The organism is Pseudarthrobacter sp. rb, from assembly GCF_056389225.1.
In genome coordinates this window covers 228,504-284,440 of sequence record NZ_JBWJAR010000003.1, presented here as the reverse complement: position 1 = coordinate 284,440, position 55,937 = coordinate 228,504, and the positions used below count along the sequence as shown (strand labels likewise).

52 protein-coding genes and 1 pseudogene (2 of these 53 cut by a window edge) are annotated in these 55,937 nt (G+C 67.9%); 16 read left to right on the top strand and 37 right to left on the bottom strand.

Translation table 11 applies throughout. The features are described from left to right. The 3 genes from ACWRN3_RS06335 to ACWRN3_RS06325 form a co-directional block, all read left to right on the top strand. On the top strand, nt 1–2,152 hold the 3' portion of the coding sequence (locus tag ACWRN3_RS06335; RefSeq protein WP_476740151.1) for an efflux RND transporter permease subunit. It extends 1,079 nt beyond the left edge of the window; the window shows 2,152 of its 3,231 coding nt (coding positions 1,080–3,231); its start codon lies beyond the left edge, outside the window; the stop codon is at nt 2,150–2,152. A gap of 190 nt (nt 2,153–2,342) precedes the next feature. Then, nucleotides 2,343–3,452, top strand: coding sequence for an LLM class flavin-dependent oxidoreductase (locus tag ACWRN3_RS06330; RefSeq protein ID WP_324642257.1), 1,110 nt, complete (start codon nt 2,343–2,345; stop codon nt 3,450–3,452). Continuing rightward, entirely contained in the window at nt 3,452–3,913 is a 462-nt protein-coding gene (locus ACWRN3_RS06325; protein WP_224026440.1) for a MarR family winged helix-turn-helix transcriptional regulator, read from the top strand. The genes ACWRN3_RS06330 and ACWRN3_RS06325 overlap by 1 nt, the downstream gene beginning before the upstream one ends. Here ACWRN3_RS06325 and ACWRN3_RS06320 read toward each other — a convergent pair. Together ACWRN3_RS06320 and ACWRN3_RS06315 are read right to left on the bottom strand one after the other, a co-directional pair. Beyond that, nucleotides 3,910–4,716, bottom strand: coding sequence for a transglutaminase-like domain-containing protein (locus ACWRN3_RS06320; RefSeq protein ID WP_476740150.1), 807 nt, complete (start codon nt 4,714–4,716; stop codon nt 3,910–3,912). The genes ACWRN3_RS06325 and ACWRN3_RS06320 overlap by 4 nt on opposite strands. A gap of 70 nt (nt 4,717–4,786) precedes the next feature. After that, on the bottom strand, nt 4,787–5,614 hold the full coding sequence (locus ACWRN3_RS06315; RefSeq protein WP_476740149.1) for a hypothetical protein: 828 nt from the start codon (nt 5,612–5,614) through the stop codon (nt 4,787–4,789). A 180-nt stretch (nt 5,615–5,794) separates the two neighbouring features. On the opposite strand from ACWRN3_RS06315, the gene ACWRN3_RS06310 reads away from it, so the two are divergent. Both ACWRN3_RS06310 and ACWRN3_RS06305 read left to right on the top strand, forming a co-directional pair. After that, nucleotides 5,795–6,457, top strand: a complete 663-nt coding sequence (locus ACWRN3_RS06310; protein WP_476740148.1) for a DUF1684 domain-containing protein — start codon at nt 5,795–5,797, stop codon at nt 6,455–6,457. A 25-nt stretch (nt 6,458–6,482) separates the two neighbouring features. Next, nucleotides 6,483–6,983: a GtrA family protein gene (locus ACWRN3_RS06305; protein ID WP_324642261.1), complete on the top strand. Its 501-nt coding sequence runs from the start codon at nt 6,483–6,485 to the stop codon at nt 6,981–6,983. Nucleotides 6,984–6,996: 13 nt separating this feature from the next. Here the strand turns inward: ACWRN3_RS06305 and ACWRN3_RS06300 are convergent, their stop codons facing one another. Genes ACWRN3_RS06300 through ACWRN3_RS06280 form a run of 5 tightly spaced genes read right to left on the bottom strand, consistent with a single transcriptional unit; the run spans nt 6,997 to nt 12,735 of the window. Then, on the bottom strand, nt 6,997–8,163 hold the full coding sequence (locus ACWRN3_RS06300) for a cysteine desulfurase family protein (RefSeq protein ID WP_476740147.1): 1,167 nt from the start codon (nt 8,161–8,163) through the stop codon (nt 6,997–6,999). A gap of 7 nt (nt 8,164–8,170) precedes the next feature. Further along, nucleotides 8,171–9,088, bottom strand: coding sequence for a carboxylating nicotinate-nucleotide diphosphorylase (gene nadC / locus ACWRN3_RS06295; protein ID WP_324642264.1), 918 nt, complete (start codon nt 9,086–9,088; stop codon nt 8,171–8,173). Further along, nucleotides 9,081–10,724 carry an L-aspartate oxidase gene (nadB, locus tag ACWRN3_RS06290; protein WP_476740191.1) on the bottom strand — a complete coding sequence of 548 codons (1,644 nt, stop codon included), beginning with the start codon at nt 10,722–10,724 and terminating at the stop codon, nt 9,081–9,083. The genes nadC and nadB overlap by 8 nt, the downstream gene beginning before the upstream one ends. Then, nucleotides 10,724–12,028, bottom strand: coding sequence for a quinolinate synthase NadA (gene nadA, locus ACWRN3_RS06285; RefSeq protein ID WP_476740146.1), 1,305 nt, complete (start codon nt 12,026–12,028; stop codon nt 10,724–10,726). Before nadA ends, nadB begins: the two co-directional genes overlap by 1 nt. Beyond that, a complete protein-coding gene (locus ACWRN3_RS06280; protein ID WP_476740145.1) occupies nt 12,025–12,735 on the bottom strand; it encodes an NUDIX hydrolase in 711 nt (236 codons plus the stop codon). The genes nadA and ACWRN3_RS06280 overlap by 4 nt, the downstream gene beginning before the upstream one ends. A 270-nt stretch (nt 12,736–13,005) precedes the next feature. Here ACWRN3_RS06280 and ACWRN3_RS06275 point away from each other — a divergent pair, with 270 nt between their 5' ends. Together ACWRN3_RS06275 and ACWRN3_RS06270 are read left to right on the top strand one after the other, a co-directional pair. Next, nucleotides 13,006–14,403: an amino acid permease gene (locus tag ACWRN3_RS06275; RefSeq protein ID WP_476740144.1), complete on the top strand. Its 1,398-nt coding sequence runs from the start codon at nt 13,006–13,008 to the stop codon at nt 14,401–14,403. Nucleotides 14,404–14,484: 81 nt separating this feature from the next. After that, nucleotides 14,485–15,312 carry an alpha/beta fold hydrolase gene (locus ACWRN3_RS06270; protein WP_255172558.1) on the top strand — a complete coding sequence of 276 codons (828 nt, stop codon included), beginning with the start codon at nt 14,485–14,487 and terminating at the stop codon, nt 15,310–15,312. 48 nt (nt 15,313–15,360) lie between these two features. On the opposite strand, the gene ACWRN3_RS06265 is transcribed toward ACWRN3_RS06270, so the two are convergent. Further along, complete coding sequence (locus ACWRN3_RS06265) at nt 15,361–15,849, bottom strand: hypothetical protein (RefSeq protein ID WP_476740143.1); 489 nt, start codon at nt 15,847–15,849, stop codon at nt 15,361–15,363. A gap of 360 nt (nt 15,850–16,209) precedes the next feature. Beyond that, nucleotides 16,210–17,544: an MFS transporter gene (locus tag ACWRN3_RS06260; RefSeq protein WP_476740142.1), complete on the bottom strand. Its 1,335-nt coding sequence runs from the start codon at nt 17,542–17,544 to the stop codon at nt 16,210–16,212. Between the two features lie 252 nt (nt 17,545–17,796). On the opposite strand from ACWRN3_RS06260, the gene ACWRN3_RS06255 reads away from it, so the two are divergent. Continuing rightward, the gene (locus tag ACWRN3_RS06255) at nt 17,797–18,531 is read left to right on the top strand and encodes an IclR family transcriptional regulator (protein WP_324642270.1); all 735 of its coding nucleotides are present in this window, start codon (nt 17,797–17,799) and stop codon (nt 18,529–18,531) included. A gap of 57 nt (nt 18,532–18,588) precedes the next feature. Here the strand turns inward: ACWRN3_RS06255 and ACWRN3_RS06250 are convergent, their stop codons facing one another. The 4 genes from ACWRN3_RS06250 to ACWRN3_RS06235 form a co-directional block, all read right to left on the bottom strand. Then, entirely contained in the window at nt 18,589–19,929 is a 1,341-nt protein-coding gene (locus ACWRN3_RS06250) for an MFS transporter (protein WP_476740141.1), read from the bottom strand. Nucleotides 19,930–20,033: 104 nt separating this feature from the next. Next, complete coding sequence (locus tag ACWRN3_RS06245; protein WP_476740140.1) at nt 20,034–23,120, bottom strand: AAA family ATPase; 3,087 nt, start codon at nt 23,118–23,120, stop codon at nt 20,034–20,036. Then, on the bottom strand, nt 23,117–24,295 hold the full coding sequence (locus ACWRN3_RS06240; RefSeq protein ID WP_476740139.1) for an exonuclease SbcCD subunit D: 1,179 nt from the start codon (nt 24,293–24,295) through the stop codon (nt 23,117–23,119). The genes ACWRN3_RS06245 and ACWRN3_RS06240 overlap by 4 nt, the downstream gene beginning before the upstream one ends. 57 nt (nt 24,296–24,352) lie before the next feature. Next, nucleotides 24,353–25,282 carry an MIP/aquaporin family protein gene (locus ACWRN3_RS06235; RefSeq protein WP_476740138.1) on the bottom strand — a complete coding sequence of 310 codons (930 nt, stop codon included), beginning with the start codon at nt 25,280–25,282 and terminating at the stop codon, nt 24,353–24,355. A 219-nt stretch (nt 25,283–25,501) separates the two neighbouring features. Here ACWRN3_RS06235 and ACWRN3_RS06230 point away from each other — a divergent pair, with 219 nt between their 5' ends. Next, on the top strand, nt 25,502–26,587 hold the full coding sequence (locus ACWRN3_RS06230) for an ADP-ribosylglycohydrolase family protein (RefSeq protein ID WP_476740137.1): 1,086 nt from the start codon (nt 25,502–25,504) through the stop codon (nt 26,585–26,587). Here the strand turns inward: ACWRN3_RS06230 and ACWRN3_RS06225 are convergent. Together ACWRN3_RS06225 and ACWRN3_RS06220 are read right to left on the bottom strand one after the other, a co-directional pair. After that, entirely contained in the window at nt 26,568–27,047 is a 480-nt protein-coding gene (locus tag ACWRN3_RS06225) for a DUF4395 domain-containing protein (RefSeq protein WP_255172566.1), read from the bottom strand. The genes ACWRN3_RS06230 and ACWRN3_RS06225 overlap by 20 nt on opposite strands. A gap of 77 nt (nt 27,048–27,124) precedes the next feature. Then, nucleotides 27,125–28,186, bottom strand: a complete 1,062-nt coding sequence (locus ACWRN3_RS06220) for a 3'-5' exonuclease (protein ID WP_476740136.1) — start codon at nt 28,184–28,186, stop codon at nt 27,125–27,127. A gap of 82 nt (nt 28,187–28,268) precedes the next feature. On the opposite strand from ACWRN3_RS06220, the pseudogene ACWRN3_RS06215 reads away from it, so the two are divergent. Continuing rightward, nucleotides 28,269–29,033, top strand: a pseudogene (locus ACWRN3_RS06215) (VTT domain-containing protein); the annotation flags it as partial. 136 nt (nt 29,034–29,169) lie between these two features. Here ACWRN3_RS06215 and rdgB read toward each other — a convergent pair. From rdgB to clpS, 6 genes are all read right to left on the bottom strand, one after another. Next, a complete protein-coding gene (gene rdgB / locus ACWRN3_RS06210; RefSeq protein ID WP_255172568.1) occupies nt 29,170–29,817 on the bottom strand; it encodes an RdgB/HAM1 family non-canonical purine NTP pyrophosphatase in 648 nt (215 codons plus the stop codon). Beyond that, on the bottom strand, nt 29,814–30,572 hold the full coding sequence (gene rph, locus ACWRN3_RS06205) for a ribonuclease PH (protein WP_251046341.1): 759 nt from the start codon (nt 30,570–30,572) through the stop codon (nt 29,814–29,816). The genes rdgB and rph overlap by 4 nt, the downstream gene beginning before the upstream one ends. A gap of 69 nt (nt 30,573–30,641) precedes the next feature. After that, nucleotides 30,642–31,439 carry an MBL fold metallo-hydrolase gene (locus ACWRN3_RS06200; RefSeq protein WP_159631670.1) on the bottom strand — a complete coding sequence of 266 codons (798 nt, stop codon included), beginning with the start codon at nt 31,437–31,439 and terminating at the stop codon, nt 30,642–30,644. Continuing rightward, nucleotides 31,436–32,467 (bottom strand): glutamate racemase, encoded by a 1,032-nt coding sequence (gene murI, locus ACWRN3_RS06195; protein WP_476740135.1) that lies wholly within the window; start codon nt 32,465–32,467, stop codon nt 31,436–31,438. Before murI ends, ACWRN3_RS06200 begins: the two co-directional genes overlap by 4 nt. 105 nt (nt 32,468–32,572) lie before the next feature. After that, nucleotides 32,573–33,139 (bottom strand): DUF2017 domain-containing protein, encoded by a 567-nt coding sequence (locus tag ACWRN3_RS06190; protein WP_255172569.1) that lies wholly within the window; start codon nt 33,137–33,139, stop codon nt 32,573–32,575. Further along, nucleotides 33,132–33,515, bottom strand: a complete 384-nt coding sequence (gene clpS / locus ACWRN3_RS06185; RefSeq protein ID WP_255172570.1) for an ATP-dependent Clp protease adapter ClpS — start codon at nt 33,513–33,515, stop codon at nt 33,132–33,134. Before clpS ends, ACWRN3_RS06190 begins: the two co-directional genes overlap by 8 nt. A 38-nt stretch (nt 33,516–33,553) precedes the next feature. Between clpS and ACWRN3_RS06180 the strand changes: the two genes are divergently transcribed. Further along, nucleotides 33,554–34,882, top strand: coding sequence for a nicotinate phosphoribosyltransferase (locus ACWRN3_RS06180; protein WP_476740134.1), 1,329 nt, complete (start codon nt 33,554–33,556; stop codon nt 34,880–34,882). Continuing rightward, nucleotides 34,882–35,514 (top strand): isochorismatase family protein, encoded by a 633-nt coding sequence (locus ACWRN3_RS06175; protein WP_255172572.1) that lies wholly within the window; start codon nt 34,882–34,884, stop codon nt 35,512–35,514. Before ACWRN3_RS06180 ends, ACWRN3_RS06175 begins: the two co-directional genes overlap by 1 nt. A gap of 4 nt (nt 35,515–35,518) precedes the next feature. Here the strand turns inward: ACWRN3_RS06175 and ACWRN3_RS06170 are convergent, their stop codons facing one another. From ACWRN3_RS06170 to ACWRN3_RS06150, 5 genes are all read right to left on the bottom strand, one after another. Beyond that, the gene (locus tag ACWRN3_RS06170; RefSeq protein ID WP_324642283.1) at nt 35,519–37,300 is read right to left on the bottom strand and encodes a DEAD/DEAH box helicase; all 1,782 of its coding nucleotides are present in this window, start codon (nt 37,298–37,300) and stop codon (nt 35,519–35,521) included. Next, the gene (locus ACWRN3_RS06165) at nt 37,300–37,638 is read right to left on the bottom strand and encodes a DUF3039 domain-containing protein (protein WP_159631664.1); all 339 of its coding nucleotides are present in this window, start codon (nt 37,636–37,638) and stop codon (nt 37,300–37,302) included. The genes ACWRN3_RS06170 and ACWRN3_RS06165 overlap by 1 nt, the downstream gene beginning before the upstream one ends. A 109-nt stretch (nt 37,639–37,747) precedes the next feature. Further along, a complete protein-coding gene (gene nagB / locus ACWRN3_RS06160) occupies nt 37,748–38,527 on the bottom strand; it encodes a glucosamine-6-phosphate deaminase (RefSeq protein WP_476740133.1) in 780 nt (259 codons plus the stop codon). A 21-nt stretch (nt 38,528–38,548) separates the two neighbouring features. Next, nucleotides 38,549–40,120 (bottom strand): transporter, encoded by a 1,572-nt coding sequence (locus tag ACWRN3_RS06155; RefSeq protein ID WP_476740132.1) that lies wholly within the window; start codon nt 40,118–40,120, stop codon nt 38,549–38,551. Continuing rightward, nucleotides 40,102–40,896 carry an ABC transporter ATP-binding protein gene (locus ACWRN3_RS06150; protein ID WP_255172577.1) on the bottom strand — a complete coding sequence of 265 codons (795 nt, stop codon included), beginning with the start codon at nt 40,894–40,896 and terminating at the stop codon, nt 40,102–40,104. Before ACWRN3_RS06150 ends, ACWRN3_RS06155 begins: the two co-directional genes overlap by 19 nt. A 51-nt stretch (nt 40,897–40,947) precedes the next feature. Here ACWRN3_RS06150 and ACWRN3_RS06145 point away from each other — a divergent pair, with 51 nt between their 5' ends. Beyond that, nucleotides 40,948–42,825 carry a Na+/H+ antiporter gene (locus tag ACWRN3_RS06145; protein WP_476740131.1) on the top strand — a complete coding sequence of 626 codons (1,878 nt, stop codon included), beginning with the start codon at nt 40,948–40,950 and terminating at the stop codon, nt 42,823–42,825. Nucleotides 42,826–42,835: 10 nt separating this feature from the next. Here the strand turns inward: ACWRN3_RS06145 and ACWRN3_RS06140 are convergent, their stop codons facing one another. The 4 genes from ACWRN3_RS06140 to ACWRN3_RS06125 are packed head-to-tail and all read right to left on the bottom strand — an operon-like array spanning nt 42,836 to nt 46,972. Next, a complete protein-coding gene (locus ACWRN3_RS06140) occupies nt 42,836–43,114 on the bottom strand; it encodes a DUF3253 domain-containing protein (protein WP_476740130.1) in 279 nt (92 codons plus the stop codon). 28 nt (nt 43,115–43,142) lie between these two features. Continuing rightward, on the bottom strand, nt 43,143–44,240 hold the full coding sequence (locus ACWRN3_RS06135) for an NADH:flavin oxidoreductase/NADH oxidase (RefSeq protein WP_476740129.1): 1,098 nt from the start codon (nt 44,238–44,240) through the stop codon (nt 43,143–43,145). Beyond that, the gene (locus ACWRN3_RS06130) at nt 44,240–45,244 is read right to left on the bottom strand and encodes a co-chaperone YbbN (RefSeq protein WP_476740128.1); all 1,005 of its coding nucleotides are present in this window, start codon (nt 45,242–45,244) and stop codon (nt 44,240–44,242) included. Before ACWRN3_RS06130 ends, ACWRN3_RS06135 begins: the two co-directional genes overlap by 1 nt. 51 nt (nt 45,245–45,295) lie before the next feature. After that, complete coding sequence (locus ACWRN3_RS06125) at nt 45,296–46,972, bottom strand: DUF8094 domain-containing protein (protein ID WP_476740190.1); 1,677 nt, start codon at nt 46,970–46,972, stop codon at nt 45,296–45,298. A gap of 233 nt (nt 46,973–47,205) precedes the next feature. Here ACWRN3_RS06125 and ACWRN3_RS06120 point away from each other — a divergent pair, with 233 nt between their 5' ends. Beyond that, nucleotides 47,206–48,519 carry an AI-2E family transporter gene (locus ACWRN3_RS06120; protein ID WP_476740127.1) on the top strand — a complete coding sequence of 438 codons (1,314 nt, stop codon included), beginning with the start codon at nt 47,206–47,208 and terminating at the stop codon, nt 48,517–48,519. A gap of 13 nt (nt 48,520–48,532) precedes the next feature. Here the strand turns inward: ACWRN3_RS06120 and ACWRN3_RS06115 are convergent, their stop codons facing one another. Next, the gene (locus tag ACWRN3_RS06115; RefSeq protein WP_476740126.1) at nt 48,533–49,330 is read right to left on the bottom strand and encodes an alpha/beta hydrolase; all 798 of its coding nucleotides are present in this window, start codon (nt 49,328–49,330) and stop codon (nt 48,533–48,535) included. Between the two features lie 44 nt (nt 49,331–49,374). Further along, nucleotides 49,375–49,728: an ATP/GTP-binding protein gene (locus ACWRN3_RS06110; RefSeq protein WP_476740125.1), complete on the bottom strand. Its 354-nt coding sequence runs from the start codon at nt 49,726–49,728 to the stop codon at nt 49,375–49,377. Nucleotides 49,729–49,867: 139 nt separating this feature from the next. On the opposite strand from ACWRN3_RS06110, the gene nucS reads away from it, so the two are divergent. Next, on the top strand, nt 49,868–50,563 hold the full coding sequence (gene nucS / locus ACWRN3_RS06105; RefSeq protein WP_159631653.1) for an endonuclease NucS: 696 nt from the start codon (nt 49,868–49,870) through the stop codon (nt 50,561–50,563). 304 nt (nt 50,564–50,867) lie between these two features. Further along, the gene (locus ACWRN3_RS06100) at nt 50,868–51,071 is read left to right on the top strand and encodes a cold-shock protein (RefSeq protein ID WP_011692441.1); all 204 of its coding nucleotides are present in this window, start codon (nt 50,868–50,870) and stop codon (nt 51,069–51,071) included. A gap of 132 nt (nt 51,072–51,203) precedes the next feature. Here the strand turns inward: ACWRN3_RS06100 and ACWRN3_RS06095 are convergent, their stop codons facing one another. The 5 genes in view from ACWRN3_RS06095 to atpD are tightly spaced (at most 10 nt apart) and all read right to left on the bottom strand, a layout consistent with a single transcriptional unit that may run on beyond the window. After that, nucleotides 51,204–53,801: a bifunctional lysylphosphatidylglycerol flippase/synthetase MprF gene (locus tag ACWRN3_RS06095; RefSeq protein ID WP_476740124.1), complete on the bottom strand. Its 2,598-nt coding sequence runs from the start codon at nt 53,799–53,801 to the stop codon at nt 51,204–51,206. After that, nucleotides 53,783–55,111, bottom strand: coding sequence for an alpha/beta hydrolase (locus ACWRN3_RS06090; RefSeq protein ID WP_255172583.1), 1,329 nt, complete (start codon nt 55,109–55,111; stop codon nt 53,783–53,785). The genes ACWRN3_RS06095 and ACWRN3_RS06090 overlap by 19 nt, the downstream gene beginning before the upstream one ends. 5 nt (nt 55,112–55,116) lie before the next feature. Beyond that, a complete protein-coding gene (locus ACWRN3_RS06085; RefSeq protein ID WP_159631651.1) occupies nt 55,117–55,548 on the bottom strand; it encodes a DUF2550 domain-containing protein in 432 nt (143 codons plus the stop codon). A 10-nt stretch (nt 55,549–55,558) separates the two neighbouring features. Then, nucleotides 55,559–55,843, bottom strand: coding sequence for a F0F1 ATP synthase subunit epsilon (locus tag ACWRN3_RS06080; RefSeq protein WP_018760117.1), 285 nt, complete (start codon nt 55,841–55,843; stop codon nt 55,559–55,561). Between the two features lies 1 nt (nt 55,844). Next, nucleotides 55,845–55,937, bottom strand: partial view of a F0F1 ATP synthase subunit beta gene (gene atpD / locus ACWRN3_RS06075; RefSeq protein WP_255172584.1) — the end only. The gene runs 1,362 nt beyond the window's last position; 93 of the gene's 1,455 nt are visible here — the last part of the coding sequence; its start codon lies beyond the right edge, outside the window — the gene reads right to left on this strand; its stop codon occupies nt 55,845–55,847.

Below are 55,937 nucleotides of genomic sequence, written 5' to 3'. Positions count from 1 at the left end.
CGTCTCCATTCCGCTGTCCCTGCTGATCACGTTCATTGGCCTGTCAGCCACCGGCTACTCGCTGAACATCCTGACGCTGGGCGCCCTCACCATCGCGATCGGGCGGGTGGTGGACGACTCGATCGTGGTGATCGAGAACATCAAGCGGCACCTGAGCTACGGCGAGGAAAAGTCGACGGCGATCCTCACCGCCATCAGGGAGGTGGCCGGCGCCATCACCGCCTCAACCCTGACCACGGTGGCGGTGTTCCTGCCCATCGCGTTTGTCGGTGAACTGGCCGGTGAACTGTTCCGGCCGTTCGCCCTGACAGTCACCATGGCCCTGCTGGCGTCGCTGCTGGTATCCCTGACCATCGTTCCGGTGCTGGCCTACTGGTTCCTGAAGAACCCCAAGGGCGGCCCCGCCGGCGCGGCCGCAGGATCCCCCGAGGCGCGGCGCATTGCCGGCGAGGCCAAGGCAAGGGCCCACGACGCCGAGCAGCGCAGCCGGCTGCAGCGCGGCTACCTTCCCATCCTCCGGTCCACGCAGAAGCACCCCGTCATCACCCTGGTGGCGGCTGTCCTGGTGCTCGGAGCCACCGGTGCCATGACACCGCTGCTGGCCACCAATCTCCTCGGAAATTCCGGGCAAAACAGCCTGACCGTGCGCCAGGTACTGCCGGCCGGAACCAGCCTGGCCGACACCAGTGCCGCCGCCGTCCGCCTCGAAGGGGTCCTGCGCGGCATCGACGGCATCAAGGATGTCCAGGTCACGTCCGGCAACGCCCAGGCAGGCTTCGCCGCACTCACCTCCACCGGCTCCTCCAACTCAACGTTCACGGTGGTGACCGACGAAAAGGCCAACCAGGAACGGCTCCAGGACACCGTGCGCTCGGAGCTTGCGAAGGTCCCCGACGCCGGAAAGATCTCCGTAGGCACCCAGCAGGGCGGCTTCGGTACCTCATCCACCGTCGACATCACGCTGAAGGCTGCCACCAGCGCCGACCTGCAGTCGGCCAGCGACACCATGGTGGCCGCCATGACGGGCGTCCCCGGCACCAGCGAAGTGGCCAGCAACCTTGCTGCCAGCAACCCCGTGGTGCAGGTCAAGGTGGACCGGGCCAAAGCCGCGGCCGCCGGCCTGAACGAGGAACAGGTGGCCGGCGTCCTGGCCTCCACCATCAGCCCCATCCCGGCCGGCACGGTCCGGATCGACACCAACGACTTCCCCGTCCGGATCGGCCAGGGCACCAAGTTCACCAGCATCGATGCAGTCCGGAACATCCCGCTTCCGGCGGGCGGCCGGCCGGTGACGCTGGGAAGCATCGCCGCCGTGGAGCAGGTGGACGTCCCGGTCTCCATCACTGCCAGCAATGGTGAGCGCACCGCCAAGGTGTCCATCACGCCGTCGGGCTCCAACCTGGGCGCAGTGAACACCGAAGTCCAAAAGCGCCTGGCCGATGTCCAGCTGCCGCCGGGAGTCACCGCCACCATCGGTGGCGCCACCACCCAGCAGGCAGAGTCCTTCCGGCAGCTGGGCCTGGCCCTGCTGGCAGCCATCGCCATCGTGTACGTCATCATGGTGGCCACCTTCAAGTCGCTCATCCAGCCGCTGATCCTGCTGGTCTCGGTTCCGTTCGCGGCCACCGGTGCGGTGGCCCTGCTGCTGCTCACGGGCGTGCCGCTGGGCCTGCCGTCGCTCATCGGCATGCTGATGCTCGTGGGCATCGTGGTCACCAACGCGATCGTGCTGATCGACCTGATCAACCAGTACCGGCAGCCACGCGATGGCCGGCCGGGCATGAACGTGGCGGACGCCATCACGAACGGCGCCCGGCAGCGGCTCCGGCCCATCCTCATGACGGCACTTGCCACGGTCTTTGCCCTGACCCCCATGGCCCTGGGCCTTACGGGCGGCGGCGGGTTCATTTCCCAGCCGCTGGCAGTGGTGGTGATCGGCGGCCTGGTGTCCTCCACGGCGCTGACCCTGATCCTGGTTCCGGTGCTCTACCGGCTGGTGGAAGGCCGGCGCGAGAAGAAGGCGCTGCTGCGTGACCTGCAGGCCCGCCCGGAACCCGGGCCCGGTTCGGACATCGACGCCGAATTCAGGGACTGGACCACTGGCCAGGTCCCCAAAGTCAGCGGCCGCCGGGCGGCGCCCGGCGCCGGATAAAGCCCAACGTAGCCGCGATGCCCGTACCAGATCCTGGTGCGGGCATCGCTGCGTTCCAGGGCATGGCCCCTAAGCAAGGGCGGGGAATAATCCACGGGACGTGGTGTTACAGAAGGCACTATATGCAAATGCATCTACATTGGTCTACACTGGAACCAAGCCAGCAAGTCCAGGAACGGAAAGGCACGTCATGCAGATCGGTGTATTCAGCGTCAGCGACATCACCACGGACCCCACCACGGGCCACACCCCCACCGAACACGAGCGCATCAAAGCCTCGGTGGCGATCGCCAAAAAGGTCGAGGAAATCGGCATGGATGTCTACGCCCTCGGCGAGCACCACAACCGGCCTTTCTTCTCCTCCTCCCCCACCACCACCCTGGCCTACATCGCAGCCCAGACCGAACGCATCATCCTCTCCACGGCCACCACGCTGATCACCACCAATGACCCGGTGAAGATCGCCGAGGATTTCGCCATGCTCCAGCACTTGTCCGACGGCCGCGTCGATCTGGTCCTGGGCCGCGGCAACACCGCGCCGGTCTACCCGTGGTTCGGCAAGAACATCCAGGACGGCGTGGAACTGGCCATCGAAAACTACAGCCTCCTGCGCAAGCTCTGGGACGAGGACACCGTGAACTGGTCCGGCAAGTTCCGCACCCCGCTGCAGAACTTCACCTCCACTCCCCGCCCGCTCGACGGCGTGGCCCCCTTCGTGTGGCACGGTTCCATCCGCACGCCGCAGATCGCCGAGGTGGCCGCCTACTTCGGTGACGGCTTCTTCGCCAACAACATCTTCTGGCCCAAGGAGCACTACCAGCAGCTGATCGGCCTCTACCGCGAGCGGTATGAGCACTACGGCCACGGCAAGGCGGACCAGGCGATCGTGGGACTCGGCGGCCAGTTCTTCATGCGGAAGAACTCCCAGGATGCGGTGAAGGAATTCCGCCCGTACTTCGACAACGCCCCCGTCTACGGCCACGGTCCATCCCTGGAGGACTTCACTTCGCAGACACCGCTGACCGTGGGCAGCCCGCAGGAAGTCATCGAAAAGACCCTGACCTTCCGCGAGCACTTCGGTGACTACCAGCGCCAGCTGTTCCTGATCGACCACGCCGGTCTGCCCCTGAAGACCGTCCTGGAGCAGCTGGACCTGTTCGGCGAGGAAGTGCTGCCGGTCCTGCGCAGGGAGTACGCAGCTCTTAAGCCCGCCCACGTTCCGGAGCCGCCCACCCACGCAGGACGCGTGGCCGCCCTGCTGGCGTCACAGGACGCCGGCAAAGCCACCCCGGTGGCGTAATGGCTGCCGGAGGATCGGAATCGCCGGTGCGGCTTGCGGCGGAAACCTGGGAATCGCTGTTCCGCGCGCAGGTGGCTGTGATGCGGAAGCTGCAGTCCGGACCGGCGTTCCGGAAGCTTGCGGTGAACGAATACGACGTCCTGTTCACGCTCTCCCGCTGCCCGTCCGGCTGGCTGCGGCTCAACGAGCTCAACGACAACGTCCTGTTGAGCCAGTCCAGCCTCAGCCGGCTGGTGGAGCGGCTCGAAAAGCGGGGACTCGTGGCCCGGATGCCGGCACCGGAGGACGGCCGCGGCGTGCTGCTCAAGCTGACGGACGAGGGCCGGGAACTGCAGAAAGAGATCGGCCGCGAGCATGTGCGGGACATCTCGGCCCTGGTGGGGCCCGCCCTGACGGCCGCTGAGCAGAAGGAACTCATGCGGCTGACCGACAAGCTGCGGAACTCGCTGGGGAAGCGCTAACCCAGCTGCACCAGCCGGGACGGATCCTCGGCCGGAAGGTCCCCGTTCACCACGGCGGTCACGCGCAGCTGGTTCAACACCAGGCTGCCGCCCACCGTGGAAAGGAAGGCCGTGTCCGACGAATCCCGGCCCGCAGTGATGCGCAGCATCGACTCCCGCGGGGCAAGCCCCGTGGGGTCGATGACGTGCCAGGCACCCTCCACATAGGCTTCCGCCACGGCGTGGAAATCCATGGGATTCAAGCCGGGGGCGTAAACAGCCGCGAGGCGGGCAGGGATGTCCTTGGACCGCAGCAGGGCAATGGCCAGGTGCGCGAAGTCCCGGCAGACCCCCCGCCTGCTCAGGAGCGTCTCCACCGCGCCATCCGTGCCACGGGAGGAGCCGCTGATGTACCGCAGTTCGCCATTGACCCACTCGCGGACCGCATGCACCAGGTCGGCCCCGTGGACCCCGACAAATTCCGCGTAGGCCGTCGGCAGCAGCCGGTCCGACTCGGCATACCGGCTGGGACGCACGTAGCGGATGCGGTCGGCCAGGCACGCCTCCTCGGGCACGGCGCGGCCCGTCACTGTGGCCGTGTATTCCACCTCGACTTCGGCGGGCTCGGCGAACTCCATGTAGTGGAACCGGCCCCCGTGGTGGTCCGAAATTTCCGTGAGGGGAACCTCCGCGCCCCCGGCCGTCACGGACAGGGATTCGTCAAAGGATGAGTAGCCGCTGTTCCTCGCCACGGCGATGGCCATGGCCACCTTGGTGTTGGCGATGGTCTTGAAGGCCAGGCGTGCGGAAACAGAGCGTTCCATGAATCTCCGGGGGTGTTGGGGGTGGAAGGCAAGTCGGCGCACCGGCGCCTGGTGGGCGCGGGCAGCGGGACTAGTTTTTGACCTTCAGCGACATTAGCATCCGCTGCACGTTGGCGAAGTCAGGGCTCCCGTTGACGTACTGGGCCGCCTGGCCCAAGGTGTCGAACGCCTTCGCCGGGGCCACCTTCTCGTCCGGCGCGAAGGCCTTGAGGGCCACCAGGTCCCCAAACGAGTAGTCCCCCTGCCCGGCAGGGCCGCGGACCACGTTGCGCAACTCGCACGCCTTCCCGTCGGTTCCTCCCACCAGGTTGGTGATGCCGTAGGAACCGAAGTAGCGGTAGCCCTGGATCACCCGGTAAACCATGCGTGGCGGGATGGTGCCTTCCCCACCCTGCGCGGCAAGGTCGAACGGTACGCTGCTGATCACCGTGTACGGGCGCTGTGCGCTTTCCGGGCAGTCGGCGGACGACGGCGGCAGTCCCGTCCGGAGCGCGGCCATGAAGGTTCCGTCGGGCTTCTTCACGTCAACCCTGAGTCCGCCGGGAAGGACGCCTTCCTCCGGCGCCACGGACTGGGCGATCCAGTCCGCCGGCAAATCGAAGCTGACCGTCTTTGCGGGATCGGAGAACGTCTTCCAGGACGTTGCGGTAGGTACAGCCTGGGGCTCGCCGGAGGCCGGTGCTGATGCTGTTGCGCTGCCGGCCGGCGCCGCTGCCGTGGCCCCGGCGCCCGCTCCGTCGGCCGGTGAGGCCGTTCCGGACGCCGCCGGTGCCGAGGGGTCCGGCTGCGCAGTCCATCCGGGGCCGGCCGCCTGCGGTCCGGAACACGATGCCAGCAGAACCGCGGCAGCCACGAGTGAGATACCGGAAAGAACAGTCTTTACTGGCGCGCCCGTCATGAGGCCCAGCCTAACGGGGCCCGCCCCCTCCTCCCCACCCCCCGCGGTGTTTCCTGCATCGCGGACACCAGTCCCCGGACTCCTCCCAACCCGCCCGCCACCCGGCCGCAGGCCGGGCACCCGGCCCGGCGTGTCGCCGTCGGACGTCTACCACCCCGGCCTGGGACTAGGCTGGAGGCTATGTCGGAAGAGCAGCACGGCGCAGCCGAAGAGAATCCCGCGGACATTTCCGCCCTGGACATTGCCGACTGGCGGCTGCGGACGTTTGCGCTCTACGACAATGTCCGGCGGATCTCCGCCGACAGCCCGTCCGAGGCGCACTCATACTGGCGCCACCAGCGGGACCTGATGTTCGCAACGCACCCGGCTTCCGCCCTGACAGCGGCGGACAAGGCGCGCTTTTCCGGTCTCAAGACTGCCGACTATGATCCCATCTACCGCTTTCACGTCCCGCTCACCAAGGAAGGCGCAGGCCGGGAGATGAGCGTGGACACGGGAACCGACGGCGTGGTCAACTTCGTCCGGCTGGGCACGTTCGACCTGCCGGAAATGGGCCAGCTGGGGGTGTGGAAGATCCATGGTTACGGCGGCGGCATCTTCGTTCCGTTCCGCGACGCCACGGCCGGCCAGCCGGGTGGAACCTACGGGGCCGGGCGCTACCTGCTGGACACCATCAAGGGCGCGTTCCACGGGGTCAGCGGCACGGGTCCCGGCGCCACCTTTGTGCTGGACTTCAACTTTGCCTACAACCCCTCCTGCGCTTACAACGAGGCGTGGGCCTGCCCGCTGCCCGGGCCATCAAACCGGCTGGCAGTGGAAATTCCCGTGGGCGAGCTGTACTGATGCCGGCCGTCCCCGGTAACGCCGCGTGAGGGAGGGGCTGTCCGCACCCGCCGCCACGGAGACTGACACGGAGACCGCCACCCGGCGCTTTCCCGCCACCCGGCACCACCGCGGTGTACTGCGCTTTCCGGTCATCCGGCAGCTGCTGCGTTTCTCCGGCGTCGGGGTCATCTGCACCGCGGCGTCCCTGGGGCTTTACGCGCTGCTGCGGCCGTGGCTGGGCGCCCAGCTGGCCAACGCCGTGGCGCTGGTCCTCACGTCGCTGCTGAACACGGCCCTGAACCGGCGGCTGACCTTCAAGATTGCCGGCCAGCAACGCCGGACCCGCGACCACCTCAACGGCCTGGTGGTGATTGCCGTGGCGTTGGTGATCACCGGCAGCAGCCTGGGCGTGCTGCACTGGTTCAACCCGGACGCCACCGTGGGTGACGAACTGGTGGCCACCACGCTTTCCGGTTTCCTGGCCACCGCCGTGCGCTTCAGCATGCTGCGGCACTGGATCTTCCGCCGCGCGCGCCACCGCTAGGGTTTACAGGGGGCTACCTGCCCCGGCCCGCTCCCAGGGTCCTGACGCCGGCGACGGCTGCCTGGACGGCAGCCGCGGCAGCGTCGAGGTCCTCCCGCGTCACCGCCGCGTCGAAACTGAAGCGGACCGCCGTCTGGGCCACCTCGGCCGGAACGCCCATGGCCGTGAGGACGGGCGACGGCGCGTCCGAGCCTGCGGCGCATGCGGAGCCGCTGGAGCAGACCACGCCGCGGCGTTCCAGCTCGAGGAGCACCGACTCTCCGCTGGTACCGGGGAAGCAAAACGACGCCACTGACGGCAGGCGTTCGGACGGATGCCCGGTGAGGTCGGCGTCCGGCACGCCTGCCATTACGGCTGCAATGAACCGGTCCCGCAGCGCGGCAACCCTTGGCTGCTCCCCCGCCTGGCGGTCCCGGGCAAGCGTGAGGGCCGTGGCGAGCCCCACCGCGCCGGCAACGTTTTCCGTTCCGGACCGGCGGCCCCGCTCCTGGCCGCCGCCGTGGATGACCGGCTCCAGCCGCGTACGGCTCCGCACGAACAGCAGGCCGCAGCCTTTGGGTGCACCCAGCTTGTGCCCCGAGATGCTCATCGCATCCACGCCCAGAGGGCGGGTGTCGAGCGGCAGCCAGCCGGCGGCCTGGACGGCGTCGGTGTGGAACGGGATGCCCTGGGCGCGGGCGAGTTCCGCCAGCCCGGCGATGGGCTGGATGGTTCCCACCTCGTTGTTGGCGTACATGATGCTCACCAGCGCGGTTTCCGGGCGCAGCACCCCGGCAAGTGCTTCGGGCGTGACGCGGCCGGTTGGATCCACCGGGACCACGTCGACGGCGAAGCCGTGGAAGCGCTCCAGGTACCGGGCGGATTCCTCCACGGCGGGGTGTTCGACGGCGCTGATCACCACCCGGTCCAGCAGCGGGTTTGCCGCCTGCCGGGCCAGGGCGATGCCCTTCACCGCCAGGTTGTCCGCTTCGGTTCCACCAGAGGTGAACACCACTTCACCCTGCCGGCAGCCAAGGACATCCGCCACGGCCCTCCGAGCCTGCGCGAGAGCCTCGGCCGCCGCCTCGCCCAGTGTGTGGTGGCTGGAGGGGTTCCCGAATCCGCCCGTGAGGTAGGGCCACATGGCGTCCAGCACTTCGCGGCGGACCGGGGTGGTGGCGGCGGCGTCAAGGAAGATCACGGCAGCGTCACCCTGCGGCCAGTTCGACGTCGAGGCCCAGGTCCAGCGCGGCCACCGAGTGGGTGAGTGCGCCAACGGAGATGACATCCACACCAGTGGCCGCAATGGCCGCGACCGTTCCGGTATTCACGTTCCCGCTTGCCTCCACCCTGGCACGGCCGGCCACAAGGGCAACCCCGGCCCTGAGCTCTTCGAGGGTGAAGTTGTCCAGCATGATGGTGTCCACGCCGGCGGCCAGCACGGGTTCGATCTGGTCCATGCGGTCCACCTCGACCTCAAAGTGGGTGGTGTGGCCCAGCTGTGCCTTGGCGGTCAGCAGGAGTGCGGTGAGTTTCGCCGGGTCCCCGCCGGTCATTACGGCGAGGTGGTTGTCCTTGGCAAGCACGGCGTCGGACAGGCTGTAGCGGTGGTTGGAGCCGCCGCCGCAACGCACCGCGAAGCGTTCAAGGATGCGCAGCCCGGGGGTGGTCTTGCGCGTGTCGGTGATGCGGGCCCGGGTTCCGTCGGCGAGCCGGACAAATTCGGCGGTCTTGGTGGCGATGGCGGACATCCGCTGGACAAGGTTGAGCGCCACGCGTTCTGCCAGCAGCACCGAGCGGGCGGTGCCGCTGACCCGGGCGAGGTGCGTGCCGGCGTCGAACGTTTCCCCGTCCGCCACCAGCAGCTCCACCATGGTGGCCGGGTCCACCAGCTGCATGGCGTCGCGGAAGACCGTGGCTCCGCTCATGACGCCGGGCACGCGGGCGTTGAGGACGGCGGTGGCGCGGGCACCGGCGGGGATGAGCACCTGCGAGGTGATGTCACCCGAGGGCGCATCCTCGGCGAAGGCCCGTTGCAGGATGTCCCGGACGGGGGCCGTCGGAAGGGTGAGGTCCAGCGCGGGGCGCAGGGGCGTTGCCTGGTCGATCACGGCGGGTTCAGTCATGGAGCAGGCTCGCTTTCGGGCGGAGGGAAGTCAGGTAGTCAGTTTCGACGGGTTTATCGCTGCGGTAATGCGCCCCCAGGGATTCACCACGTTTGAGGGCAGCGTCGACCAGCAGCTGCGCGGCCAGCAGGAGGTTCCGGTCCTCCTGCACAGCAGGATCGGCAGAGTCGGCAACAGCAGGAGGACAGACGACGGCGGCCCACCGGCCGAGCGTCCGCGTGGCCTGGAGCAACAGCTCCCCGGACCGCAAAACCCCGGCGTGCGAGGTCATGAGGCGGCGAAGAGCCTCCCGCGAAAAGGGTTCCCCGGAAGCGTGCGTCAAGGGGAGGCCGTCCGCGGCCGAGGCAGCACGCGGAGGGGTGTCTTCAGGCGACCCCCAAGCAGGAGCACCGGAAAGAAATGATTCAACAGCGCGGCGGCCGAAGACGAGTCCCTCGAGGAGGGAGTTGCTGGCCAGCCGGTTTGCCCCTTGGACTCCGGTGCAGGCAACTTCGCCGGCGGCGTAGAGGCCCGGAACGGTGGTGCGGGCGGAGAGGTCGGTGCGTACCCCGCCCATCCAGTAGTGGGCGGCGGGGGCGACGGGAACCAGTTCGCGGGTCCAGTCGATGCCGGCATCGAGGGTTTTGCGGGTGAGGGTGGGGAACCTCTGTAGGAGGAAGCCCGCGCCCTTGGCGTGCTCGATACCCCGGGCGTCGAGGTAGACGTGGCCGGTGGGATCGCCCAGCTTGGCCAGGTGGAGGGCGATGCTGCGGGATACGACGTCGCGGGGCGCCAGTTCGGCATCAGGGTGGTAGGCCTGCATGAAGCGGCGGCCGCCGGAGTCCAGCAGGATGGCTCCTTCGCCCCGGACGGCTTCTGAGATCAGCAGCGGCCCGTCCAGGCGGCCCGGGTGGGCCGTGGCGGAGCTGACCAGGCAGGTGGGATGGAACTGGAAGAACTCGAGGTCTGCCACTGCCGCTCCGGCGCGGACGGCGAGCGCCAGTCCGTCGGCGGTGGCAACGGCGGGATTGGTGGTTTGGGCAAACAGTTGTCCTGCTCCCCCGGTGGCGAGCAGGACGGCATCAGCATCCAGGACCGCACGCCGGCCGTCCTGGAGGTACTGGACTCCCGCCACCTGCCCGTCCCGGGTCACCAGGGCGGTGGCCTGGGCATGCGTGAGGATGGCGAGCTTCCCGTCATCCCGCCGGGACAGGACGGCCTGGATCAGCGCCCCGGCGACGCGTGCACCCGTGGCGTCTCCTCCTGCGTGCAGGATCCGCGGGGCGCTGTGGGCTGCTTCTAGCCCAAGGGCCGGGCCGCCGTCGTCCGCTGCGTCCCCGTGTTCCGTGTCGAAGGCGACCCCGTAGCGCTGGAGGCTTGCGATGTCCTGCCGTGCCTCCATGCACATCAACCGGACCGCAGCCTCGTTGCAGTGGCCCGCACCCGCCCGGAGCGTGTCGGCGATGTGCGCGGCGACGGTGTCTCCTGGCGAGGGTTCGGCCAGCACGGCCGAGATGCCGCCCTGGGCGTACCAGGTGTTGCTGTGGTCCAGCGCGCCCTTGGTCAGGAGCACTACGTCCGTGCCGGCATCGGCAGCGAGCAGGGCAGCGTAGAGCCCGGCAATGCCACTGCCGACGACGGCGAGCCGGCCTGTCATCACGGCCTCGCGGCGAGCATGCGCTCGAGCGCCGTCCTGGCGTTGGCCTGCACGTTATGGTCCACGGTGATGCGGTTGACCACGCGGCCGGCCACCAGTTCCTCCAGGACCCAGGCGAGATAGCCGGGGTGGATCCGGTACATGGTGGAGCATGGGCAGATCACCGGGTCCAGGCAGAAGATGGTGTGCTGCGGGTACTCGGCGGCGAGCCTGTTCACCATGTTGATTTCGGTGCCGATGGCGAACGTAGTGGGCTCGGTGGCGGCCGCGATGGCCTTCTTGATGAAGTCTGTGGAGCCGGCGGAACCCGCGGCGTCCACCACCTCCATGGGGCACTCCGGGTGCACGATGACCTGCACGCCGGGGAAGTCCGCGCGGGCCTTCTCGATCTGGGCCACGTTGAAGCGCTTGTGCACGGAGCAGAATCCGTGCCAGAGGATGACGCGGGAGTCCAGCAGGGCCTGTTCGTCGTTGCCGCCGAGTTCCTTGCGCGGGTTCCACATTGGCATCTGCTCCAGCGGGACGCCCAGGGCCTTGGCCGTGTTGCGGCCCAGGTGCTGGTCGGGGAAGAACAGGACCCGCTGGCCGCGCTGGAAGGCCCACTCCAGGACGGTCCTGGCATTGGAGGAGGTGCAGACGATGCCGCCGTGTTCGCCGCAGAAAGCCTTCAGGGCCGCGGAGGAGTTCATGTAGGTGACGGGGATGACCGGAACCCGGCCCTCGGCGTCGGGCTCGGTGCCGAAGATCTCCGCCAGCTGCTCCCAGCATTCCTCCACGGAGTCCGTGTCCGCCATGTCTGCCATGGAGCAGCCGGCGGCGAGGTTGGGCAGGATGACCGCCTGCTCCGGGGTGGAAAGAATGTCTGCGGTTTCGGCCATGAAGTGGACGCCGCAGAAGATGATGGCCTCTGCCTCCGGCCTGGTCAGTGCCGCGTTGGCGAGCTGGAAGGAGTCCCCCACGAAGTCCGCGTACTGGATCACTTCGTCGCGCTGGTAGAAGTGGCCCAGGATGACGGCGCGTTCGCCCAGGGTGGCTTTGGCGGCCTTGATCCGTTCCCCGAGCTCGGCGTCGCCGGCAAGTTTGTACTCCTCGGGGAGCTGGCCCTGGCGGGGGGTGGTGGCGGGGGCAGGGTCCGCGCTGGACGCGCCCGGGCCATAGGCGGGGACACCGGCGAGCGCCTCGGCCAGGTCGTAGTCCCACGGGCCCTTGGCCAGCGCCGGACTGCAGGTGCTGCGCTCGGCGGCTGCGCCCTTCTCGGCCTGTTCGCGCGTGATCAGCTGGATTGCCGTGTTGACGCTGCTCATGGTGTGCTCCTGTTGTCTGGGTCAAGGCCTGGCCGGCCGGTGTAGCGGTAAAGGCGGGGCGGGCGGTGCTTCCCGCCCTGCAGGTATTCCCCGGTCTCTTCGATTTCCGGGGTTGACTTGAGTTGGCGGCGGAAATTGGCCGGGTCCAGCTGGCGGTCCAGGACGGCTTCATAGACTTCGCGGACCTGGGCCAGCGTGAAGTACTCGCCCAGCAGGTGGTAGGCCACCGAGCCGTAGGCCAGCTTGTTGCGGAGGCGCCAGAGGGCGTAGTCCACGATTGCGTTGTGGTCGAAGGCCAGGGCGCCCAGGCGGTCGGCCCGGAACCACTTCACGTTTTCGGATTCGTCCGCGAGCGCTGCCTCCGTGGGCTGGACCAGGGCCCAGTAGACGATGGAGACCACGCGCTGGGTGGGCGAGCGGTGCAGGCCACCGAAGGCGTACAGCTGCTCAAGGTAGCGGGGCGCAAGGCCTGTGGTCTCCTGCAGGTTCCTGGCGGCGGCGCTTTGGAGGGACTCGTCATGGCTGAGGGGTCCGCCCGGCAGCGCCCACAGCCCCTTGAAGGGTTCCCGGATGCGGCGTACCAGGGGAAGCCATAAGGTGGGCCGGCCCGAGGACTCGCTGGGCCGCAGTGCGAAGATCACCGTGGAGATGGCCAGCGACGGCGGCGCGGCCTGCCGCTCGGAAACGTTCGCCGAACTGTAGTACACCCGCTTCACCGCCTTCCATCACCATCGACCGCACCCGGGCGCTCCTCGGTTAGTTATGGTCATCTTGACCAAAACTAATTCTACGGCCGGGCGCGCCCGAAAGGGAAATATTTCTGCACCCAGTCGGGGCCGCGGCCGGCTGCCCCGGAACCCTCTTCCCGCGGCCCCTCCTTCCCGTCCGTTTCCGGGCGCGTTCCGGAGGCGGTAAATTCAAGAGGTCCCACGAGGACCCCGGCCCCCCCAACCAGCCCCCAGAAGGTGCATTGCCCCATGACGACGAAGTCCGGCGGGACCACGTCCGCCACATTCCCCACCAAAGCCACTGCCGGCCACAGCATGAAGCCGCGGCAGCTCACGATGATGGGGCTGGGCAGCGCCATCGGGGCGGGACTGTTCCTGGGATCCGGTGCCGGCGTCCAGGCGGCCGGACCGGCAGTGCTCGTTTCCTACCTCGTTGCCGGAACGCTGATCATCCTGGTGATGTGGGCCTTGGGCGAGATGGCCGCTGCGCATCCCACCAGCGGGGCGTTTTCCGTGTACGCGGAGCGGGCGCTGGGCCGGACCGCAGGAGCCACCATCGGCTGGCTGTGGTGGCTGCAGCTCGTGGTGGTGATTGCGGCGGAGGCCCTGGGTGCCGCCGGCCTGCTCTTCTCCGTCTGGCCCGTGGTGCCGGTCTGGGCGCTGGCGCTGTTATTCATGGTGGTCTTCACCGGCATCAACCTGGCCGGCGTCCGGAACTTCGGTGAGTTCGAGTTCTGGTTCGCCATCCTCAAAGTGGCCGTCATCGTCCTGTTCCTTGCAGTGGGCGCCGCCCTGCTCCTGGGCCTGCTGCCCGGCGTCGACTCCCCCGGGGCGGAAAACCTGACCGGCAACTTCGCTCCCCAGGGCCTGGGCGGTGTTGCTGCAGCCCTGTTCGTGGTGATCTTCGCGTTCGGCGGGACGGAGATCGTCTCCGTGGCCGCGGCCGAAACCGAGGATCCCGAGCGCAGCGTCGGCAAGGCCATCCGGACCGTGGTGTGGCGCATTCTGGTGTTCTACATCGGCTCCGTCTTTGTCATTGCCGCCGTGCTTCCCGCCACGTCCAAGGGTCTCGCCTCGCCCTTCGCCGGCGTGCTGGACGCTGCCAGGATCCCAGGCGCCTCCACCGCCATCACCCTCGTGGCCGTCGTCGCCCTCCTCTCGGCGCTGAACGCGAACCTCTACGGCGCCTCCCGCATGGTGTATTCGCTCTCGCAGCGGGGGGAGGCGCCCCGGGTCCTCACCCGGCTCAACAATGCGGGCGTGCCGCTCCTCGCGGTGGCAGTCTCGGTGGCCTTCGGTTTCATCGCCACTGTCCTGGAGCTGTTGTTTCCGGAACGGATCCTGCCGGCGCTGTTCCAGCTGGTGGGATCCACGTGCCTGGTGGTGTGGGGCAGCGCTCTGGTCTCCCAGCTGATCCTGCGGCGGCGGGCAGACCGGGACGGCACCGAACTTCCCTTGCGCATGCGGGGCTTCCCCAGCCTGACCATCCTGGGCCTGGTCCTGCTGGGACTTATCTTCGCCGTCGGTTTCAGCGCCGAGGGCAGCCGCATCCAGCTCTTCAGCACCTTCGCCCTGATCGCCGGCATTGCACTCGCGTGCGCCGCCGGGGCCCGGCTGGCCGCCAGGAACCGGGCCGCCAACAGGTAGAGTGGAGCGTACCTTTCCAAGGAAGACGCACCGACGCGCCGGGCCCGCCCAGGCGCCGTACCTGATTGGGGAACTGACACCATGAGCGGCAGGCACACCGGACAGCAGCAGGCGCACACCGTTGAAGGGACCGACCCGCAGCTGTACGTGGCGGTCCATGAACCCGCCAGCGACGCCGGCCTCCGGCCGGTCCTCCTGCTGCACGGCTTTTCCTCCTCCTCCAAACTCAATTGGGAGGACACCGGCTGGGTGTCCTCCCTGCTTGACGCCGGCCGCCGGGTCATTACCGTTGACCTGCCGGGCCACGGCCGCAGCGGTGCGCCGGAGGACCGGGATTCCTACTCCCCCAGCAAAATCAGGGCGGACCTGCTCCAGGCAGCGTTCGACGCCGGAGCGCGCCCCCTGCATGACGGGGACCCTGCCAGCGGGCTGGACGTAGTGGGCTATTCCCTGGGGTCCCGGCTCGCCTGGGAGTTCGCCGCGACCCAGCCCGAGCTGGTGCACCGGCTGGTGCTCGGCGGACCCAACGACTCCGACCCCCTGGCCGCATTCGACCTTCGGGCCGCCCAGGACTACCTGGCGGACGGCACGCCGATCAACGACGAATCCACCGCCCAGCTGCTCAAAATGGCCCTGCTGCTGCCGAGCAACAACATCTTCGCGCTGCTGTCCCTGGTGGAGGCCATCAAGGCAGAGCCCTACGACCCCGCCGAAGCGGTACCCCACGTTCCCATGCTGCTGGTGGTTGGCGACAAGGACGAGCGGGCCCACACGCTGCCCAAGCTCGCCGAGCTGGCCCGCAGTGCCGGCTCCATGGCCGAGCAGCTGGTCCTGCCAGGCCGGAACCACACCAACGCCATCACCAGCAGGGCTTTCAAGCAGGCCGCCATTTCGTTCCTGGGCGTCTAGGCTGCAGCGATCCCTTGGGCAGCGCGGATTGATTGATATCCTGTCCGGTCAGTAGTCAACCCCCGGATCCGGCCCTCCCTCCATGTGGAAGCACGCGGAGGAGGACAACACGTAAAGTGAGTTCCGCTGCGGGTTGTACTCGATTGAATGCCGGTACCCTTCCCCGCTGACGACTGCCAGTTCGGGGATTCCATTGATGCCCGTCCCGGACTGGACCGTCCAACCAGGCTTCGCGGACCACTCGGCTTCGATCTGCGGCAGCAAGGCCGCGACGTCGGCATCCGGGGTAAGGACCACATCCATCATTCCCGGCCAGTAATAGCCGCCGTTCCCGCATTCAAACAATGCACGGGACTTTTCGGTCCGCGTCGACGTGGAAACTTCGCCCGGCGGCACCACTGCCTTCAGCTCGTCCTGCTGACTGAGAAGGGACTGTTTCGCGGAAGCAAGATCCAGTCCCGCAGCCGTGGAGTCCACGGCGGGCGCACATGCCGCCAGCGCCGCGAGAAGGCTGGTCGCAAGCAGGGGCGCCCCCATACGGGCGAGCCTGACGGGCATGGTGGTCGATGCACTCCACCGACGGGATGAGCGGCGTCCACGCCGAATTTTTGAACTGTTGGCTTCTCCGGCCACCGTGACCCCAAATGTTGATCCTGCCCCCCACGGTTGGCACCCAGCGTTCGCCCCCCGGGACAACGCTACCGGGGGCGGTCAATCCCGGCGACGGGCAGAACTGCCCCGCAGGCACCAGCAGCCCGGACTTGGCGGTCCGGGCTGCTGGTGCTGCGGTTCCGCGCCCCGGTTGGAGGCCACGGTGCGGCGGATGGAACCCCCGCCGTCCGGACCCCTGACCGCAGCGGCGGGGTCAGGGGGACGGTGTTAGGAGGGCCGGTGGGATCAGTGGTGGCTGCTGACGCCGAGCGGGCGGCCCTTGGTCTCCTTGGCCAGCACCACGCCGACGGCGGAAATGACGCAGAGGGCCATGATGTAGATGCCGATCGAACCGGTCCATTTGGTGGACTGCAGCAGGGCCTCCGCGATGGTTGCTGCGAAGGCGCCGCCCAGGATGGCGCCGAAGGCGTACCCGATGGAGATGCCGGAGTACCGGACATTCGCGGGGAACATCTCTGCGTACATGGCGGACATGGGTCCGTAGGACAGGCCCAGGCCGATCGTCAGGACGAACAGGGCGACGCCGTAAAGCACGATGTCCTTGGTGTCGATCAAGGCAAACATGGGGATCATCCAGGCAAAGACAATGGCGTAGCCGATCAGGAAGGTCTTGACGCGGCCGATGCGGTCGGACAGCCATCCGCCCACCAGGGTGAAGATCAGCCAGCCGAAGGACGCCAGTGTGGTGGCCAGGAGGATCTGCGGCGTGGGCATCTTCAGGGTCTTGGTGGCATAGGAGATGAAGAACGCAATCAGCAGGTAGCCCGCTGCATTGTTGCCGATGAAGATCAGGGTGGAGTACAGCACGGGCAGCTTGTGGTTCCGGACCAGCTCACCCAGCGGTGCTTTGCTTTCCTTCTTCCGCAGGGCCATCTCCTGGAAGACCGGGCTCTCGGCGACGGCGCGGCGGATGAGGTAGCCCACCACGATCAGGACGATGGAGAGCAGGAACGGCACACGCCAGCCCCAGGCAGCGAAGTCTTCCTTGGACATGCTGGTGTTGAGGAAGAACAGCAGGCCGGTAGCGAGGATCATGCCCACGGGCACGCCGATCTGCGGGTAGGCACCGAAGATCCCGCGCCGGTTGACCGGCGCATGCTCGACGGCCATGAGGGCGGCTCCGCCCCATTCACCGCCGGCTGAGAAGCCCTGGATAACCCGCAGCAGGATCAGCAGCACCGGGGCCCAGGCGCCAATCTGCGCGTAGGTGGGCAGCATGCCGATGAGGGCGGTGGCCGCACCCATCATCACGAGGGTGAAGACCAGCATTGCCTTCCGGCCCAGGCGGTCACCCAGGTGCCCGGCGACAACTGCGCCAAGGGGGCGGAACAGGAAGCTGATGCCGATGAGGGCAAAGGAAAGGATCTGCGCCAGGCCCGGGTTGGACTCGTTCAGCGGTGCCAGGAACAGCGGTGACAGCAGCGTTGCGGTCAGCTGGGCAAAGATGAAGAAGTCGTACCACTCGATCGTGGTGCCGACGAGGGTGCCGGCGAGGACCTTGCGCTCCTCCCGCCGGCTGCTGGGACCGGCGAGCGTATCCACCTTGGAAGGTGTGGTCATTGAAACTCCATTGTTTATTGGGCAGCAGCGCCGCCCGTACGCCTTCAGAATTACCGACAGAACGGTCAGTTAGTTAGTAGGGTACTACGGAAAGTGTGATACGGAACACGGAATGGTCGATATTTGCGGTGAACGGCGACCGAAGCAAAGTTCTATATTTGAACTGCAAGTTCGTATAGAGGACATTACCGGCAGTGAGTGGTCGGTACAAGAGTCACAGCACTCCAGGCCCGCCAACCTAGGATGGACATCATGACTCCTCCAGCAGCCGCAGCCGGGACGGGAGCGGCGGCACAGGCTTCGCCGTCCCAGACCCTCTCGCGCGGCATCCGCGCCCTCGAAATCCTGGCAGCCGCGCCCGGCCCGCTGACCATCGCAGAGCTTGCCGATGCCATGGGTGTTCACCGGTCGGTGGCTTACCGGATCCTGCGCACCCTCGAAGACCATTCGCTCCTGGTACGCGATGATGCCGGACGGGTCCAGCCCGGACCCGGCCTGGCGGTCCTGGCACGCGGCGTGTCCCGCAACCTGCAGAGCGCCGCGTTGCCCGAGCTTACCCAGCTGGCGAACTCGCTGGACATGACTGCATTCGTGGCGGTGTGGGACCACCACGACTGCATTACGCTCGTCACGGTCGAGCCGAGGCATTCCGGCGCAACTGTTGCCCAGCACCCGGGCACACGCCACCCCATCAACGCCGGTGCCCCCGGGATCGCCATCCAGTCCGCCCTCTCGGAGGAGGAATGGGACCGGTTGGCAACCGGAATGCCCTATCGCCCGGAGGCGGCGGAGGCGCGGCGGAAGGGTTACTCGGCCAGCCACGACGAGGTGATCGCCGGGGTCTCATCGCTGGCAGCACCGGTCCGGGTGCCGGGTGGGCGTCCGGCCGCACTTGCAGTGGTCTATATCCGTTCCGCCCATGATCCGGATGCCGTGGGGGCTGCCATCGCGGAGAGCGCGGCAAGGATCGAGCGCCAGCTGGCGTAACGGCCCTGCCGGAACAACGCCGCAACGGACCGGTGCCGCCCTCAGGAACGTGCCGCGTCAGGCCCTGCGGCGGAGGACGACGGCGGTTCCCGCGCCGAGCACAGCCAGCGCCGCCGCCGCGCAGACCGGGACGAGGAACGCGGCCGCGGCCCCGTGGAGCTGGGCCAGCTGTCCCCCAACAGAGGACCCGATGGCTGTACCGGCGACAATGCCGCTGGCCAGCGCGGTCATCACGGTACCGAGCCTGCCGGCGGGTGCCACTTTCCCGCCCACGGCGAACACGGTGACCATGACGGGACCCACGGGGAGTCCCAGGACCAGCAGGACGGCCGCCATCATGGGCAGCGATGACGGTACCAGCAGCAGGACCGCGAGCCCTGCCATCAGGACTGCGCAGGACACCCAGCGCAATCCCAGTCCCGCACGGCGCGGCCAGTAGGCAACTGAGAGTGCCGCGGCGGCCGAACTGAGGCCCATGACGGCGTACAGCAGCCCGGCGATTTCCGCGCCGGCAAGCCCGGCAGAGAAGGCACTCAGTGCGGCCTGGGTGGAACCGAAGAATGTGCCCATGCAGGCCATGGCGAGGACGGGCAGGGACACAGTCCACGGCAGCTTGGTGCCCTGCGCAGCACCCTTACGGGTCCCGCGTGCCGCAGGCCGGCTGGCGGGGACGGCCCGGTGGGTGGGATGAACGGCGAAGAGAGGCACCAAAATGATGGTCATGGCCGCTGCCAGGACCAGCGGAAGCCACGGCGCCACAAGGCTGGCCAGGATCCCCACCAGGGCCGGTCCCAGGACAAAGGTCACCTCGTCGGCCGTACTCTCGTACGAAAGCGCTGTGTCCAGGTCCCGGGCGGCCCCACCGGATGGTGCCGTTGGACCTCCAGCATCGGCCGTGAGCGACATCCACCTGACCCGGGCCAGGGGCCCCACCTGTGGGCAGGTGGCGCCGGCCGCGAAGGCAGCCGCGAGGACGGCGGGCAGGAAACCGCCCGAGGCCCCAGCGGTATGGGCCGCGAGGACCAGGGCCAGCACGGCCACTGTATTGAGTACGGCCGCCAGCAACAGGACCGGCCGCTGTCCCCGCCTGTCCGCAAGGGATCCCAGTCCGGGAGCCCCCAACGCGGAGCCGATGCCCACTGCTCCTGCTGCCGTTCCACCGGCGGCAAAGGAGCCGCTGACGGATGTGACCAGGGTGAGCGTGCCCATGGCCAACATGGCCAGGGGAAGCCGCGCAAAGAGGCCAAGGGGAATGAAACCCCGGCCGGCCAGTTGGGGAAGGCGGGAAAAGCGTCCCCCCGCTGCCGCGTCCGTCATGTCCGGGTCAAGGGTTTCCCGGGATGGAGACGCCTGGGCAGGGGCGGTGCCGGTGGATGAGGGGGTGGTTTGTGGTGTCACGTCAGGGCTCGTTCAGTACGTGCGCATCGTCCCTCCTCCCGATGCGCGCAACCCGGTAACACGGACAAGTATATCGGCCCCCGTCAGGGGTTGGTCAGAGGTAGTCAGAGGAGGGCGTCCAGGCTTTCGGAGATCCGCAGCGTTGAGCCGTTCCGGTTCTTGACCACCTGCAGCTGGGTGCCGATCCGCTGTTTCATTTCGGCCACGTGGCTCACCAGTCCCACCACCCTCCCGCCGTCGCGGAGTCCTTCGAGGGCATCCATGACCTGCTCCAGGGACTGGTCGTCCAGGCTGCCGAAGCCCTCGTCAACGAACAGGGTTTCGATTTCCACGCCTCCGGATTCCTGCTGGACAACGTCTGCAAGGCCCAGGGCCAGCGAGAGGGAGGCCATGAAGGACTCGCCTCCGGACAGCGTGGAGGTGTCCCGGCGGAATCCCGTCCACTGGTCCACTACTTCCAGGCCCAGCCCTGACTTTGCTCCGCGGGCCGCCTTGGCGTCGGTGTGCTGGAGAAGGTAGCGGCCGTCGCTCATGGCCACCAGGCGTTCGGAAGCCGCGAGGGCCACCTGTTCCAGCCGCGCGGCCAGGACGTAGCTGGTCAGGCTCATCCGGTAGGTGTTCTCGCCCCGGCCGGCGGCGGCGTCGGCCAACCCGGCAAGCATCTGCGCCCGCTCCGCCGGCTCGCGTGAGGAGCCGGCCAGCGCATCATATTCAGCGGCGATGGACTTCAACGACGCCAGGCAGCGGGCGGCCAGGCCGGCAGCCAGATCGGCTTCCCGCGCCTGATTCCGGGCTGTCGCCGCATCCAGGCGCAACGCTGCCAGCCGCTCCTCATCCGCTGTGAAGCCGCCGGCGGCTTCGTCCAGGGCGAGCACAATGTCCTCCGACTCAAACAGCCCTGCCACGCGGGCTGCCTCGTCCTGGGCTGCACGGATGGCGGACTCGAGGGCTGCCAGTTCAGCGGTCCCGAGGAGCTGGCTGCGGGCATCGTCGGCACTTGCGAAGCCGGCACCTGGCAGGGCCCGTTCCAGGTGTTCCTGCGCTTCGGCGGCCTGCAGCCGGGCACCATCGAGGCGTGCCTGCGCTTCGACGGCTTTGTCCAGTACCGCCACGGCCTCCTCAAGTGCCCGCAGCCGGCGTTCCAGGCTGCGGTGGCCGCCCCGGAGGCCGGCAAGCGCCGTGTCCAGCGACGCAACCTGTTCGGCCAGGTCGGCAAGGGACGCTGCCGTCCGGGACAACTCCACTTCCGTTTCGGACAGCGTGGCCCGCGCCTGGGTAAGGCCGGCGTCCAGGGCCTCCAGCCTCTGCCGCCTGTCCTGCAGTTCCTCCGCAGCCTGCTCGGCATCCGCCGCCGCAGCAAGGGCATCCTCCGCGCCGGAGCGGGCCTCCTGCACGGGCGTAGTCCCGCCTTGACCGGCGAGGACCGCCACCGCCTGCTCGGCCTCGGCAAGGTCAGCGGCAACCAGGGCGTGGGCTGCTTCGGCGGCTTCGTAAACTCCGTGGGCCCGTTCCTCGTCCTGGGCCAGGGCCGGGCCTCCGGTGCCCGCATCCGCCGGGCCGGGATGATGTCCGCTTCCGCAGACGGGGCAGGGTTCCCCGGCAACCAGCCCTGCTGCCAGTTCCGATGCAGCGTTGGCCAGCCGTTCCTCCCGCAGGTCCAGCCAGCGGCGTTTCGCCTCGAGGAGGTTCTCCCGCGAGTCGGCGTGGCGGCTCTTGACCCGGTCCCTGCGTTCGATGGCTGTCCCGTACCGCCGGACGACGTCCAGCAGCTCTGCCGCAGCACCAGCCTCCTTGCGCCGCAGCGCAGCTTCCACCGACCGGGCCTCCAGCTGGTCCATGCCGTCGGCCAGCTGTTCGCGTTCAGCCACCAGGCGCCCGGTGCGCCGGCCCAGCGTCTCCACGGCGAGCTCCAGCTCACCCAGCCGGCCGGTGAGGACATGGTGCCGCTTCCGCAGCTCCTGGAGCCTGTCCTCGTCAGGCAGCCGTGCCTCGACGACGGCCAGCAGCGAACGCAGGCGGCCCAGTTCCTCCGGAGCCCCCGGCATGCTCCCCCAGGCGTCTTTTGCCGTTCCGGGGCTGGCATCGGCACTCTCTGCCGGTCCACTGCCGAGCTGGGCCAGTTCGCCGCCGTCCCCGGCAGCCATGCGCAGCAACGTCATGGCTGATTCGGCGGCCGCGGCGGCGGCGCGGACTTTGGCGGATGCAGCGTCCACAGCCTGCAGTTGCCCGTGAAGAACCTCCGCCTGGCGGTGCCGCCCAAGCCGGGCGGTAGTTTGTTCCTGTTGCGCGGCCCCTGCCTCGACGGCCTTTTGCCGTGCTGCCGCGGCTTCGAGCTTGCGGTGCCGTTCATGGCGGGCAGCCTCCTGCTCAGCCTCTGTGCGGCGGGCCTGGTTCACAGCCTCAGCGGCGGCGGCCTGCTCCGTGAGTTGCGCCAGGCGCACGGCAGCAGAAGCCTGCAGCCAGTCAAGGCGGCGGGGGATGTCGTCCGCCGGCGGCGCCTCCTCTTCCGGAAGCTGGAGCGGGCCGGCCTCGGTTTCGGCACGCGAGGCGAGGATGCCGAGTTGGCCGGACAGCACGGCCACGTCCTCCCGCGCGGCGGCGGCCTGCCGGGAGAGTTCCTGTTCCAGGGCTTCAAACCTCTGGGTACCGAAAAGCTTCTGCAGCAGGTCCAGCCGGTCAGCAGCCTTGGAGCGGAGGAAGGCAGCGAAATCACCCTGCGGCAGCATCACCACCCGGGTGAACTGTTCGCGGTCCATGCCCAATAACGCCATGATCTCCGCGCCCGCTTCATCATTGCGGGCAGACTTCTCCACCCAGGCCCCGCCCACCCGTTCGCGGAGGAGCGTCTTGGCCTGCTGGAGAGTGAAGCCGTTCTTCCCACGGGCGCTGGGCTTCTCCCATGCCGGGGACCGGGTGACTTCGAAGCGGCGGCCCTGCGCGGAAAATTCACAGGTGACGGCGGGTTCCTGCCCGGGCTCCGCATGGTCGCTGCGCAGCCGCTTGCCGTCCTGCCGTGCCCCCGGAACGGAGCCGTAGAGCGCAAAGCAGATGGCATCCAGCACGCTTGTCTTGCCGGCGCCGGTGGGCCCGTTCAGCAGGAACAGGCCGTGTGCGCTGAGCCGGTCAAAGTCGATGTCTTCGGTGCCGGCAAAGGGCCCGAACGCCGAAATGCGCAGATGGTGGATCCTCACCGCGACACCTCCAGGAGCCTGACGTTTTCCAGCGCGGCCGCGAGCGCGGTCCTTTCCACCGGGTCAGCGCTCCTTCCCCGCACGTGGTCCAGGAACCCGCAGCAGACGGCGAGGTCGTCCGGGGCGCCTGCGAGCCTGCTGCTGTAGCTGGCCTCCGTGGCGGCAGTGACGCCCTGGGGATCAAAGGCAAGGACCAGCGTGTCAGGGAACCTGGCGCGGAGCCGTTCCATGGCACGGGTGGGGCGCTGGGAATCGGTAAGGGTGACCTGGCAATAGGCGGTTTCAGCCCAGGCATAGGCCGGATCCCCCAGGAGTTCCTCCAGCGGTCCGCGGAGAACGGCCAGCGAACGCGGGGCCTCCCAGAGGACTTCCGCGACCGACGCGACGCCCTCCGGGCCGATCTCCACCAGCCAGGCACCCTTCTGGTGCGTGGACTCCGAAAAGGAATAGGCCAGCGGCGACCCCGAATACCTGACGGAACCGGACAGCTTCTGCCGGCCATGCAGGTGGCCCAGCGCGGTGTAGCTGAAACCGTCGAAGAGGTCCAAAGGAACAGCTCCCACACCGCCGATGCTGAGGTCCCGCTCGCTGTCCGAACTGATGCCTCCGCTGGCGAAGGTATGGGCCAGGACCACCGAGTGGACCGTGGCCGAAGCGGCACGCCGGGCGATGTCCTCCCGGATCAGTTCGGTTGCGGCGCGGGTGACCTCGAAATGGCTGGCCGTTTCCACCCCCAGCTGTTCGGCCACCATCCTTGGCTCAAGCCACGGAATGCCGTAGAGCGCCAGCGTGGCGTCCTTCCCGGCTGCATCAGTTCCCAGCGGCAGCAGCAGCGGCTGGTCCAGGTCCTCCACCCTGGTGCGCAGGTGCACTCCCCCGCGTTCCAGCAGGCGGGATGCGAATCCCAGGCGGATGGCGGAGTCGTGGTTGCCGCTGGTGAGGACCACCTTTGCGCCTGCGGCAGTGAGCCGGACCAGGGCGTCGTCAAGAAGGTGGACCACGTCCACGCCCGGGAGCGCCCGGTCATAGACGTCGCCGGCGATCAGGACGACGTCGACGCTGTCCCGCTCAACCGCCGCCACCAACTGGTCAACGAAGGCCCGCTGGGCATCCAGCATTCCGACGCCGTGGAAGGAACGGCCCAGGTGCCAGTCCGAGGTGTGAAGTAACCGCATATTCCTAAGCTATCGGCAGCCACTGACAGTGCAGAAAAACGCCGCGGCAAACAGCGCTCAGAACCTTTTGCCGTCAAAGAACTCCTGCGCCTCGCTGACACCGCGGGCTTTCTCCTGGCGGGCAGCCTCCGCAGGGGCAGGCTCACTCACGGCAGCAACGTCGGCGTCATCACCGGCGTCATCGTCAACGCCGGTGTCATCCCCGGCAGTCTCCACGTCGGCGACGTGCGCAGGGGAACCGGTCACCTCGCCGATCCGGAACACCAGCCCCGCGATGGCAGCGCCGGCAAGCGGAGCCACCAGGAAGACCCACAGCTGCTCCACGGCCCAGCCGGAGCTGAAGATGGCGGAGGCAACGGCGCGGGCCGGGTTGAACGGCAGGTTTCCCACCGACTGGCCCACCTGCAGCAGGGCGGCAAACGACAGGCCGACGGCGACGGGCGCCACCGTGCGGACGCCTCCTTCACGGCCGGCGGCTCCCAGGAAGACAGCCACGATGATGGCGGCACCCAGCAGTTCCAGGAGGACAACGGCCGCGAGGGGGGCCTGGATGATGGAGTGCTCACCGAAGCCCGCGGCCACGGTATCGAAGGCGGTGCGGCTGTCGGGGATGCTGGGCAGCGTGCGCAGGATGCCGAACAGGGCAAGGGCGCCCACCAGGGCCCCGACGAGCTGCGCGGCAGCATAGGCGGCTGCCGCCCCGGCCCGAATCCGCCCGGCCAGGAGGTGCCCCAGGGTGATGGCGGGGTTGAAGTGGCCGCCGGAGATATGACCGAAGGCCAGCATGGCGGCGGTAACGGCCAGGCCGGCAGCCAGGGCGGAGGGGACCGGGCTGGACTGCGGAATGCTGAACAGGGGCACGCCCAGGCCGGCCACCGCCAGGAAAAGGCTGCCAAAGGCCTCGGCCGCCAGGCGGGGCAGCAGGCCGGTGGGCGCGGCAGCCGTGCCGGGCTGCAGTGCGTCGCGGGCTGGGACAGGGGTGCTCATGATGGGACCTTTGCTTGTGGGGGTCTGGGGTTCGGGCTGCCTGGGTGGCCCGGGCGCCGCGGCCGTCCAGGAATGTGCCGCTTCCGTCGATGGTGGCGCCGGGCAACCCGAGCAGTATGCCAGCCCCGGCTGTGCGTTTGCTGGACGGCAGCTGTCCGCGGGGTTGCTCGACCCCGGTATGCAGCACGGCCTCCGGGCTGCGGACGGTAAATTTACTCCATGAGCTTCGACCACGGCACCCCCGCGCCCACCCTCAAGTCCCGAATCCACGGCTCCCTGCTGGGTGGGGCGCTGGGCGACGCCCTGGGCTACGCCGTGGAATCCGATTCCATCGCTGCGATCCGGCAGCGCTTCGGGGCGCAGGGCCTGGCTGGCTTTGAGGACCTGCAGGGCCCGTGCCATTTTTCCGACGACACCCAGCTGACCCTGTACACGGTGGATGGGCTGGTGGAGGCACTGGAGTGGGCCAACTCCGGCGTGGGCGCGGACGTGAACGCCTGTCTTTGGCTGGCCTACCTGCGCTGGCTGGCCACCCAGGGTGAGGAGGCCGGGCCGTCCGCACCGGCACCCCAGCCCCGCTGGATCGACGGCAACGAGGTGCTCCGGCAGCGCAGGCGTCCCGAGGAAGACTGCATTTCCGGGCTTGCCACCGGTGAGATGGGAACCATCATCCGCCCGGTGAACCCCGGAGCCAGGGGCGCCGGCACGGTGATGCGTTCGGCACCGTTTGGGCTGGTGCCGCACATCACGCCCGACGCCGTCTATAAGCTAAGTGCCGACGCCGCCGCCCTGACGCACGGGCATCCTTCAGCCCGGCAGAGTGCGGGCATCTTCAGCCTCCTGATCCACCGGCTGGTGTCCGGCGAGGGCCTGCGGGACGCCGCCGCCGGGGTTACGGCGCACGCCGGCGCCCTTGTGGACGTTGCCCCGGAGCTGCCGGAGCGCCTTGAGGCCGCCCTCGGGCTCGCGGACAAGGCGCTCGTCGGCCCCGAAGAACTGCTCCAGGTGCTGGGCGGGGGCCGGACAGCGGAGGAAGCACTCGCCGTCGCGCTTTATGCCGTCATGGCCGCTGCCCCGGCCGACAGGGCGGACACACAGCCCGTTGACCATTTCCGTCGTGCCATGGCCGTTGCCGTGAACCACAGCGGCCCCAGCGATACCGCGGGTTCGCTGGCAGGAAACATCCTGGGAGCCTTGTACGGTGAGGACTGCCTCCCGGCGCAGTGGCTTGAATCCCTGGAAGCGCCGGAGGTGATCCGCGGCATGGCCGATCAGCTGGTGAAGGTTACGACCGGCGAAGACTGAGGTTATTGCAGGCTTCGCAGACGTCCTCCGGGATCACTCCGCGTCGCTGGAGAAACCCGAAGATGGTGCATCCCAGGCAGAACCCGGCGAAGGCCTCGAGCGAGGCAGCAACCACCAGGACGCCCAGGAGCGTCCAGGCTGCCGGTGCCGCACCGGCGGCGAAAAGGAGCAGGGCGGCGGTGGATACTGCCGCACCGATGCCCTGGGCGAAGCGTTTGGGCGGCCCGGGAACGAGCTTCACCTTTCCCAGCCGGGGGGTGATCACCTTGACCGACAGCAGGGCCAGGGGCGAAATCCGCGGGCCGAAGAGCAGCCGCAGCCAGAATCCGACGGCGATGGCCGCCAGCCCCCATCCTGAATTTGCCACCGCGGTGATGACGGCGAGCAGCACCACGAGCGCTGCCGTGGTGCGGGCGGCGTATTCGTTGACGGGGTTGGGAAAAGTGAACAGGGAGGCCATCCCGCAAGGGTAGGAGCCACCCGCCGGAGCGGCCAAGCTTTGTTGCGCCGGATGACTGTGCGCGGCCCCGCCGGGGATCAGGCGTTGACGGCAGGTGCGCGGGCGCCGGCCCAGGCTTCCCCGGGACCATCGAGCGGCCCCCGGGCATCCCCGCCGCCCACCACCTGCAGGAACTCCCCCTCGGACAGCACTTCAATGGCCTGCCCCCGGTCGTGAAGCTCCAGGACCCGGCGCGCCTTGCCGGTGAGCCTGCCCGAGCGAAGGTCCGAGGCAACGAACCCGTCTCCCACCACCAGGACGGTGGTCCGCGCGGTGACCCGGCTCTCGGTCCGCGCCCCGCACCGGGCCGACCGCAGTTTGGCGTCCGGACGGCTGATGGAGAGCTGCCCGGTGAACACCACCGTCTGGGCGTACAACGGGTGCCCGGGCTCGGCGTCCAGGTTGGGCTCCGGGTTCAGTCCTTCCTCCGGCCAGCCGGACTGGAACCGGCGGACCAAGGCGGCCCCGTTGCCGGAGTTGCCTGCCAGCGCCGCGAGGCTGGGCTTTGACAGGTCGTCCGTGGCGGGGTCGAAGGCCTGCTGCCGCGGCATTGCCAGCCCCAGGGACAGGTAGAGTTCGGCGATGCTGTTGGCACCGTTGCGGCCGGCGATGTCGACGAGGATGCCGGCGCAGGCACGGGCATCCTCCGCGGCGTCGTGGTGGTTGACCAGCGGGACGCCCGCTTCCTCGGCGGCGAAGGGCAGGGAATTGGACACCAGCGAGTAGCAGCGACGGGACAGCATGACGGTGCAGACGTAGTCATAGGCGGGGCCGGGGAGGCCGGAGACTTCCAGCGCCGAGCGGATCACGCCGAGGTCGAAGGCGGCGTTGTGCGCGGCCAGCACGTCGTCGCCGATAAATGCGCCGATTTCGGGGAACAGGTCGCCAAAGCGGGGCGCGCCGGAGACGTCAGCGGCAGTGATGCCGTGGATCCTGACGTTGTTGTGGTCGAAGGAGTCGTATCCCGCCGGCGGACGCATCAGCCAGGAGGCCTCCTCAACGATCCGGCCTCCCCTCACCTTGGTCAGCCCCACCGAGCACGGGGAGCCACGGAAGCCGTTGGCCGTTTCGAAGTCGATCGCCGTAAAGTCCAAACCCACGGCCCCTACCTTACCGCCGCGGACCCCCGGCCCCGGGGAGCACAGGCCCGTCAAGTACCCTTGAGGGGTGAACTTTCCTGTGATGAATGACCTCGCTGTGTCCATGCTGGGCGGTGCGGGACCGGTCCAGCCGAAAATGGCTTCCTTCCTGCCCGATTGGCTGAACCCCCAGGTCTTCCTGGCCGATCCCGCGCTGGCCCCCTGGGTGGTCCTGCTGGTGTGCGGCATCATCTTCGCCGAGACCGGCCTGCTCATCGGTTTCTTCCTGCCGGGCGATTCCATGCTGTTCACGGCGGGCCTGCTGGTGGCCACCGGCACCATCAAGTTCAACATCTTCGCGTTCGCCGCGTTGATCGTGGTGTCCGCGATCATTGGCAACCAGGCCGGCTACCTGATCGGATCCAAGGCCGGCCCCGCCATCTTCAACAGGCCCAACTCCAAACTGTTCAAGCGCGAAAATGTCGAGAGCGCCCACGCATTCTTCGAAAAGCACGGCGGCAAGGCACTGATCCTGGCCCGCTTCGTGCCCATCATCCGTACTTTCGTGCCCGTGATCGTCGGCGTGGCGCAGATGAGCAAGCGAAAGTTCTTCATTTACAACGTCATCGGCGCGGTGCTGTGGGGCGGCGGCGTCACGCTCCTCGGCTACCTGCTGGGCGACAAGGTCCCGTGGGTCCGCGACAACCTTGACATTATCTTCATCGTCATCGTGCTGGTCTCGGTGGTCCCCATCGGCATCGAGCTCCTGCGCGGGCTGTCCGCACGGCGGCAGGCGAAGGCGTACGGCACCGACACCGTCGACGAATACATCGAAGAACACGAACCGGAAGAGGAGCAGAAGACTCCCCGTAACATCCAGCGCGGCCGGCCGGCGTCGCAGCCCGCCGCCCGCTCCCCACACCCAAAACGGTGCGCACCCCGCCGGGGTGCGCACCTTTTTTGCTGGTTCCGTTCGGCGGGTTCCCGCAGCCCGGCCTCGTGTCCTAGCCTGCCGCCTCCAATGCCGCCACGATGGACGGCAGCAGCGCCCGGAAGGCCTTGCCGCGGTGGCTGATGGCGTTCTTCTCCTCGGCGGACAGCTCGGCGCAGCTGCGTTCCTCGCCCGTCGGCTGCAGCACGGGGTCGTAGCCGAAACCACCGGCACCGCGCGGTTCACGCAGGAGGATGCCCTCCAGCTGCCCGTACTCCACCACCTCGCGCCCGGGGCCCTCCGCGTCCGCGGGCATGGCCAGGGCGGCGGCGCACACAAACGCGGCACCGCGGTGCTCGTCGGGAACATCGGACAGCTGGTTCAGCAGGAGTTCCAGGTTGGCGGCATCGTCACCGTGCCGTCCCGACCAGCGGGCGGAGAAGATGCCCGGGGCCCCGCCCATGACGTCCACGGCCAGGCCGGAGTCGTCGGCGATGGCCACCAGGCCGGTGGCCCCGGCCACCGCACGCGCCTTCAGCAGGGAGTTCTCGGCGAACGTCACTCCGGTCTCGACGACGTCCGGCGCACCCGCCGCAGCGGCGTCCACCACCTGGGTGTCGACGTCGAGCCCTGGCACCTGTCCGCGCAGCAGCTCACGGAGTTCGCTGAGTTTGCCTTTGTTGTGTGTGGCGAGCACCAGCCGGGGAGCCACACCGGTCACAGGGTGTCCGCGAGGGTCTCGCGCTGGATGGCAGCCAGCTGGGCGGTGCCCAGCAGCGCGAGGTCCAGGAGCTGGTTCAGCTCGTCCCGGTCGAAGGGCGCACCCTCAGCAGTGCCCTGGACTTCGACGAACTTGCCGGATCCGGTGACCACCACGTTCATGTCGGTCTCCGCACGGACGTCCTCCACGTAGGGCAGGTCAAGCATGGGGACGCCGTCGATGATTCCCACCGAGACTGCCGCGATGGTGTCGATGAGCGGCTGGGCATTCCTGGCGATGAGCTTGGTGTCGCGGGCAAACCGGATGGCGTCGGCCAGGGCAACGTAGGCGCCGGTGATGGCTGCCGTGCGGGTGCCGCCGTCGGCCTGCAGGACGTCGCAGTCGAGCACGATGGTGTTCTCGCCCAGTGCCTTGGTGTCGATGATGGAGCGCAGAGAACGCCCGATCAGGCGGGAGATCTCGTGCGTGCGGCCGCCGATCTTTCCCTTGACGGATTCGCGGTCCGAACGCGTGTTGGTGGCGCGCGGCAGCATGGCGTACTCGGCCGTGACCCAGCCGCGGCCCTCGCCCTTGAGCCAGCGCGGGACCCCGGCGGTCAGTGATGCCGTGCACAGGACCCTGGTGTTGCCGAATTCGATCAGCGCCGATCCCTCAGCCTGGTTGGACCATCCGCGGGTAATGCTGATGGGCCGGAGCTGGTCGGGGGCGCGGCCATCGGCGCGCACAATGGGTACTGCTGTTGCTTCAGATGTCATGCCTTTAGCTTATCGAGTGCCGGTGCGGCAGGCAGGCGCTGTGGAATCAGGCGCTGGAATCAGGGGCAGCTAGATCGTGTAGTGCACGCCCGCCACGGCAACCGCAACGTCGCCGGGAAACACCGGGCGGGCTTCGGCCATCACGGTCGTCTGGGACGTCCACACCGGGATGTGGGTCAGCAGGAGCCGACGCGCGCCCGCTGCCGCTGCGGCCTCCCCGGCCCGCTTGCCCGTCAGGTGCACATCGTTGATGCCGTCATCACGGCCCTCTTCGAAGGCTGCCTCGCACAGGAAGAGGTCCGCGTCCTTGGCGGCTTCCTCGAGCCCTGCGCAGGAATCGGTGTCCCCGGAATAGGTCAGGACCCGGGACACCGGGCTGCCGTCCTTGCCGGGCTCCACCACTTCCACCCGGAGGGCATAGGCCTCCTCAATGGGGTGGTTGACGGCGAACGGGGTGATGGTGAACGGCCCCACGGTCACGGGTTCGCGTTCGGTCCAGTTGGTGAAGTCAAACTCTTCGTGCATGCCGGGATCCAGGGGCAGGCCGTAGGCGGTGGCCATCCGGTCTGCCGTGGCGGCGGGCCCCCACACGGGAATCCGGCCGCGGCCCCAGCCGCCGGGCTTCCAGCGGATGGCAACGTGCAGCCCGCACAGGTCCATGCAGTGGTCAGGGTGCAGGTGGGTGAGGAAGATCGCGTCGATGTCCTCCAGGTCCGTGTAGCGCTGGATGGCCCCCAGTGCCCCGCTGCCGAGGTCCATCACCACCTTCCAGGTCCGCTCGCCGTCGGTGGCGGTCAGGAGGTAGCACGATGCCGGGGAGCCGGGCCCGGGAAAAGAGCCCGTGCATCCCACTATGGTCAGCTTCACTGGGCGGACCCTCCGCCGCGGCGCGCCCCGGCAAGACCGCCGCCCACGAAGTTGGAGATCCGGGGACGGTTGCGCGCGCTTTGGGCGGCTGCAATCATCTCAGGGGTTATCCGGGCCAGGCTGCCCGTGGGGTACTGCGCGGCTACATGGTCCACGTGCCGGACTGACAATACTTCCGGTCCCAGGAACCGCCGGGCGAGCGCCTCGAACTGCCCGGCGTCACCGGTGGCGACGAAGTGGTGCTCGGGCGGAGCCTCCAAGGTGCGCTGCAGGTTGTGGGTGGCCAGGGCGCGGTAGACGTCCTTGGCGGTCTCCTCCGCGCTGGAGACCAGCGTGACGTCGGCGCCCATGACGTAGGAGATGACGCCCGTCAGCAGCGGGTAGTGGGTGCAGCCCAGGACCACGGTGTCCACCCCGGCGGCCTTCAGCGGTGCCAGGTATTCCTCCGCGACGGCGAGCAGCGCCGGGCCCGTGGTGATTCCGGCCTCCACGTAGCTGACGAACTCCGGGCACGCCACCGACGTGATGTCCAGGTCCGGGGCCGCGGCGAAGGTGTCCTCGTACGCGCGGGACCCCACCGTTGCGGACGTGCCGATCACGCCCACCTTTCCGGTGCGGGTGGCGGCAACGGCACGCCGGACGGCAGGCTGGATGACCTCGATGACGGGGATGCCGTACTTGGCGGTGTAGCGCTCCCGGGCGTCCCGCAGGACAGCGGCCGACGCCGAGTTGCAGGCGATGGTGAGCAGCTTGACGCCGGAGTCCACCAGTTCGTCCATCACACCCAGTGCGTTGGCCCGCACTTCGGCGATGGGGAGCGGCCCGTACGGCCCGTGCGCGGTGTCCCCCACGTAGAGGATGGACTCGTTGGGAAGCTGGTCAATGATGGAGCGGGCCACGGTGAGGCCGCCGACACCGGAATCGAAGACGCCGATGGGGCGGGCTTCCGGGGCAGCGGCCGGCAGCGCGCCTTCGCCGGAGTCAGGCTGCGTTTCTGCCGGTGGTTCCATGCTCGGGGCTGTTGTCATGATTATTCGAGGATAGGGGGTCCCGGAAGCGTCAGCCATCATCTTGTGTCCGGTAACTCATGTCTGCTGTGTCACAGCGCACGGCCTCCCCCGGGCCGCCGGAGCTCACCGCCGGGGTTCCATGGACTGCAGCATGGCCTGGACGAGGGACTCCTGCAGCCAGGTGGTGAAGTTGTACACCAGCGCCAGGTAGCTCTCCACATCCTCGGCCTGGGACCAGTCCTGCATGCGGTGGACGTGCTCGGCGTCTGCCTCGTCCCGGATGTCCAGCCGCTCCGCCAGGACCAGCCGCACGTCGTTCAACGCCATCGACCAGTGGCGGGCCCCCTCGGGGGTCAGTACGATCTCGTCCTTGTCCAGGTCCAAAGCAGCCGCGCGGAGGGCGCCGATCTTTGTTTCCCGCAGTGAACGCTCGGTGAGCTGGCGGAACTCAAGGGACGCGGCGCCGTCGTCCTTCACCACGTTGGGCAGCAACCTCTTGACGGCACGGTCCGTGGGTTCGGCCACGTCCATGTCCAGGCCGATGAGTGCCGCCAGCGGGTCCTGCCCTGTGCGGTCCTCGGGCTGGAGCATGGACACGACGTCATCGATGAGGCTGCGGAGCAGGTCCCGTTCAGCGGGTTCCAGGTAGCCCGTGATGCCTTTGAGCCCGTACTTGAATGCCTTAGCCACGCTTCCCCTTACCCTGGCCCGGACCGCCGGACTTGCCTGAATTGCCGCCCGTGCCGCCGCTGGCTTTTTCCACCGTGGCCCAGAGCCCGAAACCGTGCATGGCCACGGCGTGGCGCTCCACCTGTTCCTTGCTGCCCGAAGCAACGATGGAACGGCCCTTCTTGTGGACTTCCATCATGAGCTTGTTGGCTTTGCTTTCCGCGTAGCCAAAGTAGCTTTGGAAAACGTAGCTGACATAGCTCATCAGGTTGACGGGATCGTTCCAGATCACCAGGTTCCAGGGGATGTCCGGGGCGGTCAGGGAGTCGGTGGACTCTGCTGTGCCGGTCCGGATGCCCTCCTGTGTATCAGGGCCGGGCGCAACGCTTATGGTCATCTGTCCATTCTATGTGGATGCCCACTAGAGTGACTTTCGTGAGCACCTCAGCCGGCTGGGACCATCCCCGCACGTCCTTTTATACCGACCACTACGAGCTGACCATGCTGCAGGCGTCCCTCCATTCCGGGGCCGCGCACCGCAGGTCAGTGTTCGAAGCGTTCGCGCGGCGACTGCCCGACGGCCGGCGCTACGGGATCGTTGCCGGCACTGGACGGCTCCTGGAAGGCATCGCCAACTTCCGTTTCGGCGAGGCGGAACTGGATTTCCTGGAGCGCACCCAGGTGGTCAACCAGGAAACGCTGGAGTATCTGGCCAATTACAAATTCTCCGGGGACATCTGGGGCTACGCCGAGGGAGAAGCGTATTTTCCCAACTCCCCCATCCTGGTGGTGGAGGCCTCCTTCGCCGAAGCCTGCATGCTGGAGACCTACCTGCTGTCCGTGCTCAACCACGACACCGCCATCGCCTCCGCCGCGTCCCGGATGGTCAGCGCTGCGGGCGGCCGTCCCTGCATCGAAATGGGATCCCGGCGCACCCACGAGGAGGCCGCCACCGCATCGGCGCGTGCGGCGATCATCGCCGGCTTTGACAGCACGTCCAACCTGGAGGCTGGCATCCGCTACGGCGTGAAAACCGTGGGGACTGCAGCCCACTCGTTCACCCTGCTGCACGACACCGAGCGGGAGGCCTTCGAGGCCCAGATTGCCTCGCTCGGCGCGGGCACCTCCCTGCTGGTGGACACGTACGACGTCGAAAAGGCAGTCCGCACGGCTGTGGAACTGGCGGGGCCGCGGCTGGGCGCCGTCCGGCTTGACTCGGGCGACCTGGTGGCCCAGGCCCAGTGGGTACGCCGCCTCCTGGACGACCTCGGCAACGAGCACACGAAGATCGTGGTGACCTCGGACCTGGACGAGTACGCCATCGCAGCCCTGCAGTCAGCCCCTGTGGACTCCTACGGCGTGGGCACCTCGCTGGTGACCGGTTCAGGCGCCCCGACGGCGAGCATGGTCTACAAACTCGTCAGCCGCACGGACGACGACGGCAACTTCGTCTCCGTTGCCAAGGCGGCCAAGAACAAGGCCAGCGTGGGCGGCCGCAAGTACGCCCTGCGGAAGCTGGACGAACGCGGTACCGCCACCGCCGAGGTGGTGGGAGTGGGCCACCGGCCCGAGGACGACGGCAACGACCGTGCGTTGCTGCAGCAGTTCATGAAGAACGGTGAATTGCTGCCGGGCTGGACAGGGCACGAAGGCGTTATGCGCGCACGGCAGCGCCACGCAGATTCCATGGCTGAGCTGCCGCCGGTGGTCAACCGCCTGCAGCGCGGCGAGGCCGCGATCCCCACCATCTACGAGGAGCACTGATGTCGCGCGCTTTGATCATCGTGGACGTGCAGAACGATTTCTGCGAGGGCGGCTCGCTCGCCGTTCCGGGCGGAGCCGCAGTTGCAGGCGCCATCACCGAGTACCTGGACGCCCACCACAGTGAATTCGACCATGTGGTGGCCACCCAGGACTGGCACATCGATCCCGGCAGCCACTTTTCCGATACGCCCGATTACAAGGACAGCTGGCCCCGGCACTGCGTGGCAGGCACCCGCGGAGCCGAACTCCACCCGGACCTGGACACGGAGTACGTCGATGCGTACTTCCGGAAAGGCCAGTTCGCCGCCGCCTACTCAGGCTTCGAGGGCCTGCTGGCACCTGAGGACGCCGTCCCCACCGGGGAACGGCAGCCCGGCGGCCTGCCCGGCGCCCAAGCCGAGCTGGAAGCCGATGAGGACGCCATCGGCCTCGATGACTGGCTGCAGAGCCATGACGTGGAGGACGTGGTGGTGGTTGGCATCGCCACCGACTATTGCGTGAAGGCCACAGCCCTGGACGCCGTCCAGGCCGGCTACGGCGTCACTGTGGTGCGGTCGCTGACCGCCGGGATCGCCGAGGACCTGGAAGACGCCGTTGCCGAGATGGAACTCGGCGGGGCGGACATCGCCTAGCGCGCTATTTGCGGCCCACGAACCAGTCCTGGAGCTTACGCAGCCGGGACTTCAGCTGCTCCTCGTTGGCCTGGGCCACGGGCGGCCCGCCACAGACCGTGCGCAGCTTGGTGTGCACCACCCCGTGCGGGGTTCCGGTCCGGGCAGCCCAGGCGGCCACGTTCTTGGCCAGTTCGTTGCGCAGGTCCATCAGCATGCGGTGGTCCGGAACGGCAGGAACCTGCTGGGCGTCCGCGGCCGGGGCCTTCCGGTTCTTGCGGTTCAGCTGCTCATGCTGGCGCTGGCGCAGCAGCGTTCCCACCTGCTCGGCGTCCAGCAGCCCGGGGATGCCCAGGAAGTCCATTTCGTCGTCGGACCCCACTTCGCCGCCGGTGCCGAACTCGCCGCCGTCGAACAGCACCCGGTCAAAGGACGCCTGGGAGTCCAGCGCTTCGAACTTGCCCTTCGTGAGGCTGTCGGAGGCCTTCTCTTCGCGGTTGGCCTCGTCCATCAGCGAGTCTTCCGGGTTGAAGAGGCCGTCGCCGTCTTCCTTCTCGGGCCGGTCCAGCGCGTGGTCCCGCTCCATCTCCATGGAGTTGGCCAGCGCCATCAGCTGCGGCACGGAGGGCAGGAACACCGACGCCGTTTCGCCCCTCTTGCGGGCACGCACGAAACGGCCCACGGCCTGGGCGAAGAACAGCGGCGTGGACGTTGACGTGGCGTAGACGCCCACGGACAGCCGGGGCACGTCGACGCCTTCGGACACCATGCGGACAGCCACCATCCAGCGCTTGTCGCCGGCGGAAAATTCCTCGATCTTACTGGAGGCCTTGGCGTCATCGGAGAGGATGACGGTGGGCGACTCCCCGGTGATCTTCTTCAGCTGGCCGGCGTACGCACGGGCGTCCTCGTGGTCGGTGGCGATGACCAGGCCGCCGGCATCCGGCACGGTGCGCCGGACTTCGCTGAGCCGCCTGTCCGCACCGGCCAGGACAGCGGGGATCCACTCCCCTGCCGGGTTCAGGGCGGTCCGCCAGGCGTGGCTGGTGATGTCCTTGGTCACGGCCGCCTCGCCAAGGGAGGCGGCCATTTCCTCGCCTGCGCTGGTGCGCCAGCGCATCTGGCCGGAGTAGGCCATGAACATCACGGGCCGGACCACGTGGTCGCGGAGGGCGTTGCCATAGCCGTAGGTGTAATCAGCCTTGGAGCGCCGGATGCCGTCACGGTCTTCGGCGTACTCCACGAACGGGATGGGTGAGGTGTCCGAGCGGAACGGCGTACCGGTCAGGGACAGGCGGCGCACCGCAGGATCGAATGCCTCGCGCAGGCCGTCGCCCCAGGACAGGGCCTCGCCGCCGTGGTGGATCTCGTCCAGGATCACCAGGGTGCGGGCAGCCTCGGTCTTGGCGCGGTGCAGCAGGGGTTTGCTGGCCACCTGCGCGTAGGTGACGGCGACGCCAATGAAGCCACGGCCGTGCTGGCCGTCCGAGTTCTTGAAGTTGGGGTCGATGGCGATCCCCACCTTGGCGGCAGCATCCGCCCACTGGCGCTTCAGGTGGTCGGTGGGGGCAACAATGGTCACGCGGTTCACTGCCCCGGAGTCGATCAGCGTGGAAGCAATCCGCAGCGCGAACGTTGTCTTACCTGCACCCGGGGTTGCTACCGCAAGGAAGTCGCGCGGACTGCTCGCAAGATAGCGGTCAAGGGCTTCCTGCTGCCAGGCACGGAGTTTCGGGGCGGTTCCCCAGGCTGCACGTTCCGGGTAGGCCGGAGGCAGGGTGGGGCCGCCAAAGAGCGTCTCCGTCACTACTTGTTGTTGCCCGAGCCGCCCGGACCCTTCCCGCCGTCGTTGCCCGGGCGGAGGCCATCATAGACTTCCTTGCACTCGGGGCAGACAGGGAATTTCTTCGGGTCCCGGCCCGGGGTCCACACCTTGCCGCACAGGGCAATGACGGGCTCCCCGGTCATGGCGGACTCCATGATCTTTTCCTTCCGCACATAGTGCGAGAAGCGCTCCCGGTCCCCCGGCTCCACTTCCTGGCGCAGTTCCTCGCGCTCAATGGTGGCCGTGGACGTTCCAGCCCCGGAAAGCTCGCGCATCGGGTCGTTTTCGAGAGGGTCCGTCATGCTAGTCATGGCATCCATCTTAGCCGTTCCCCCGGCCTGACGTTCGACGGCGGCACGCCCGCGCCGGGGTCCCGCACCGGCCGCCGTCGTACTTTTGGACGCCGTCACGCCGCTCCCGCAGGCGCCGTCACAGCCCCTGCCACGCGCGCTTGTTCTCGTACGTGTGGCGGTAGAAATCCGCTAGTTTCAGGGCCGAGGCGGCCGCCTCGTCCAGCAGGACCGTGGCATGCGGGTGGAACTGCAGCACCGACGCGGGACAGATGGCGGCCACCGGTCCCTCCACGAAATCGCGGACCGCCTGCGCCTTTTGCGCCCCTGTGGCCAGGAGGACCACGTGGCGCGCCGCCATGATGGTGCCCAGCCCCTGGGTGAGGACGTGGTGCGGCACCTCCGCCAGGTTGGTGAAGAACCTGGCATTGTCCCGGCGTGTCTGCTCGATCAGGCTCTTGATCCGCGTCCGCGACGCGAAGGAGGAGCCTGGTTCGTTAAAGCCGATGTGCCCGTCAGTGCCCACGCCCAGCAGCTGCAGGTCCACGCCACCGGCTGCGGCGATGGCCTGTTCGTACGCCTCGCAGGCAGCCGGGATGTCGGTGGCGGTTCCGTCGGGGCCGTGGACATTCTCCGGTGCGATGTTCACGCGGTCCGTGAATTCCCGGCGTATCACCTCCCGGTAGGACTCGGGGTGGCCGGCAGGCAGGCCCACGTACTCGTCCAGCGCGAACGCGGACGCCCTGCTGAAGTCCAGGCCCCGTTCATGGCGCGCGGCAAGTTCGTCATAGACGGGCAGCGGTGATGACCCCGTGGCCAGGCCAAGGACCGCGTCCGGCTTGCGGCGGACCAGCTGTTCAATGGCGTCTGCCGCAAGTCTTCCGATCTGCCTGCTGCCGCCGAGTATCACGACTTCCATGGTGCTCCTTTCCTGGAACTGTCAGCGGTTGACTGTGACCTGCGCCAGGAGTTCCGGCCCGCGGGCGTCCAGCCACCTGCCGCCCAGCCGGACGCCGGCCCCGAAAAGGACCAGGCCCAGGACGGTTCCCACCGCGAAGTTGAGCCAGCCGAACAGGATGTTGCCCGTCACCGCCTGGGCAACCAGCAGCGCAGCCTCCGGCAGGACCAGCACCATCAGGACCAGCATTCCCACGAACTGCACGGCCAGGGTCTGCCCCACGTTGCCCGGCGGTTTCTTGAACGGGCTGTCCCCCGGCAGCGGTACGGTGACGGTGTACCGGGCCGATACCACCGAGGAAAGGCCCAGGCCGGTGAAAAGGATCCCCAGGCTGAGACCCAACTGGCCGGGCAGTGCCGTCCAGTTACCCGTGAAGGCGGCGTAACCGACCGAGAACACCAGCACCACGGGCAGCGCAAAGGTCATGCACGCCAGTGCCCGGCCCAGCCGGTCCGCCACCCCACGGACACCGGTGGCCAGGTGCAGGGCAAACGCGGTGTTGTCATAGGAGACGTCGGCGGAGATGGACCATGCCAGGATGAAGGCGGACACCGGGGCAAGGAAGGCCAGGCTGCCATAGCTGCCCGTCTGCGTTCCCTGGAACGCCAGGACCACCGGAAGCAGCGGGATGACCACCAGGGAACCCGAGTACCGCGGGTCCCGGAGCCAGTAGGTGAGCGACCTGGCCATCACGGCGCCGGCCGGGGTGGGCGGCAGCACGCCGAACAATCCCAGCCTGCCGCCCCTGCGCTTCCCCACGCCGGCATACGGCGGGGTGACCAGTGCCCGTTCGAGCAGCAGCTTCCAGCACCAGGCCAGGGCGCCGAGGACCGCCACGGATACCAGCAGCTTCACCGCGGCCTGCCCGGGCCGGCCCGACGCGATGTCGCCGCCGAGTGACCATGGCGCCCCGAGCGGCGTCCAGGACAAGGCCCGGGCGAACTCGGGCAGGAACCCGGTGGATGCCGGGATGCCGCGGCCAACCCCTGCCACGATGGGGCCCAGCAGGACCAGCGGCACCATGAACGCAATGGCACTGATGTCCTTGAAGCGCCGGGATGCCGCCAGGCTGGCTGTTGCGGTGGTGACCACCTTGGCCAGCACAATACAGGTCATGACACCCAGGCACGCCCCGGCCAAAGCGGCGAGCGCGGGGAGCACGCCCCGGGACCAGGTGACTACCGTGGACAGTGACACCAGTGCGGTGGCCAGGCCCGGGATGCCGATCAGGCCGCCGAGGGCAAGGCCGGCGAGCATCTGCTTCATGGGGATCGCAAAAGTCGTGAAGCGGGCCGGATCGAGTGTCATGTCCGTGGCCGATGCCACCACCGGAACCACGGCCCAGCCCAGGACCGCGGCGGAGCCGCCCAGGACCACGGCAGTGTGGGCGGTGACCGGCCCGGCGTTGCGCAGCAGGACAAGGGCGATGATAAGCGTTGCCACCACGCCCAGGGCGTAGAGCCCGGCGATGGCCATCCCCACCAGCTGCCAGGGGCTGCGGCGCAGTCCGTTCCGGAGCAGCGTGAGCTTCAGCCTTAGAAGGTGCGCAACCATTCCAGCCCCTCCGTGTGGCTGTGGCCGCCGACCAACTGCACGAACCGGTCCTCCAGCGAGGCACCGGCGCGCACCTCATCCACCGTGCCCGCGGCCAGCAGCCGGCCTTTGGCCACCACCGCCACGTGGTCGCACATCCGCTGTACCAGGTCCATCACGTGGCTGGACACGATGACCGTTCCGCCGGAGTCCACGTACCGGTCCAGGATGGAGCGGATGTTCGCTGCAGACACAGGATCAACGGCTTCGAAGGGCTCGTCGAGAACCAGGAGCCGCGGGGCGTGGATGAGTGCAGAGGCGAGGGCAATCTTCTTGGTCATGCCCGCCGAGTAGTCCACCACCAGTGTTCCGGCGTCCTGGCTGAGGTCCATGGCGGCCAGCAGCTCCCCCACCCGTGCGGCCACCACGGCCTTATCCATGCCGCGCAGCAGTCCGGCATACGTAATCAGCTGCTCTCCCGTCAGCCGGTCGAAGAGCCGGACCCCGTCGGGCAGGATCCCCATGAGCCGCTTCGCTTCGAGGGGGTGCTGCCAGACGTCGACGCCGTGCACCACGGCGGTGCCGAAGTCCGGGCGCAGGAGGCCGGTGGCCATGGACAGCGTGGTGGTCTTGCCTGCACCGTTGGGTCCCACAATGCCGAAGAATGAACCCGCCGGGACGTCCAGGCTGATACCGTCCACCGCGATCTTGCCGCCAAACCTTTTGGCCAGCCCGCGGATCGACAGGGCCGCCACGGGGCCGGGATTCGACGCCTGGTCAGGCATGGGAGCAGTCATGGTGCCAGCCTAGTCCGCGGGCCGTCGCTGCGGGGGTGCGAAACTAGCCTCATGGACATTGCCCTGGGCCTGCTGGTGATCGTTGCGGTGGTGTGCGCCGGCAGCGCGGTGGGGCGGAAGCTCAATCTCCCGGTTCCCCTGCTCCTGGTCCTGGCGGGCGTGGCGGGATCCTTCCTGCCGTTCATCCCGCCGGTCGAGTTGAATCCTGAACTGGTCCTGGTTGGCCTGCTGCCCCCGCTGCTCTACGCCGCCGCGTTCCGCACATCGTTGTTCGACTTCACATCGAACCGCCGGTCCATCGGGCTCCTGTCCGTGGGCTATGTCATCTTCGGCACACTGGGGGTCGGGGCGGTGGTCTGGTGGCTGTTCCCGGAAATCCCGCTGGCCGCCGCCATCGCCCTGGGCGCGGTGGTGGCTCCCCCGGACGCCGTGGCGGCCACGGCGATCGCACGGAAGGTGGGCATGCCCCGCCGGATCGTCAACATCCTCGAAGGCGAGTCCCTGGTCAATGACGCCACGGCGCTGGTGTGCCTGCGCGCGGCCGTGGCCGCAATCGCCGGCTCGGTGTCCGCACTGGATGTGGCCGGCGGCTTCGTGGTGGCGGCCGGCGGCGGGCTGGCGGTGGGCCTCGCCGCCGCGTACATCCTGACAGAAATCCGGAAACGGATCAGCAACGTGGCCATCAACACCTCCACGTCGCTGATGGCCCCGTTCGTAGCCTTCCTTCCCGCCGAGGCCATCCATGCCTCCGGTGTGCTCGCCGTCGTCGTCACCGGCCTGGTGATGGGCACCAAGGCATCGTCCATGCCCAACGGAGCCGCGCGGCAAAGCGCCCGCAGCAACTGGGACACGGTGCAGTTCCTCCTGGAGAACTCCGTGTTCCTGCTGATCGGCCTGCAGGTCCGGACCATCATCGACAGCGTCCAGGACGATTCCCTGGGCGCGGGCCGGGTGTGGCTTGGCTGCGCGGTGATCCTGGTGGCCGTGCTGGTACTGCGGCCCATCTGGGTCTTTCCCGCCACATACCTCCCCCGCCTGATTCCTTCCGTGCAGCGCAAGGACCCCGCGCCGCCGTGGCAGTTTCCCGCCATCGTGTCCTGGGCGGGCATGCGTGGCGTAGTCACCCTGGCTGCCGTGCTCACGCTGCCCGATGACCTGGAACACCGCAACGTCCTGGTCCTGGCCGCCATGGTGGTGGTGGCCGGCACCCTGGTGCTGCAGGGCTTTACGTTGCCGGCCCTGGTCCGCGCCCTGGGTGTGCCCGGGCCGGACAGGCGCGAGGATGCGCTGAACCAGGCCTCACTGATGCAGCTGGCCACCACTGCGGGCATTGAGCGCCTGGAGAAGCTTAGGCGGGACAGCGATCCCCCGGAGGTCATGGACATGCTGCGGCGGCGGACCCAGGAGCGGGGACTGGCAGCCTGGGAACGCCTGGGCAGGCCCGCGGCAGAGGCGGCCACCCCCAGCCAACGATACGCCCAGCTGCGAATGGCCATGCTGGAAGCCGAACGGGAAAAAGTCCTGGAACTCAGGCGCGGCGGGGACTTTGCCCATGAGGTCCTCAGCGAAGTCCTGGAGCGGCTGGATGTGGAAGAGTCCATGCTCGATGCCTCCCTCAACGAACTGGACTCCGCTGCCGACGGCGGTGGCGGTGAAGGGCTGTCCCAGCCCGGCGGCGTCTGCGGCCACCTGACGGCGGCCATGCCGGCACCGCTCCCCGACAACCCGGCATGTGCAGGCTGCGAACGGGAGGGCACCACACCGGTGCACCTGCGCATGTGCCTTGCCTGCGGACACGTTGGCTGCTGCGACTCCTCGGCGGGACGTCACGCCAGCCGCCACTTCAAGGAAACCGGCCACCCCGTCATGCGCAGCATCGAACCCGGCGAAGAATGGCGCTGGTGCTACGTGGACGACCTGCTCGGGTGACGGGCGGCCTTCACGGCGCCTTGCGGATCCGGATCGGCCCCTTTGCCGTGGCGGGATCGACGACGGACCCGCCCTGGGTGATGTGGACCTGGCCGGCATCAACCAGGCGCCGCGCGGCTTCGCGGGCCGGCTCCATGAGGTGCCGCCAGTCGTCGCCGCCCACCGCCCTGGCCGCATCGGACGGGCAGATGGTGGACGTTGCCGCCCGGGAAGCCAGCAGTTCCAGGATTTTTGCTTCCAGCTGCCGCCCAACCGGGGTGTCCGGGCCGTCCCCGCCAGCGTGTGCCATGCCTGGTTCCGTCTTCACGGGATGGGGCTCAGAAGGTCCGCCGCGGGATGGCCCGCTCGTACTGGGGCGGCCAGGCCATGTCGTGGCCCAGTTCGAACGCGGCCCGGAGCCACCAGTGGGGATCGCGCAGCGCGGCCCGGGCAATGAAGACGCCGTCGGCCTGGCCGGTGGCGATCGCGTGCTCCGCCTGTCCCGGCGTGGTGACCAGGCCAACCGTGCCGGTGGCGATTCCTGCCTCCGAGCGGATGGCGGCGGAGAACCCGGTCTGGTAGCCCAGGCCCGGCTTGATCTGCTGGTGGGCCACCGCCCCGCCGCTGGAAACATCCACCAGGTCCACGCCGCGGCCAGCCGCCTGGCGGGCCAGGCGGACCGAGGCTTCCTGGTCCACCCCGCCCGGCGCCCAGTCGGTGGCCGAGATCCGGAGCAGCAGGGGCATGGAATCGGGAATCACGGCGCGGACCGCGTCAACCACGGCCAGCATCAGCCGGTTGCGTCCGGCCTCGTCCCCTCCCCACTCGTCGTCACGCTGGTTGATTAGCGGGCTTTGGAACTGGTGCAGGAGGTAACCGTGCGCCCCGTGGATCTCCATGGTGTCGAAGCCCGCGGCCACCGCGCGTTCGGCGGCGGCGGCAAAATCGGCGATGACGCCGTGGATTTGTTCCACCGTCATGGCGGCAGGCGCCGCGTAGCCCTCGAACGAGGTGGTGGACGGACCAACGGTGTCCCACCCGCCTTCGGCGGCGGGAACACTGCCGTGCCGGCCGGAGAAGGGCCAGAACGTGGACGCTTTCCGGCCCGCGTGGGCCAGCTGCACGCCGATTTTGGTGCCAGCAGTACCGTTCCGGTGGACGAAGGAAATGATCCGCTGCCAGGCTTCCGCCTGCTCGTCGTTGTACAGGCCGGCATCCCGGGGGCTGATCCGGCCTTCAGCGTTCACGGCCGCGGCCTCCGTGAGGATCATCGCCGCGCCGCCAACGGCAAAGCCGCCCAGGTGCACCAGGTGCCAGTCGTTCGGAACCCCCGGGGCGTCGTCGGGATCGCAGCTGTACTGGCACATGGGCGACACCCAGCCCCGGTGCTGCAGCTCCATGGACCGCAGCGCCAGCGGCTGGAACAGGGCCGGCACTAGAACAGCACCCGGGCCAGCGCCTGGCGCGCCTTGGCCACGCGCCCGTCACCGGCGCCCACCACCTCGAACAGTTCCAGCAGCCGCACCCGTGCGGTCTCACGCTCCGGACCGAAATTCCTGCCGATGAAGGCCACCAGCCGGTTCAGCGCATCCTCCACATGACCACCCGCCACATCCAGGTCCGCCACCCCAAGCTGGGCTTCCAGGTTGTCCGGCTCATTCGCCGCCAGCGTACGCAGCGCTTCACTGTCCTGGGCAGACACGGACTGCAGCCGGTCCATCAGCTCCACCTGGGCCAGGCCGGCCTTGGCTTCATGGTCCGAGGGCATTTCCTTCAGCGCCTGGCGATAGGCCTCTGCCGCGGCGGCGTAATCGCCGGCTTCGATGGCGTCGTAGGCCGCCTGGTGCAGCGGCGGCAGCGGCGCCGGCTCCTGCTCAGCGGCGCCGCCGGCGTCCAGGCTTCCGGTGACGCCGTTGGCTGCGGCCACCTTGAGGAGTTCGTCGAAGAGGCTGCGCACCTGCTGCTCCTCCGCAGACCCCTGGAAGAGCGGTACCGGCTGCCCCTTCAGGACGGCGACGGCGGTGGGGACGGCCTGCACCTGGAAGGCCTGGGCAAGCTGCGGGAAAGCTTCGATGTCGGCGGCGCCCAGGACCAGGCGGCCGCCGTAGCTGGCTACGACGCGGTCGAGGGTCTCAACCATCCTGCCGGACTCCGGCGAGTAGGAAGCCCACAGCGCGAACACCACCGGAACCTGCGCGGACAGTTCCACCAACTGCTGGAAGTTCGCTTCGGTGACGTTGACCTTGAGCTCAGGTCCGCCTGCCGCCTCCCCCGGCTGCACTTCCTGCGCCACCCCTGCCGGGGGCGCCGACGGAGGCCCGGACGGAGCTGTACCGGAGGGAGCTGCGGGGCGCTTCAGTGAGGAAAGGTCGACGGCGCCGCGCAGGTTAAGCAGGTTGGCAGCGGCAGGAGGGACTGGGCGGGAAGCTGGCGAACTCATGTTTCCCACTCTAGCCACTCCGGCCGCTGCCGGTGGTAATGCAGTCAGGCGCTACTTGAAGCTGGCGCCGACCAGGCCGCGGGTGGCGGCAACGAGCTTCATCGGGTCCGTCGATCCTGCCGGCGGGACGTAGACAGCCATCGATTCGGCGAAGTTCAACACCATGCCCGTGGTGGTTTCCTTGCCACCGGCCAGGGCTGCGGCATCGTCACCGATGCTGAGCTTGTCGCCGGCAGCTTTCGGGGTGCCTTCGAAGCCGAAGTTGATCCGGCCCAGGACCAGTGCCCCGCCGTCGGAGGTCCGGAACACCACGGTGCTCTCGGGTACCACCTTGTGGGTGAAGGAGAAGTTGCCGTTCTCGCCGGCCTTGACCACCTCTGCCTGGTAGGACAGGGTGTCGGCGATGTACGGCGAGGAGTCGCCCTCGACCAGCTTGTCCTTGAATGGCGAGTCCGCAGACGTGAGCCTGTCGGCCAGGCCGGACATTGCTTCCTCGCCGCTGTAGAGCAGCCCGGACTTGTCCGACGCTGCCAGGGTGTCGGTGCCGCCCCGGCTGATGTTCGGGAACGTGGTTCCCGGCTGCAGGGGCGTGGTTTCCATGAGCTTGTAGTTCTCGCGGGGCGACTGCTGGACCAGCGTCAGGATCTGCGGGACAACGTTGCCTTCGCCCTGGGTCACGGCCAGCACCGAACGCGGCCAGTCACGGTCGCTGGTGACCACCGTGGTCAGGAGCTTGGTGGAGCGCACGGGCATGCGCGGCTCGTAGGAACCCACCTGGGAGCGGATCTTGTAGTTCTGGGTGCGGATTTCCAGTTCGGGGCCGGCAACGCGGTCCGCGAGCTTGGCGGCGTCCTTGGCCGCGTCCCCGGCGTCGGTGGCGCTGGAGACCTGCTCCAGGATCCGGCGGAACTGTGCGTCCAGCAGGACAGGCGATCCTGCTGCTTCCTTCGCCGGCGATGAGGCACTGCCGGAAGGCTGGGGGCTGGGGCTGGCGGCCTGGGCGGCCGTGCCGGATGCAGCCAGCACTGCTGCTGCCACACCGGCTGCCACCATGGTGACCTTGGAGGACGACGACGGGTCCTGGTTCTGCGCCTTCCGGGCACGGGCGCGGGCAGCGAAGCCGGGGTCGCCGCCGCCTTCGCCCTCGCCTTCGCCGTTCTTCCGGCGGGCGGAGAGCAGCGCGAGGACGATTCCGCCCACGATCAGGAGGCTGCCCAGGACCATCAGCGGAACAGCCCACGGAGTGGACGTGTCATTTGGGAACGTCATGGACACGGTGGCCGGCGCAGGCTTGGTGCCGTCGGAGGCGAGCAGGAGGCTCCAGTCGCCGTCGGCGGGCGGGGTCCAGGTGTATTCAAGCTCGCCGCTGGCGTTCTCGTTGGACACCCAGAGGTCCGAACCTGCCGGGTTCGGTGCGGTGCCTTCGCCGTCGGCGTGCTCGACCTGGAGGGACTTTTCGTCCTCGGACACCCCGGTGATGGTGTTGTGGGCTGTCTTGCCCACCCAGGCGTCCACGTCATCCGGCCGGCCGGAGGCCAGCATGAAATTTCCGTCGCCCTGGATGTTGATCTTGACCGTCCCGCCGTGCAGGGTGCGCAGCTTCTGGTCAATGACGGTCAGCGGCGCAGCGGCGGCGTCGGCCGGCGCGGACGCGGTGAACGTCTCGGAGGGAGCCCAGATGGTTCTCTGGCCGATGCCGGCCAAAAGTGTCAGGAGGCCGAGCAGCACAAGTGCGGCTGCAGTCTTTAAACGCAAGGGAAACACCTATCATCAGCGGGGGTTTGCCTTCAATAGTAACCTTTTTGTTACCAGCGCCCCCTTTTTTGCCCCTCCGCCCCGCCCGCGCCGGCCCGCGCGCGGCGCCTTCGGCTCGTGGTGACAAGCCTGCTGATAGTGTTTGCGATGATCATCACACCGGCCCGCGCAGGCGGTGCCACGCACGGAACAGGCCCCCAAATCCATTGACTGACAAGACGGACCCGTCCTCGGCTGCAGCCGGAATTCCAGGGGATCCCAGGGGCCCTGTTCCTGCCGCCGTTCCTCCGCTCGCCATGGCAGCACGGCGCGGGGGTTCAGCCGCTGCAGCCCTTGGCCATGTGGTCCGCCGGCTTCGCCAGCCATTGCCCGGCGCCCAGCCCAGGCTTCGGTTCGAGATGCCGCCGGAATACACCGGACAGGCTCCGGAGTCGGAACACGACGGTGACGATGAGCCGCAGTTCGGCCACCCCGGACCGCGCATGTCCCCCCAGCATCCGCTCTACATGGGCTTCATGGGCACCGTGGGCGTGGGACTGGCGCTGCTGGTCTACTGGATCGGTTCCCACACCACGCAGCTGCTGCTGTGGATCGTGGCGGCGCTGTTCATCGCCCTGGGCCTGGAACCGGTGGTGGGCTGGCTCGAAAACCGGAAGATCCCGCGGCCCGCCGGCATCCTGGTCTCCGTGGCAGTCCTGATGGGCGCGGTGGTCGGATTCTTTGCCACCCTCATTCCCACCATCGTTGAACAGGTCTCCGAAATCGTGCGGCAGGCGCCGGACTGGGTGCGCAACTTCATGGATTCGGATTTCTTCCGCAACGTTGATGACCAGTTCGGCGTGCGCGACCGGATCACCGAGGAACTGAACAAGTTCGTCAACGATCCCGCCGCGATGGGCGGCATTTTCGGCGGTGTACTGGGCTTCGGATCCACCGTGGCCAACAGCCTCTTCGGCGCCCTGATCGTCCTGGTCCTGAGCCTGTACTTCCTGGCAGCGCTGCCAGCCATGAAGAAGTGGGGCTACCGCCTGGCCCCGCGCTCCCGGCGGAAGCGGGTGGCCGCCCTCTCGGAGGAGATCACGCGGTCGGTGGGAAACTACGTGATCGGCCAGGCGTGCGTGGCCCTGCTCAACGCCACCTTCGCGTTCGTGGTGATGTCCATCGTCGGCATTCCGTTCGCCCTGCTCCTGGCATTCGTGGTGGTCCTGCTGGCCTTCATCCCCCTGGTGGGCGGGATGATCGCGGGCATCGTGGTAACCCTCGTGTCCCTCACCGAGGGCTGGCAGGTGGCGGCCATCTACGCCATCTGCTACTTCGCATACCTGCAGTTCGAGGCGTACTTCATTTCACCGCGCATCATGCAGAAGGCCGTTGCAGTGCCGGGTGCCGTGGCGGTGATTTCCGTCATCGCCGGCGGCAGCCTGCTGGGTGTCCTGGGGGCCTTGATCGCCATCCCCACTGCCGCCGCCGTGCTGCTGCTGGTCCGGGAGATCTACATCGTCCGGCAGGACCAGCACTAGCACTGGGGGAAGCCTAGGCTCCGGCAGTCGCCGCCGGACCGTCCCATTCCTGCGGCAGCTCCGCACGGTCGGGGTCGGGACTGACAAGGGCCACAATGTCGTTCAGCACCCGGGCCGCGTACTTCTCCCCCACCCAGAGGTGCTTTGCCCCGGCCACGCCCACCACGCGTGCCTGCGGCACCAGGCTGAAGCGTTCGGTTGCCTCGGCCGGCTGCAGGAAGTCGTCATGCTCCGGTACAAGTACGGTGAGGGGCTTGCCTGATTCCGCCCACATCTGCAGGTGCTTGTCCGTGGCGCGGTGCAGCGGGGGCGAGAGCAGCACCGCACCCTCGATTTGTCCGGCCACCGGTTCCACGGCGCCGTACATCAGCGCCAGCTCGGTTCCGAACGACCATCCCACCAGCCAGCGGTGGGGCAGGCCCCGTTCGACGGCGAAGCGGACGGCTGCTTCCACGTCGTAGCGCTCGCCCACTCCCTCCTCGAAGGCGCCGCTGCTGGTGCCGCGCGGCGAGGCGGTGCCCCGGGTGTTGAAGCGCAGCACCGCGATGCCGGCCAGCGCCGGCAGCCGGTAGGAGGCCTTCCGGTAAACGTGGGAATCCATGAAGCCGCCGTGCGTGGGCAGCGGGTGGAGCGTGATCAGCGTGGCCTTGACCGGCCCCGACTCGGGCAGCGCCAGCTCCCCCACCAGTGTGTGGCCGTCCTCTGTCTGCAGCTCGATGTTCTCGCGCCGGGCAGGAAGGACAGTGGAGGCACGGATGGGAGCAGGGCCCTGGGTTGGGCTGAATTCGTACGACGCCGGATCAAAAGTCATGCCTGCCAGCTTAGCGACAGCGGAGGTTCTTCTGCCGCGCCGGGTCAGCGGTAGCGGTAGCTGCGCGTCATCCAGCAGTTGGTGTGCCAGTGCCGCCGTTCCGCGAGGCCGGCGGCAGCTCCAAAGAGGTGGTCATCCTTCCAGACCACCAGGTGGGCGATCCCGGGCAGTACGGCGGTGGAGCATTCCGGGCAGATATAGGTCTTTTCGGCATTTTTGGCGGTCATGGTGCGGACCATCCACTCGCCGTCGGGAGCGCTTTCCCGGCGGGCGATTCCGGCCCGGGCACGTTCAAGGTCCAGTTCGGGAACGTCCGCACCGCCCTTCCGGCCTGCGCCCCGGCCGGAAACAGGGCCCTTGCCGGAAGCGGGACGGCGGGGACGGTTGGAACGCGGCATGTCTCCATTCTGCCCCAGCCGGTCCGCACGCCGAGCCTTACCGTGGTGCCCCCCGCCCGTCCGTGGCGTCCCTGCCGCTCCGCCCGGCCACCCGGCGTCGACCATGGCCTGCCGGAGCCCACGCGATAGTCTGTACGGCGTGCGACTCGTCATAGCCCATTGCTCCGTTGATTACGTTGGCCGGCTCAAGGCCCATCTCCCCCTCGCCACCCGGCTCCTGCTGGTGAAGGCGGACGGCTCCGTGCTGGTGCACTCCGACGGCGGTTCCTACAAGCCGCTGAACTGGATGAGCCCGCCGGCAACCCTGCGCGTTACATCCCCGGATGAGGTGGACCTCGAACTGGGCGTGGTGGAGCAGTGGACCGTGCAGTCGGCCAAGACCGATGACCGGCTCATCATCAACATCCACGAGAAGGTCAGCGAGTCCTCCCACGACCTAGGCGTGGACCCCGGGCTGATCAAGGACGGTGTGGAAGCGGACCTGCAGCGGTTGCTGGCCGACCAGATTGAAACGCTGGGCCAGGGCTACTCCCTGATCAGGCGCGAGTACTTCACCGCGATCGGACCCGTGGACATCCTGGCCCGGGACGCCGATGGCGCCACAGTGGCCATCGAACTCAAGCGCCGCGGGGACATCGACGGCGTGGAGCAGCTGACCAGGTACCTGGAACTGCTCAACCGCGATCCCCTGCTGGCACCGGTCCGCGGGATCTTTGCAGCCCAGCAGATCAAGCCGCAGGCAAAGGTACTGGCCAACGACCGTGGGATCGACTGCGTCACCCTTGACTATGACGCCATGCGCGGAGTCGACGACAGCGAATCCCGGCTCTTCTAGAATTCCCTTTGTTGCTTCGGGCACCTAATTGGCGCTTTTCGCGACGGGGTTCCCTGTCACCTGTTTTTTACCTAAATTTTTTCCTTTTTGCTGTTCGGGCCGTTGACCTGCGGGAACGGGCATGAAATTCTTATCTGAGTCTTTGTGTAGGTGTTTTTCATGCTCGCAAGACATGTTGCGAGCGCGAAGCTCCTGCAGCGCCGGACCTGTCCCAGGCAAGGCAACCCAGGATTCTTCTCGCGGAGTGACCAAGGTCGGCACGAGGTGTGCCGGTCTTAAAAAGTTCCACAATGAGGAGAAATAAATGGCACAGGGAACCGTCAAGTGGTTCAACGCTGAAAAGGGCTTCGGCTTCATCACCCCGGACGACTCCGATGGCGATGTCTTCGTTCACTACTCCGAGATCCAGACCGGCGGCTTCAAGACCCTCGACGAGAACCAGCGCGTTCAGTTCGAAATCGGCCAGGGTGCCAAGGGCCCCCAGGCAACCGGCGTAACTCTGGTCTAGTACCGCCCGGCCGCTTGCCGCGGCTGTCAGCTAAAACAAAGGATCCCCGGCGCAATTGCCGGGGATCATTTGTTTGTGAAATATATATGCGCTGCAAATATGACTTTATCGTTGAGCGGCGTATGGCCGGTGTCAGGTCACTAATTTGCGGACCAGGCGGGCGCCCTGTGCAAGGGAAAGCCCCGGCAGGTAGGCGCGCGTCAGCGCCCTCCCGATGGCAGGCAGGTGCAGCGGGTCCTGGTAGTACAGGTACAGGGCCCGGTACTCGGGCTTGAACCGGGATTTGAAGGCTGCCAGGGAGCGGAAGCCATAGACGGGCTCAAGCGCGTGCCCTACCAGGTCCAGGATCCTTACGAGGTTCTGCGCGCCCTCGTCGGTCGCGGCTGCGTCTTCCTCCCTTTCGGCGTCCCCTGCTGCGTCCCCTTGGGCTGCGTCCTCCGGACGGCTCGCCAGGGGCGAGCCGGACAGCGAGATCATGTCCACGGAATCGCGCAGCTCAAGGACAGCCGAGGCGATCAGGAACTCCATGACGCCGGGAAAGCCCTCACTGCCCCTGCGCATAACGTCCAGCGTCCGGCTGACCAGCCGCCCGCCGTCGTACACCGGAAGCCAGCTGGTCACGCCGTGGACCGCACCGTTGCCGTCCACGGCCAGGCAGCAGAGGACTTCCTCGTCATCGAGTTCGTCCACTCCCCCAAGCGTGAAGCCCATTTCGGGAACGGATTTGCCGGCCGCCCATTCCTCGGACACTTCGTTCAACCGGGACCGGAGTGCGGCCGGCAGCGAATGGTACGAGCCCCAGACCGCGTGCACCCCCAGCTTGGCGGCACGGTTCAGGGCCGTCCTGACGTTCTGCCATTCCTTTCCCTTGAACTCCAGCTGGTCCAGCGCCAGCCGCGTCTCCTGGGCCACGGCCACCCGGGAGAAGCCACGTTCCCTGAGCGCCGGCCACAGCGTGTCGTCGCAGGAATACAGTGCGGGGATCAGCGCCTGGCTGCGGCAGTAGTCCAGGAAACCCTCCGTCACGCGCTGCTCCGCCTTGCGCTCCCCAAAGGCGCCGCCCAGGGTCAGTGCCACCGTCCCGTGCTGCTGGAAGGCCATGGCACCCGCCCCGTCCGGGCTGAACCAGTACGTGTTGGGCTCCCACAGCGCCATCCAGGACAGCGGGCCGCCGCCCTGGTGGAGCAGCTGCCGCGCGCGGTCGCGGTCCTGCCGGCCGAAGTTCAGGCCGTGGTGCCGGCCCACGAGTACCCACCACACGGCCACCAGGGCCACGAGCCAGAAGATTGGCCCCGAGTAGGCGAACAGGAGGGCTTCGGCGCTGTCCTGTTCCGGGAAGACCCGGCGGAAATGCTGGGGTATGGGCACCGGAACATACTGCCGGGCCAACTCCGCGAAAAGGCCCAGCAGCCCGCCGTCGCGGGCCAGGCCGCCGGACGAGAACCAGGCCACGGTGTAGGAACTGGCCAGGACAAGCCATGTTCCGCAGACCACGGCCCCGAGGGTGCGCCGGGCACCCGGCCGGGTCTGCACGCGGAACTGGCGGCGGTTCAGCCACAGGACCACCGCAAGCAGCAGGGGAACAACCACGAGTGGAAGGACGTGGGCGAAGGCCGAGGACAGCGGCGTTGCATGCGTGCCCTGGAGGCGCGAGGGAACCAGGGCGAACAGGGCCAGGTAGACCGCCGCCAGCGCCGTGACAGCCAGCTGGATGGCCAAGGCGATGTTAAGCGCCAGCCGGCGGCCCCGGCGCATGCCGTCCGCGCAGATCAGCAGCAGGATGACCGGCACCACTGCCAGCGCCAGGCCGAACGGTCCGGCGAATCCTGCCCTGCCTGTTTCGAGGCAGGAGGCATCAACGGTGGCGCCACAGTTGAACACGAGCTGGCTGAGCGTGGGCATCGGACTCAGCACGACGTCCCGCAGGAGTGCCAGCGGGCCGGTGGGTGCGCGGGTGATTCCCGTCAGGATGGGGCCCACGGCAAAGACGGCAACGGTGAGGGCCAGGAGGTTCCTGGTCTCGCGGCCGGTGGACCGGTGGCGATGGAGCCGTCCCTGGTCCCCCTGGATCCACCAGCCTGCCAGGAGGCCAAGAAGGGCACCGATGAGCCCAATAATGGTCTCGGCGTGACCTACGTAGAGGACCAGCAGGATCGAGATGGACAGCACCACGGTACGGAGCCGGCGCTGCCACAGCAGCGTGATCCGCGCACTGGCGGCAAGGCCCGCCGTCAGCACCGGCGCATAGGGCCCGATGAGGCTGTCATTCACCATTTTGTCCAGCCAGCCGTCCCCCACGTACCCCGCCAGCTGGGTCACCAGGAGGAACACCGTGACGGCGGCAAACTGCCCGCCAAAGAAGAGTCCGACGGCGGCACGCCGGCCCAGCTTGCGCTCGGCGAGTCCGAGCAGCAGGACAATCATCAGCGACGCGGTGAGGTAGGCCAGCGGGTTTGTGGCGAAGAACAGGCTGGTGAAGAGCGACCACCACTGCCCCTCGCGCAGGCCAGGCCCGCTGACGGACGCCAGCCCCAGGAGTTGCTCGGGCGGTCCATCCAGGAAGCTCCCGGTCAGTGCGGCGGCCGCCAGGAAGGCAACCACCACGCCAAGTGTGAAGGGCATCGATTTCAGCGTGCCCAGTGCCTGCTGGACGGCCGGGCGCCCGACGGCGGCCCACATCAGGACGACGGTACGGTCCGGTTTCCTGGTGCTCACCACTGCAGGCCCCATTGGCTGCCCAGGAACTGCAGTGCGTCCGCAAAGCGCTTGGACGAGGTATCCCAGGAGTGACCGGTGTGCTCCACCTCGTGTGCCTGCACGGTGAAGCCCGCGTTCTCTGCCGCAGCGGCCAGTGTCCGGAGGTTCCCCACGAACTCCGGATCGTTTTGGCCTGCCGTAAGGTACATGCCACTGGACTCGAACCGTTGGTGTTTCATGATCTCCAGTGGAGTCTGCTTGGTGAATTCTTCGGGGTTTCCAGGAAAGGCGGCGTCGATGGTCTTCTGCCGTTCCTTGGCAATGGCGGGTTCGGCCTCGCTGGAAAATGCCAGCACGTCCGCGTAGATGTCCGGATGCCGTGTTCCCATCTGCACTGCGCAGGTGCCGCCGAAGGAGAACCCGCCCACGGCCCAGTGGCTGTGGTTGGTGTCCACCGCCAGGGTGGAACTGATCCAGCGGGGCACGTCCTGGGACAGGTAGGTGTCTGCCTTGGCGATGCGGCTGTCCATGCACATGGTGTTTGCGGACTGCGATCCGTTCGGGTCCGGGATGACCACCACGGGGGCCACCCCGCCGTGTGCGGCGGCGAATGAATCCATATGGCCGCGGATTGCGCCACCGGTGAGCCAGTCCGCCGGGCCGCCGGGCTGCCCGGCCACCAGTACCAGCACGGGCAGCGCCGGCCTGTTGGCAGCAAAATAGGCAGGGGGAAGGTAGATGAAGGCATCCCGCGTGGCCATTCCCGAGGCTGTTCCCGGGATAGCGGACTTCCGCAGCTCGCCTCCGGCCGGCAACTCCCCCTCGGGCTTCCAGCCCTGGAGCGGGACACCGTCAGATTCGCCGGCGTGCCGCATGACGTCCTGCTCGAGGACCGGTATCCGGGCCAGGGCCGTTCCCAAAAGGTCGCTTACCGTCCTGTTCAGGCCAAAGTAGGCGTTGATCTGGATTGCTGAGAGCAGTACCACCAGCAGCGCGGCGAGGATTCCGGCCCCGCGTCCGCGCCAGCCCGTCCTGGACAGGCGGAGCAGGCCCAGGAGGACTGCCGCCACTCCGGGGACCAGCCACAGCAGTACCGGATTCGGCAGGTCCTCCGGGAAAACAGTGAAGACATTGATGAGGGCCCAGTGCACCGTGGCCACCAGCGCGAACGCGGCGGCGGCAGCAAGGAGGATGCGCAGCGCCCAAGTCCGGGCCCGGTGCACGGAAGTCATGGAGGCACGCCGGGGCGGCACCAGGAGATAGGCTGCGCCGCCAACTCCCAATACCAGGACGGTTCCATACAGTGGTCCGTCCGTGAGCCGGATGTCTGAAAACCAGTCCACGCCGGCTAGCGCCAGGTCCCCACGCCGATGACCGGACCCGCTTCCAGCCAGGAGGAAAGACCCGTGTAGGCGTCGAATTTCATGGCGAAGTGGAGGTCCTGCCCCTCGTACCGGAGTTCGACGATCACCACATCCGGCTGAACCTTGACGGCTTCAGCTTCGGTGGGTTTCCTGCGCCCCAGGAGCTCCAGGGAGCTGCGTTTGAAGGTGTACTTGGGCCGGACGCTCAAGGAGATGAGCCTGAACCATTCAAGGTCGTTGTCCTGATAACGACAAACCCCCATCTGCCAGCTGTTTCCAGCTACGCAAATGGAGGCGTCCACCGTGCCGAGGGCACGCCGCAGGTTGAAGCGGCGCACCCCCGAAAGGCACAGTGCAAAGATCAGCAATCCGAACGCGATTGCCAGTGCGATGAACGAAATACCCGGTGCGTCCATCAAGGTCGTGCTAGCGGATCCCAGCGGTAGCCGAGCCGCCCAGCTGGGCGTTGTCAGCAACGATAACCACGCGGTTGTTGTCAACGGAGAAGAATCCACCGTCCACATCTACCGCAATACGGTCCCCGGATACCGGCTGGATTGCCAGTTCACCCTCGGCCAGGATCGCCAGCAGGGGCGAGTGGCCGGGCAGGATTCCGATTTCACCATCGCTGGTGCGGGCCTTGACCATCTTGGCCGCTCCGGACCACACAAAGTGGTCCGCTGCGACAATCTCAACCTCAAGCTCAGCCATATTACTTGGTCTGTTCCTGGATCTTGGCCCACTGGCGCTCAACGTCATCGAGGCCGCCAACGTTGAAGAAGGCCTGCTCTGCGATGTGGTCGAG

Excerpts from the sequence above, each read along its gene's own strand:
- ACWRN3_RS06330 (WP_324642257.1), top strand. The coding sequence starts at position 2,343 with ATGCAGATCGGTGTATTCAGCGTCAGCGACATCACCACGGACCCCACC.
- ACWRN3_RS06325 (WP_224026440.1), top strand. The coding sequence starts at position 3,452 with ATGGCTGCCGGAGGATCGGAATCGCCGGTGCGGCTTGCGGCGGAAACC.
- ACWRN3_RS06320 (WP_476740150.1), bottom strand. The coding sequence starts at position 4,716 with ATGGAACGCTCTGTTTCCGCACGCCTGGCCTTCAAGACCATCGCCAAC.
- ACWRN3_RS06315 (WP_476740149.1), bottom strand. The coding sequence starts at position 5,614 with ATGACGGGCGCGCCAGTAAAGACTGTTCTTTCCGGTATCTCACTCGTG.
- ACWRN3_RS06310 (WP_476740148.1), top strand. The coding sequence starts at position 5,795 with ATGTCGGAAGAGCAGCACGGCGCAGCCGAAGAGAATCCCGCGGACATT.
- nadC (WP_324642264.1), bottom strand. The coding sequence starts at position 9,088 with ATGACTGAACCCGCCGTGATCGACCAGGCAACGCCCCTGCGCCCCGCG.
- nadB (WP_476740191.1), bottom strand. The coding sequence starts at position 10,724 with ATGACAGGCCGGCTCGCCGTCGTCGGCAGTGGCATTGCCGGGCTCTAC.
- nadA (WP_476740146.1), bottom strand. The coding sequence starts at position 12,028 with ATGAGCAGCGTCAACACGGCAATCCAGCTGATCACGCGCGAACAGGCC.
- ACWRN3_RS06275 (WP_476740144.1), top strand. The coding sequence starts at position 13,006 with ATGACGACGAAGTCCGGCGGGACCACGTCCGCCACATTCCCCACCAAA.
- ACWRN3_RS06270 (WP_255172558.1), top strand. The coding sequence starts at position 14,485 with ATGAGCGGCAGGCACACCGGACAGCAGCAGGCGCACACCGTTGAAGGG.
- ACWRN3_RS06265 (WP_476740143.1), bottom strand. The coding sequence starts at position 15,849 with ATGGGGGCGCCCCTGCTTGCGACCAGCCTTCTCGCGGCGCTGGCGGCA.
- ACWRN3_RS06260 (WP_476740142.1), bottom strand. The coding sequence starts at position 17,544 with ATGACCACACCTTCCAAGGTGGATACGCTCGCCGGTCCCAGCAGCCGG.
- ACWRN3_RS06255 (WP_324642270.1), top strand. The coding sequence starts at position 17,797 with ATGACTCCTCCAGCAGCCGCAGCCGGGACGGGAGCGGCGGCACAGGCT.
- ACWRN3_RS06240 (WP_476740139.1), bottom strand. The coding sequence starts at position 24,295 with ATGCGGTTACTTCACACCTCGGACTGGCACCTGGGCCGTTCCTTCCAC.
- ACWRN3_RS06235 (WP_476740138.1), bottom strand. The coding sequence starts at position 25,282 with ATGAGCACCCCTGTCCCAGCCCGCGACGCACTGCAGCCCGGCACGGCT.
- ACWRN3_RS06230 (WP_476740137.1), top strand. The coding sequence starts at position 25,502 with ATGAGCTTCGACCACGGCACCCCCGCGCCCACCCTCAAGTCCCGAATC.
- ACWRN3_RS06225 (WP_255172566.1), bottom strand. The coding sequence starts at position 27,047 with ATGGCCTCCCTGTTCACTTTTCCCAACCCCGTCAACGAATACGCCGCC.
- rph (WP_251046341.1), bottom strand. The coding sequence starts at position 30,572 with ATGACATCTGAAGCAACAGCAGTACCCATTGTGCGCGCCGATGGCCGC.
- murI (WP_476740135.1), bottom strand. The coding sequence starts at position 32,467 with ATGACAACAGCCCCGAGCATGGAACCACCGGCAGAAACGCAGCCTGAC.
- clpS (WP_255172570.1), bottom strand. The coding sequence starts at position 33,515 with ATGACCATAAGCGTTGCGCCCGGCCCTGATACACAGGAGGGCATCCGG.
- ACWRN3_RS06175 (WP_255172572.1), top strand. The coding sequence starts at position 34,882 with ATGTCGCGCGCTTTGATCATCGTGGACGTGCAGAACGATTTCTGCGAG.
- ACWRN3_RS06165 (WP_159631664.1), bottom strand. The coding sequence starts at position 37,638 with ATGGATGCCATGACTAGCATGACGGACCCTCTCGAAAACGACCCGATG.
- nagB (WP_476740133.1), bottom strand. The coding sequence starts at position 38,527 with ATGGAAGTCGTGATACTCGGCGGCAGCAGGCAGATCGGAAGACTTGCG.
- ACWRN3_RS06155 (WP_476740132.1), bottom strand. The coding sequence starts at position 40,120 with ATGGTTGCGCACCTTCTAAGGCTGAAGCTCACGCTGCTCCGGAACGGA.
- ACWRN3_RS06150 (WP_255172577.1), bottom strand. The coding sequence starts at position 40,896 with ATGACTGCTCCCATGCCTGACCAGGCGTCGAATCCCGGCCCCGTGGCG.
- ACWRN3_RS06145 (WP_476740131.1), top strand. The coding sequence starts at position 40,948 with ATGGACATTGCCCTGGGCCTGCTGGTGATCGTTGCGGTGGTGTGCGCC.
- ACWRN3_RS06140 (WP_476740130.1), bottom strand. The coding sequence starts at position 43,114 with ATGGCACACGCTGGCGGGGACGGCCCGGACACCCCGGTTGGGCGGCAG.
- ACWRN3_RS06130 (WP_476740128.1), bottom strand. The coding sequence starts at position 45,244 with ATGAGTTCGCCAGCTTCCCGCCCAGTCCCTCCTGCCGCTGCCAACCTG.
- ACWRN3_RS06115 (WP_476740126.1), bottom strand. The coding sequence starts at position 49,330 with ATGACTTTTGATCCGGCGTCGTACGAATTCAGCCCAACCCAGGGCCCT.
- ACWRN3_RS06110 (WP_476740125.1), bottom strand. The coding sequence starts at position 49,728 with ATGCCGCGTTCCAACCGTCCCCGCCGTCCCGCTTCCGGCAAGGGCCCT.
- ACWRN3_RS06100 (WP_011692441.1), top strand. The coding sequence starts at position 50,868 with ATGGCACAGGGAACCGTCAAGTGGTTCAACGCTGAAAAGGGCTTCGGC.
- ACWRN3_RS06095 (WP_476740124.1), bottom strand. The coding sequence starts at position 53,801 with ATGGGGCCTGCAGTGGTGAGCACCAGGAAACCGGACCGTACCGTCGTC.
- ACWRN3_RS06085 (WP_159631651.1), bottom strand. The coding sequence starts at position 55,548 with ATGGACGCACCGGGTATTTCGTTCATCGCACTGGCAATCGCGTTCGGA.
- ACWRN3_RS06080 (WP_018760117.1), bottom strand. The coding sequence starts at position 55,843 with ATGGCTGAGCTTGAGGTTGAGATTGTCGCAGCGGACCACTTTGTGTGG.